At 74.0% G+C, this 57073-nt stretch carries 50 protein-coding genes and 1 pseudogene (1 of these 51 cut by a window edge); 25 read left to right on the forward strand and 26 right to left on the reverse strand.

What is annotated here, in order from left to right; translation table 11 throughout:
* Together SM577_RS30405 and SM577_RS30410 are read right to left on the reverse strand one after the other, a co-directional pair.
* Positions 1 to 243 (reverse strand): annotated as a pseudogene (locus tag SM577_RS30405) (ABC transporter permease); the annotation flags it as partial.
* Positions 244 to 339: 96 nt separating this feature from the next.
* A complete protein-coding gene (locus SM577_RS30410) occupies positions 340 to 849 on the reverse strand; it encodes a hypothetical protein (RefSeq protein WP_474588587.1) in 510 nt (169 codons plus the stop codon).
* A 193-nt stretch (positions 850 to 1042) separates the two neighbouring features.
* On the opposite strand from SM577_RS30410, the gene SM577_RS30415 reads away from it, so the two are divergent.
* Positions 1043 to 3841, forward strand: a complete 2799-nt coding sequence (locus tag SM577_RS30415) for a M14 family zinc carboxypeptidase (protein WP_474588588.1) — start codon at positions 1043 to 1045, stop codon at positions 3839 to 3841.
* Between the two features lie 96 nt (positions 3842 to 3937).
* On the opposite strand, the gene SM577_RS30420 is transcribed toward SM577_RS30415, so the two are convergent.
* On the reverse strand, positions 3938 to 5050 hold the full coding sequence (locus SM577_RS30420) for an NYN domain-containing protein (RefSeq protein ID WP_302922005.1): 1113 nt from the start codon (positions 5048 to 5050) through the stop codon (positions 3938 to 3940).
* 310 nt (positions 5051 to 5360) lie between these two features.
* Here SM577_RS30420 and SM577_RS30425 point away from each other — a divergent pair, with 310 nt between their 5' ends.
* The 3 genes from SM577_RS30425 to SM577_RS30435 all read left to right on the forward strand — a co-directional run bounded on the left by SM577_RS30425 (position 5361) and on the right by SM577_RS30435 (position 8297).
* Positions 5361 to 6620: a family 16 glycosylhydrolase gene (locus SM577_RS30425; RefSeq protein ID WP_474579990.1), complete on the forward strand. Its 1260-nt coding sequence runs from the start codon at positions 5361 to 5363 to the stop codon at positions 6618 to 6620.
* Between the two features lie 200 nt (positions 6621 to 6820).
* Positions 6821 to 7906 carry a Gfo/Idh/MocA family oxidoreductase gene (locus tag SM577_RS30430; protein WP_474579991.1) on the forward strand — a complete coding sequence of 362 codons (1086 nt, stop codon included), beginning with the start codon at positions 6821 to 6823 and terminating at the stop codon, positions 7904 to 7906.
* 13 nt (positions 7907 to 7919) lie between these two features.
* On the forward strand, positions 7920 to 8297 hold the full coding sequence (locus SM577_RS30435) for a nuclear transport factor 2 family protein (RefSeq protein ID WP_474588589.1): 378 nt from the start codon (positions 7920 to 7922) through the stop codon (positions 8295 to 8297).
* Positions 8298 to 8403: 106 nt separating this feature from the next.
* On the opposite strand, the gene SM577_RS30440 is transcribed toward SM577_RS30435, so the two are convergent.
* Positions 8404 to 9486 (reverse strand): cellulose binding domain-containing protein, encoded by a 1083-nt coding sequence (locus tag SM577_RS30440; protein ID WP_474588590.1) that lies wholly within the window; start codon positions 9484 to 9486, stop codon positions 8404 to 8406.
* Between the two features lie 407 nt (positions 9487 to 9893).
* Between SM577_RS30440 and SM577_RS30445 the strand changes: the two genes are divergently transcribed.
* The gene (locus tag SM577_RS30445) at positions 9894 to 11108 is read left to right on the forward strand and encodes a cyanophycinase (RefSeq protein ID WP_474588591.1); all 1215 of its coding nucleotides are present in this window, start codon (positions 9894 to 9896) and stop codon (positions 11106 to 11108) included.
* A 50-nt stretch (positions 11109 to 11158) separates the two neighbouring features.
* Here SM577_RS30445 and SM577_RS30450 read toward each other — a convergent pair whose 3' ends face one another.
* The 4 genes from SM577_RS30450 to SM577_RS30465 all read right to left on the reverse strand — a co-directional run bounded on the left by SM577_RS30450 (position 11159) and on the right by SM577_RS30465 (position 15914).
* Positions 11159 to 13261, reverse strand: a complete 2103-nt coding sequence (locus SM577_RS30450; protein ID WP_474588616.1) for an iron ABC transporter permease — start codon at positions 13259 to 13261, stop codon at positions 11159 to 11161.
* 5 nt (positions 13262 to 13266) lie between these two features.
* Positions 13267 to 14250 carry an ABC transporter substrate-binding protein gene (locus SM577_RS30455; RefSeq protein ID WP_302922012.1) on the reverse strand — a complete coding sequence of 328 codons (984 nt, stop codon included), beginning with the start codon at positions 14248 to 14250 and terminating at the stop codon, positions 13267 to 13269.
* A 33-nt stretch (positions 14251 to 14283) separates the two neighbouring features.
* Positions 14284 to 15114: an ABC transporter ATP-binding protein gene (locus tag SM577_RS30460; protein WP_302922013.1), complete on the reverse strand. Its 831-nt coding sequence runs from the start codon at positions 15112 to 15114 to the stop codon at positions 14284 to 14286.
* Positions 15115 to 15200: 86 nt separating this feature from the next.
* Positions 15201 to 15914: a siderophore-interacting protein gene (locus tag SM577_RS30465; protein ID WP_302922088.1), complete on the reverse strand. Its 714-nt coding sequence runs from the start codon at positions 15912 to 15914 to the stop codon at positions 15201 to 15203.
* 141 nt (positions 15915 to 16055) lie between these two features.
* On the opposite strand from SM577_RS30465, the gene SM577_RS30470 reads away from it, so the two are divergent.
* Positions 16056 to 16799 (forward strand): N-acetyltransferase, encoded by a 744-nt coding sequence (locus tag SM577_RS30470; protein WP_474588592.1) that lies wholly within the window; start codon positions 16056 to 16058, stop codon positions 16797 to 16799.
* 153 nt (positions 16800 to 16952) lie between these two features.
* On the opposite strand, the gene SM577_RS30475 is transcribed toward SM577_RS30470, so the two are convergent.
* Positions 16953 to 17513, reverse strand: coding sequence for an NADPH-dependent FMN reductase (locus SM577_RS30475; RefSeq protein WP_302922015.1), 561 nt, complete (start codon positions 17511 to 17513; stop codon positions 16953 to 16955).
* 133 nt (positions 17514 to 17646) lie between these two features.
* Between SM577_RS30475 and SM577_RS30480 the strand changes: the two genes are divergently transcribed.
* On the forward strand, positions 17647 to 18102 hold the full coding sequence (locus SM577_RS30480; RefSeq protein WP_302922016.1) for a MarR family winged helix-turn-helix transcriptional regulator: 456 nt from the start codon (positions 17647 to 17649) through the stop codon (positions 18100 to 18102).
* A 143-nt stretch (positions 18103 to 18245) separates the two neighbouring features.
* Positions 18246 to 19094, forward strand: a complete 849-nt coding sequence (locus SM577_RS30485) for a hypothetical protein (protein ID WP_302922017.1) — start codon at positions 18246 to 18248, stop codon at positions 19092 to 19094.
* Between the two features lie 84 nt (positions 19095 to 19178).
* Here SM577_RS30485 and SM577_RS30490 read toward each other — a convergent pair whose 3' ends face one another.
* A complete protein-coding gene (locus SM577_RS30490) occupies positions 19179 to 20681 on the reverse strand; it encodes a pyridoxal phosphate-dependent decarboxylase family protein (protein WP_474579999.1) in 1503 nt (500 codons plus the stop codon).
* 85 nt (positions 20682 to 20766) lie between these two features.
* Here SM577_RS30490 and SM577_RS30495 point away from each other — a divergent pair, with 85 nt between their 5' ends.
* The gene (locus SM577_RS30495; protein WP_474588593.1) at positions 20767 to 21138 is read left to right on the forward strand and encodes a nucleotide pyrophosphohydrolase; all 372 of its coding nucleotides are present in this window, start codon (positions 20767 to 20769) and stop codon (positions 21136 to 21138) included.
* Positions 21139 to 21284: 146 nt separating this feature from the next.
* Here SM577_RS30495 and SM577_RS30500 read toward each other — a convergent pair whose 3' ends face one another.
* The 5 genes from SM577_RS30500 to SM577_RS30520 form a co-directional block, all read right to left on the reverse strand.
* Positions 21285 to 21848, reverse strand: coding sequence for a TetR/AcrR family transcriptional regulator (locus SM577_RS30500; RefSeq protein WP_302922020.1), 564 nt, complete (start codon positions 21846 to 21848; stop codon positions 21285 to 21287).
* On the reverse strand, positions 21838 to 22299 hold the full coding sequence (locus tag SM577_RS30505; protein WP_474588594.1) for an SRPBCC family protein: 462 nt from the start codon (positions 22297 to 22299) through the stop codon (positions 21838 to 21840). The genes SM577_RS30500 and SM577_RS30505 overlap by 11 nt, the downstream gene beginning before the upstream one ends.
* 28 nt (positions 22300 to 22327) lie before the next feature.
* Entirely contained in the window at positions 22328 to 22948 is a 621-nt protein-coding gene (locus SM577_RS30510; protein WP_302922022.1) for an L-threonylcarbamoyladenylate synthase, read from the reverse strand.
* 79 nt (positions 22949 to 23027) lie between these two features.
* Entirely contained in the window at positions 23028 to 24365 is a 1338-nt protein-coding gene (locus SM577_RS30515) for a nicotinate phosphoribosyltransferase (protein WP_302922023.1), read from the reverse strand.
* A 101-nt stretch (positions 24366 to 24466) separates the two neighbouring features.
* Positions 24467 to 25180 (reverse strand): alpha/beta fold hydrolase, encoded by a 714-nt coding sequence (locus tag SM577_RS30520; protein WP_474580001.1) that lies wholly within the window; start codon positions 25178 to 25180, stop codon positions 24467 to 24469.
* Between the two features lie 85 nt (positions 25181 to 25265).
* On the opposite strand from SM577_RS30520, the gene SM577_RS30525 reads away from it, so the two are divergent.
* Together SM577_RS30525 and SM577_RS30530 are read left to right on the forward strand one after the other, a co-directional pair.
* The gene (locus SM577_RS30525) at positions 25266 to 25817 is read left to right on the forward strand and encodes a TetR/AcrR family transcriptional regulator (RefSeq protein ID WP_302922025.1); all 552 of its coding nucleotides are present in this window, start codon (positions 25266 to 25268) and stop codon (positions 25815 to 25817) included.
* 129 nt (positions 25818 to 25946) lie between these two features.
* Positions 25947 to 27602 carry an alpha/beta fold hydrolase domain-containing protein gene (locus tag SM577_RS30530; protein ID WP_302922026.1) on the forward strand — a complete coding sequence of 552 codons (1656 nt, stop codon included), beginning with the start codon at positions 25947 to 25949 and terminating at the stop codon, positions 27600 to 27602.
* A gap of 98 nt (positions 27603 to 27700) precedes the next feature.
* Here SM577_RS30530 and SM577_RS30535 read toward each other — a convergent pair whose 3' ends face one another.
* Entirely contained in the window at positions 27701 to 28939 is a 1239-nt protein-coding gene (locus tag SM577_RS30535; protein ID WP_474588595.1) for an NAD(P)/FAD-dependent oxidoreductase, read from the reverse strand.
* A gap of 18 nt (positions 28940 to 28957) precedes the next feature.
* The gene (gene folE / locus SM577_RS30540; RefSeq protein ID WP_474588596.1) at positions 28958 to 29614 is read right to left on the reverse strand and encodes a GTP cyclohydrolase I FolE; all 657 of its coding nucleotides are present in this window, start codon (positions 29612 to 29614) and stop codon (positions 28958 to 28960) included.
* Positions 29615 to 29714: 100 nt separating this feature from the next.
* Between folE and SM577_RS30545 the strand changes: the two genes are divergently transcribed.
* Positions 29715 to 30401 (forward strand): helix-turn-helix transcriptional regulator, encoded by a 687-nt coding sequence (locus SM577_RS30545; RefSeq protein ID WP_474588597.1) that lies wholly within the window; start codon positions 29715 to 29717, stop codon positions 30399 to 30401.
* 7 nt (positions 30402 to 30408) lie between these two features.
* Here the strand turns inward: SM577_RS30545 and SM577_RS30550 are convergent, their stop codons facing one another.
* Entirely contained in the window at positions 30409 to 32010 is a 1602-nt protein-coding gene (locus tag SM577_RS30550) for a Na+/H+ antiporter (protein ID WP_302922030.1), read from the reverse strand.
* A gap of 192 nt (positions 32011 to 32202) precedes the next feature.
* Here SM577_RS30550 and SM577_RS30555 point away from each other — a divergent pair, with 192 nt between their 5' ends.
* From SM577_RS30555 to SM577_RS30565, 3 genes are all read left to right on the forward strand, one after another.
* Positions 32203 to 33042, forward strand: coding sequence for a S1 family peptidase (locus SM577_RS30555; RefSeq protein ID WP_474588598.1), 840 nt, complete (start codon positions 32203 to 32205; stop codon positions 33040 to 33042).
* A 128-nt stretch (positions 33043 to 33170) separates the two neighbouring features.
* Complete coding sequence (locus SM577_RS30560) at positions 33171 to 34055, forward strand: ABC transporter ATP-binding protein (RefSeq protein WP_474588599.1); 885 nt, start codon at positions 33171 to 33173, stop codon at positions 34053 to 34055.
* Positions 34052 to 35689 carry a hypothetical protein gene (locus SM577_RS30565; protein ID WP_474588600.1) on the forward strand — a complete coding sequence of 546 codons (1638 nt, stop codon included), beginning with the start codon at positions 34052 to 34054 and terminating at the stop codon, positions 35687 to 35689. Before SM577_RS30560 ends, SM577_RS30565 begins: the two co-directional genes overlap by 4 nt.
* 234 nt (positions 35690 to 35923) lie before the next feature.
* Here the strand turns inward: SM577_RS30565 and nhaA are convergent, their stop codons facing one another.
* From nhaA to SM577_RS30585, 4 genes are all read right to left on the reverse strand, one after another.
* Positions 35924 to 37243: a Na+/H+ antiporter NhaA gene (gene nhaA, locus SM577_RS30570; protein WP_474588601.1), complete on the reverse strand. Its 1320-nt coding sequence runs from the start codon at positions 37241 to 37243 to the stop codon at positions 35924 to 35926.
* A gap of 120 nt (positions 37244 to 37363) precedes the next feature.
* Positions 37364 to 38491 (reverse strand): FUSC family protein, encoded by a 1128-nt coding sequence (locus tag SM577_RS30575; protein WP_474588617.1) that lies wholly within the window; start codon positions 38489 to 38491, stop codon positions 37364 to 37366.
* 43 nt (positions 38492 to 38534) lie between these two features.
* Positions 38535 to 38909, reverse strand: a complete 375-nt coding sequence (locus SM577_RS30580) for a sensory rhodopsin transducer (RefSeq protein ID WP_474580010.1) — start codon at positions 38907 to 38909, stop codon at positions 38535 to 38537.
* Positions 38909 to 40126: a D-arabinono-1,4-lactone oxidase gene (locus tag SM577_RS30585; RefSeq protein WP_302922037.1), complete on the reverse strand. Its 1218-nt coding sequence runs from the start codon at positions 40124 to 40126 to the stop codon at positions 38909 to 38911. Before SM577_RS30585 ends, SM577_RS30580 begins: the two co-directional genes overlap by 1 nt.
* 102 nt (positions 40127 to 40228) lie before the next feature.
* Here SM577_RS30585 and SM577_RS30590 point away from each other — a divergent pair, with 102 nt between their 5' ends.
* The 3 genes from SM577_RS30590 to SM577_RS30600 all read left to right on the forward strand — a co-directional run bounded on the left by SM577_RS30590 (position 40229) and on the right by SM577_RS30600 (position 43800).
* Positions 40229 to 40855, forward strand: a complete 627-nt coding sequence (locus tag SM577_RS30590; protein ID WP_302922038.1) for a universal stress protein — start codon at positions 40229 to 40231, stop codon at positions 40853 to 40855.
* A 70-nt stretch (positions 40856 to 40925) separates the two neighbouring features.
* Positions 40926 to 41882 carry a TIGR03885 family FMN-dependent LLM class oxidoreductase gene (locus SM577_RS30595; protein ID WP_474588602.1) on the forward strand — a complete coding sequence of 319 codons (957 nt, stop codon included), beginning with the start codon at positions 40926 to 40928 and terminating at the stop codon, positions 41880 to 41882.
* Between the two features lie 76 nt (positions 41883 to 41958).
* Positions 41959 to 43800: a glycoside hydrolase family 15 protein gene (locus SM577_RS30600; protein ID WP_474588603.1), complete on the forward strand. Its 1842-nt coding sequence runs from the start codon at positions 41959 to 41961 to the stop codon at positions 43798 to 43800.
* 134 nt (positions 43801 to 43934) lie between these two features.
* On the opposite strand, the gene SM577_RS30605 is transcribed toward SM577_RS30600, so the two are convergent.
* From SM577_RS30605 to SM577_RS30615, 3 genes are all read right to left on the reverse strand, one after another.
* Positions 43935 to 46361 carry a M14 family metallopeptidase gene (locus SM577_RS30605; protein WP_474588604.1) on the reverse strand — a complete coding sequence of 809 codons (2427 nt, stop codon included), beginning with the start codon at positions 46359 to 46361 and terminating at the stop codon, positions 43935 to 43937.
* Between the two features lie 301 nt (positions 46362 to 46662).
* Positions 46663 to 47304 (reverse strand): LysE family translocator, encoded by a 642-nt coding sequence (locus SM577_RS30610; RefSeq protein ID WP_474588605.1) that lies wholly within the window; start codon positions 47302 to 47304, stop codon positions 46663 to 46665.
* Positions 47305 to 47307: 3 nt separating this feature from the next.
* Positions 47308 to 48054, reverse strand: a complete 747-nt coding sequence (locus tag SM577_RS30615; protein WP_474588606.1) for a metallophosphoesterase — start codon at positions 48052 to 48054, stop codon at positions 47308 to 47310.
* Between the two features lie 95 nt (positions 48055 to 48149).
* On the opposite strand from SM577_RS30615, the gene SM577_RS30620 reads away from it, so the two are divergent.
* Both SM577_RS30620 and katG read left to right on the forward strand, forming a co-directional pair.
* Positions 48150 to 48776, forward strand: a complete 627-nt coding sequence (locus tag SM577_RS30620; protein ID WP_302922044.1) for a CGNR zinc finger domain-containing protein — start codon at positions 48150 to 48152, stop codon at positions 48774 to 48776.
* Between the two features lie 470 nt (positions 48777 to 49246).
* Positions 49247 to 51445 carry a catalase/peroxidase HPI gene (gene katG / locus SM577_RS30625; RefSeq protein WP_474588607.1) on the forward strand — a complete coding sequence of 733 codons (2199 nt, stop codon included), beginning with the start codon at positions 49247 to 49249 and terminating at the stop codon, positions 51443 to 51445.
* 50 nt (positions 51446 to 51495) lie between these two features.
* Here the strand turns inward: katG and SM577_RS30630 are convergent, their stop codons facing one another.
* Entirely contained in the window at positions 51496 to 52698 is a 1203-nt protein-coding gene (locus SM577_RS30630; RefSeq protein ID WP_302922046.1) for a low temperature requirement protein A, read from the reverse strand.
* Between the two features lie 284 nt (positions 52699 to 52982).
* Between SM577_RS30630 and msrB the strand changes: the two genes are divergently transcribed.
* The 5 genes from msrB to SM577_RS30655 form a co-directional block, all read left to right on the forward strand.
* Positions 52983 to 53450: a peptide-methionine (R)-S-oxide reductase MsrB gene (msrB, locus tag SM577_RS30635; protein ID WP_474580016.1), complete on the forward strand. Its 468-nt coding sequence runs from the start codon at positions 52983 to 52985 to the stop codon at positions 53448 to 53450.
* Positions 53447 to 53965 (forward strand): peptide-methionine (S)-S-oxide reductase MsrA, encoded by a 519-nt coding sequence (gene msrA, locus SM577_RS30640; RefSeq protein ID WP_302922048.1) that lies wholly within the window; start codon positions 53447 to 53449, stop codon positions 53963 to 53965. Before msrB ends, msrA begins: the two co-directional genes overlap by 4 nt.
* A gap of 119 nt (positions 53966 to 54084) precedes the next feature.
* Positions 54085 to 55311, forward strand: a complete 1227-nt coding sequence (locus SM577_RS30645; protein WP_302922049.1) for an epoxide hydrolase family protein — start codon at positions 54085 to 54087, stop codon at positions 55309 to 55311.
* Positions 55312 to 55543: 232 nt separating this feature from the next.
* Positions 55544 to 56692, forward strand: a complete 1149-nt coding sequence (locus SM577_RS30650) for a low temperature requirement protein A (protein WP_474588608.1) — start codon at positions 55544 to 55546, stop codon at positions 56690 to 56692.
* A 93-nt stretch (positions 56693 to 56785) separates the two neighbouring features.
* On the forward strand, positions 56786 to 57073 hold the 5' end (the start) of the coding sequence (locus tag SM577_RS30655; protein WP_474588609.1) for a redoxin domain-containing protein. It continues 594 nt past the right edge of the window; the window shows 288 of its 882 coding nt (coding positions 1-288); the start codon lies at positions 56786 to 56788; its stop codon lies off the right edge, out of view.

Here is a 57073-nt window from a genome sequence, read left to right on the forward strand (position 1 = left end):
GACCGGGTCGCCGTTGGTGAACAGCGACGGGAACGCCGCCATCACCAGGAAGATCACGATGAACGTGGCCGAGATCCAGAACAGCGGCTTGCGACGCAGGTCCCGCCAGGCGTCGCCGAGCAGACCGCGCGGCTTGTCGGCGCGGGTGCCGCCCGGAAGCCCCGGGTTGACCGGCGCGACGATCTCGGACGGCTGCTCGGGGCGGGGTGCGGAGGCGATCGACGCCGTGCTCGGATCACTCATGACGGCTCCTCCGGTGCGGGGCGGCGTGGAGCAGATCCACCAGCAGGTCTACCAGGAACGTGACGACGCCACAACAGACGGTCCGCCAGAAGCCGGTCAGCCCTCCCGGTACGCGGGCAGCCCGAGCGCGGCCCGGACCGTGCCGGCCTCCTCGGCGCCGCTGTGCGCCGCCGCCGCCCGGATCTCCCGCAGCAGCGCCTCGGCGTCGGCCGCCTCGCTCGCGCGCCGCCAGTGCCGCAGCGCGATGTCGTTCTCGGCCAGCAGGGCGGCCATCGGCGCCCGGGCCGGCGCCGGCCAGGTCGTCTCCCGCAGCGCCGCCGCGTGGGCCTCGTTGGCCCGAAGCACCTCGGCGGCCAGCTCGCGCACCGTCCGCCAGGGCTTCCCCGCGTTGGCCGCCGTCTCCAGCTTCTCCAGCGCGGTGTTGTACGGCTCGACGATCGCCAGGTAGCGGCGCTTCGCCTGCTCCGGCGTCAGCGCGGGCGGCGTGGTCGGCCCGGCCGACGCGCCACCCTGCCAGGCCGGTTGCCGGGTCTGCGCCCCGGTCTGGTCGCCGCCGCAACCGGCGAGCAGCACGGTCAGGGCCAGGGCGGCCGTCCAGCGACGCACGTCATTCCCCTCCGTCGGGCTGCGGAACAGCCGGAGTCTAGGGGCCACCGGGCACCCGCGCCGCCCCGCCCACCGGCCCGCTCCCCCCGCCGCCGGCCCAACCGGGGCGGGATCTTGACCGGCCAAAATCGCAGGTCATAGGCTCCGGTCAATGTGAGCCATTTCCCGGGAAGGGAAGACGACCATGGCCCCGATGACGCGTCCGGTCTGGACGGTTCCTCCGAGACGGTTGGCGGGCGCGGCCGCGGTCGCGCTCGTGCTCGGCACGACGCCCCTGCTGGGCGCCGCGCCGGCCACCGCCACCCCGCGACCCGCCCCCTGCAGCACCGACCCGAACGCCCGGCTGGCCGCCGTGCCCAGCCCGGAGCAGTCCCTCGGCTTCCCCCTCGGTGTCGGCCAGGAGCGGGTGGTCGGCACCGACGAGATCCGCCGGTACCTCGGCGCCGTCGACGCCGCCTCCGACCGGGTCGTCACCGGCGTCCTGGGCACCAGCGTGCTCGGCCAGCCGCTGCCGTACGCGGTGGTGTCCACCGAGCGCAACGTCCGGCCGGCCACCCTGCGGAAGATCGCCGAGGACGTCCGCGACCTGCGGGATCCCCGGCGCACCTCGGCGCGGAAGGCGGCCGCGACCGCCGCCGGCGACCCGGCCATCGTCTGGGTCACCGGCAACGTGCACGGCGGCGAGAAGAGCGGCGCCGACGCCGCGCTCAAGACGCTGTACGAGCTGGCCTCGGGGCTCTCCTGCGAGGTCGCCCGGCGCAACGAGAACCTGGTCACCGTCATCGTGCCGACGCAGAACCCGGACGGCCGGGATGCCAGCCGGCGGCAGAACGAGTACGGCTTCGACCTGAACCGGGACTGGTTCGCCCGCACCCAGCAGGAGACCGACAGCAAGCTGGAACTGATGCGGCGGTACCCGCCGCAGGTGTTCATCGACGCGCACGAGATGGGCGGCCGGCAGTACTTCTTCCCGCCCAACGCCGACCCGATCCACCACGAGATCGCCGGTGAGGCGGTCGACTGGATCAACCGGATCGGCGAGGCCAACAAGGCCGGCTTCGGCTACAACGGCGCCTGCGGCGGCGCGGTCACCACCGAGTGCTACTTCAACTACTCCACCTACGACCTGTTCTTCATGGGCTACGGCGACACGGTCCCGGCCGCCGGCTTCGGGGCCGCCGGCATGACCTTCGAGAAGGGCAGCGCCTCGGCGGTGGCCGACCGGGTGCAGCAGCAGTTCCACACCCAGTGGTCCACGCTCGGCTGGGCGGCGGCGCACAAGCGCGAGCTGCTGGCCGGCTACTTCCGGATCTGGACCGACGCGCTGGCCCAGGGCCGGGCCGGCGCGCTGGAACCGAACGAGGTGGTGCAGCCGACCAACACCGTGCAGTTCCCGGTGCCGGACATCCGGATCCGCTCGTACTTCCTGCTGCCCGACCGGCAGCTCGCCGACGTGCGCCAGCTGGTCGAGCGGCTGCGGCGGATGGACGTCGAGGTGTACGAGGTGCAGCGGCCGACCCGGTTGCCGACCGCCCGGATCTTCGGCGGGCGCAGCGCCACCAACCTGACAGTGCCGAAGGGCGCGTACTGGATCCCGATGGACCAGCCGCAGAAGCACTGGATCCAGGCGATCATGGGCGAGGACCCGTACACCCCGTTCCCGTACTTCTATGACGTGTCGTCCTGGAGCAACCCGCTGCTGATGGGCGTGTCCGCCGTCTACACCGGGGACGACGTCCGGCCGTGGGCGCGGCCGGTCCGGGAGATCACCGGCGGGCGCACCGCCTGGGCCGGGCCGACCGGTTCGTACGCGTACCCGCTGGACTCCGCCGCGGCCGCGGAGTTCACCTTCGCGCTGCTGGGCCGGGGCGTACCGCTGGTGCGGGACCTGGACAGCGGGGTGGTCGGGCTGCCGGCGACCAGCCTGACCCGCGAGGTCGACCGGCTCGCCGGGTCGCTCGGGGTGACCCTGACCCCGCGGCGCGGGCCGGCCACGGGCAGCGCGCTCGACCTGCCCGACGTGGGGCTGTTCCAGGGCACCGGCATCTCCACCACCGCCGGCTCGCACGGGGAGGCCCGCTACGTGCTGGGCAAGCGGTGGGGGCTGGAACTCACCCCGGTGACCACCGCCGACATCAACGACAACACCGAGGCGTTCACCGGGCGCACCGTGCTGCTCGTGCCGGACGGCAACAGCCCGACCGGCGGTCTCACCGCCGCCGGGCAGGCCAACCTGCGGAACTGGATCGCGCAGGGCCACACCTACGTCGGGCTGCGCAACGAGGGCACCCGGCTGGCCCGGGCCGCCGGGCTCACCTCCACCACCGAGCAGCCGAAACCGACCGGCTACACGGTGATCGGCTCGCACCTGCGGGTGGACGTGGACCGCGACAGCCCGGTCGCGCTGGGCCGGCCGGCGGAGGACTTCGAGTTCAACAACAACGACCCGATCCTGACCCCGAGCACCACCGGCACGAACGTGCTCCGCTACCCGAGCGGCGACACCTTCTGGGCCAACGGCTACACCGTCGGCGCGGACACGCTGAAGGGCACGGTCGCGCTGGTCGACGAGCCGACCGGGGCCGGCCGGGCGGTGCTGTTCGCGTTCAACCCGCTCTTCCGGGCGTACAACGAGAACGGGCTGCACCTGGTGGCCAACGCGCTGCTGCTGCCCGGCGGCGCGGCGAGCCGCGCCGCGACGCCGCCCGCCGTCGCCCCGGCCCGCGCGGCCGCCGCGGCCGCACCGGTGCCGGCGGATCTCGGCGGCGGCTGGCGACCGATCACCATCGAGGTCGCCCCCGCCGACCTGGCCCGCACCCGGGCGGTCGTCGCCGGCTTCACCGGTGCCGGGCGGGCGTCCCTGGCGAACGGGTCGGCCTACCTGGTGATCCCGAACCCGGACGGTCTCCAGGCCGACGAGCACCCGTTCCTCGGTGATCTGGTACGGGCGCTGCGCGACGCCCGGGTGCCGCTGCGCTCGGTGGTGGCCTGAGGTGGCCTGAGGTGCCCTCTGGTCCGGCCGGCCCACGACGGCCGGCCGGACCGCCGGCACGCGGTCGGCCTGCCGCGGTCCGGGGTCGGGACGGCGTCAGGCGGGTCGGGCGGTCAGCAGGTAGTCGTCCGCCTCCGGGCTCCACCGCAGGTCGACCACGCCGCTGGTGGCCGCCGCCTTGCAGAACTGCAGGAAGCTGCGGTAGCCGAGCTTCTTCTCGCTGAAGTCGGGCCGGGCCCGGCGGAGCTGGTTCTTCAGGCCGGAGAGCGCCACCGCGCCGTCGGCGGCCAGGTCGAGCACGACGGAGTGGAGCAGCCCGAACGCGACCTCGCGGTCGCCGTGTTCGGGCAGCGAGACCTCGGGGTCGCCCTTGGCCGGGCCCTCGGCCAACTCGACCACGTTGTGCTGCGCCAGGTGGCGCAGGAGTTCGCCGAAGGTGCGGTAGCCGTAGTCGGACTCACTGAACGTGGGGTCCTTGCGCAACAGGGTGCGCTTCAACCGGGACGCGGTCACCTCGCCGCCGGAGCTGCCCTGCAGGCCGGCCACCGTCTGGGCGACCAGGACGGAGAGCGTGTCGACGTCGCGGGCCGGCTCCTCGGCCGCCGGCTGCGCCTCGGGTTCCGGCTCCACCGGCTCCATCCGCTCCACCGGTTCCGCCTGCTCCACCGCCGCCACCTGCTGCGGCTCCCGGCTGGGTCGGGCCGGACGCCCGCGCCGGGCCCGGGCGGACGGGATGTCGACGCCCTCCAGCCGGTCGTAGTAGAGGAACTCGTCGCACGCGGGCGGCAGCAGCGCCGAGGTGGACTTCTCGACCCCGACACCGATGACCTGCTTGTTGAGCTCGCGGAGCTTGTGCACCAGCGGGGTGAAGTCGCTGTCGCCGGTGCAGATCACGAACGTCGAGATGTAGTCGCGCTCGAAGGCCAGCTCCACCGCGTCGACCGCCATCTTGATGTCGGCGGCGTTCTTCCGGGTGGCGCCCATCCGCTGCGGTATCTCGATCAGCTCGACGTGGGACCGGGTGAGCATCCGCCGGTCCTCGTCGAAGTACGACCAGTCCGCGTACGCCCGCCGCACCACCACCCGTCCCCGTTCGGCGAGCGCGTCGGCGATCGGGCGGAAGTCGAAAGGCGTGCCGTGGTGGTCTCGCGCGCCCAGGGCGAGGTTCTCGTAGTCGAGAAACAGGGCGATCCGGTCTTCTTGATCCACGGCAGCCAGCCTACGCCCGGCGCCCGCGCGGGGCCGGCAACCACCCGGGCCGGCCCGAGTGTCCGCCGGCGGTGGCGACGCCCGAGCCGAGGCAACCAACTGGCAACAGTCTTGACAAATGCGACGAGCATCGACAAGCATCGCTAGAGAGCGCTCTCTCACCGTTCCGGCAAGGCTCAGCGGCGTGGGCCACGACCGGATCGCTGCGGATCCCCCGGGGGCGGACCGCCCGCCTCCTCCGACCACCCGTGCCCGACCGAGGGCACGGCGCACCGCCCCGATCCCCGACCCCCGTCCACAGGAGAACTCCATGTCCACCGCACTCCGCCGACCACGCGCGCTCGTTCTCGCCGCAGTCGCGATCCTCGGCCTCACCGCAGCCCTCGTCCTGCCCGGCCGCGCCGACACCGCCGAGGCCGCCATCGGCGCCATCACCTGGCAGGACGAGTTCAACGCGCCCGCCGGTACCCCCGTCGACCAGGGCAAGTGGCGCTTCGACATCGGCGGCCACGGCTGGGGCAACAACGAGCGGCAGTACTACACCAACAGCACCAGCAACGCCGTGCACGACGGCCAGGGCAACCTGGTCATCACCGCCCGGCGGGAGAACCCGGCCAACTACCAGTGCCACTACGGCCGGTGCGAGTACACCTCCGCCCGGCTGCTGACCGCCGCCACCTTCACCCAGGCGTACGGGCGGTTCGAGGCGCGGATCAAGATCCCGCGCGGGCAGGGCATCTGGCCGGCGTTCTGGATGCTCGGCAACGACATGGGCACCGTCGGCTGGCCGGCCGCCGGCGAGATCGACATCATGGAGAACATCGGCCGCGAGCCGAACACCGTCTACGGCACCATCCACGGCCCGGGCTACTCCGGTGGCGGCGGCATCACCGGCAGCCGCACCATCGGCCAGCCGCTGGCGGACGCCTTCCACACCTACCGGGTGGACTGGGAGCCGAACTCGATCATCTGGTACCTGGACGGCGTCGAGTACCACCGGGTCGACCCGAGCCGGCTCGGCGGCAACCGCTGGGTGTTCGACCACCCCTTCTTCATGATCCTGAACGTGGCGGTCGGCGGTAACTGGCCCGGCTACCCGGACGGCTCGACCCAGTTCCCGCAGCAGATGCTGGTGGACTACGTCCGGGTCTCCGGCTACACCTCCGGCGGCACCCCGCCGCCGTCCGGCACCACCCGGCTGCGGGGCGCGCACAGCGGCCGGTGCATCGACATCCCCGGCGCCAACCCCGTCGACGGGGCGAAGCTGCAGATCTGGGACTGCAACACCACCGCCGCGCAGGCGTGGACCTTCGCCAGCGACGGCACCGTCCGGGCGATGGGCAAGTGCATGGACCCGGCCTGGGCCGGCACGGCCAACGGCACCGAGGTCAACCTGGTCACCTGCAACGGCAACCCGGCGCAACGGTTCACTCTCAACGGCGCCGGCGACCTGGTCAACCTGAGCAGCAACCGGTGCGTCGACGTGCGCGACTGGGTCGCCACCAACGGCGGCAAGCTGCACCTGTGGGACTGCACCGGCGGCGCCAACCAGAAGTGGTCGCGCTACTGAGCCGTACGCCGGGAAGGGCCGGCACGCCGCGAGCGGCGACCCGGCACGCGAGGCCGACCGGGCCGCACGCCGACCGGCGTGCGGCCCTGTCCCGCGCCACCGCCACCCACAATGCGGCCATGCCGTGAGGCGACGCCCGCGCGGGGCGTAAGTTCGGTGCCATCGGAGCCGGGCGACCGGCGGTACGCGACGGGGGTGCCATGGCGGGGACGACGCCGCTGCGGGTGGGTCTGCTGGGCTACGGGATCGCCGGCCGGGTGTTCCACGCCCCGCTGATCGCCGCGACACCGGGGCTGCGGCTGGCGGCGGTGCTGACCCGCGACCCGCAGCGGCGCGAGCAGGTGCGCGACGAGCACCCCGACGCCCGGATCGTCGACGACGCCGACCAGCTGTGGCGCGCGCCGGACGAACTCGACCTGGTCGTGGTGGCGACGCCGAACCGGCTGCACGTGCCGTTGGCCCGGGCGGCGGTGGCCGCCGGTCTGCCGGTGGTGGTGGACAAGCCGCTCGCCGCCACCGCGGCGCGGGCGCGCGATCTGGTGGACGAGGCGGCCCGCCGGGGCGTGCCGCTGACGGTGTTCCAGAACCGGCGCTGGGACGGCGACTTCCTGACCGCCCGCCGGCTGGTCGAGGAGGGCGCGCTGGGGCGGGTGGTCCGCTTCGAGTCCCGCTTCGAACGCTGGCGGCCGGCGATCAAGCCGGGCTGGCGGGAGAGCGGGACCCCCGACGAGGCCGGCGGCACCCTGTACGACCTGGGCGCCCACCTCGTCGACCAGGCGGTGCAGCTGTTCGGGCCGGTCCGCGCCGTCTACGCCGAGGTGGACCGCCGGCGGCCGGGCGCCCGGGTCGACGACGACGCCTTCGTCGCGCTGACCCACACCAACGGCGTCCGCTCCCACCTCTGGATGACCACACTGGCCGCGCAGCTCGGACCGCGCCTGCGGATCCTCGGCGACCGCGCCGCGTACACCAGCCACGGGCTCGACGTGCAGGAGGCCGCGCTGCGCGCCGGGGGCCGCCCCGGCACGCCGGGCTGGGGCGAGGTCAGCCCCGAGCGGTACGGTCAGCTCGGCGTCGACGGCGACCTGCGCCCGGTGCCCACCGAGCCCGGCCGGTACCAGAGCTTCTACCAGCGGCTGGTCGCGGCGTTACGGGACGGCGCACCGCTGCCGGTCGACCCGTACGACGCGGTCGACACCGTCGCGTTGCTCGAGCTGGCCCACCGCTCCGCGGCCGAGGGCCGGGTGCTGACCGTGGCGCCGACGGGCCCGTCCATCCACGCCTGAGCAGGAGGGTTGCATGCCGGACAGCGAACGCGAGGCCGAGCTGCTCGACGCGGAGCGCCGGCTCCAGGCCGCGCAGCGCGCCGGGGACGTCGCCGCGCTCGACGAGTTGCTCGACGACCACCTGATCGCCATCGGCCCGGACGGCCAGCGGTACGGCAAGCGGGACGACCTGGCCGCCCACCGGAGCCGGACCTCGATCGTCGACGAGCTGGTCGAGGAGCACCTGGACCTGATCGTCAAGGGCACCACCGGGGTGACCATCTTCGTCGGGCGGGTGACGGGGTTGTTCGGCGGGGAGCCGTTCGCGGCCCGGCTGCGCTACACCCGCACCTGGGTGTACGACGACGACCGGGGCTGGCGGATCCTCGCGGCCCACATCAGCCCGGCCTGAGCCGCGCCGGGGCGAGCGGAGGTCCCCGCTGCCTGTGCTGCTCGCCTGCTCATCGCGCCGGCGCGCCGATGGCGGTCGGACGCGGCGGCGGGTCAGAGTCGGCGGGTCAGAGGCCGGCGCAGGGGTTGCCGTTCACCGTGCACGCCTCGGGCTCCTTGCGGAGCCCGGCGTCACGGACGTCGAACTCGACCGTCTGCGACCCGCCGGCCGGCACGGGTTGGCCGGTGAACGTGACGACCTGTCCGTCCTGCCGCCACTCCACCTTCTTGGCACTGGTGACCGTGCTGCCCTCGGGCAGCGTGAGCACCAGGGTCCAGCCCGTCGCCGCCGCGTCGCCCGGGTTGTCGAGCACCACCTCGGCGGTGTAGCCGAGCAGCCGGGTCGAGACCGACTCGTAGCGGGCGGCCAACGGGGGCCCGGACGGCGCGGCAGAGGCCGACGTACGGGTGGGCTTCGCCGTGGGGGTGCGGCTGGACCGGTCGGGGCCGGACGTGGCGCTGCGGCTGGGGCGGGCGGAGGGCGTCGGTCGGGGTGCTTGCGCGGTGGCGGTGGTGGCGGTCGGCAGCGCCAGCGGGTCGGGGGCGGCCGATCCGTCCGACCCGCCCGGCAGCACGGCCCAGGCCACCACCCCGGCGGCGACCAGCACGGCGCCGACCAGCGCCCCGACCAGCACCGGACGGAGGCGGCGGTCGACCGGCGCCGGTTCCTCCCCGAACACCTCGGTCACCGGCATCTCGGCCGTCATCGCGACGTCGGCGCGGCGCAGGTCGATCTGCTGGAAGGCGAGCCAGTCCAGGATGGCCGGCAACTGCACGGTGAGGGCCTGCTGGTAGTACTCCTCCCGGCGGGTGCGCTGGTCGTCCGGCCAGCTGCCGTGCTCCAGGGTCTCGGTGACCGACAGCCGGCAGCCCTCGGCGGTGGGAGCGACGGCGCAGGTCAGCCGGGTACGCCGGCTCGCCTCCTGGCAGCGCAGCGCGAGCAGTTCCGGCGCCCGACGGTCGACCACCTCGGCGTCCACGGCGGCGTCGAAACCGGGCAGCCCGGCGGTGTGCAGCAGCAGCCGCTGGTCCGCCCCGGCCACCGGCTCGGCCTCGGTGAACCACCGGGCGAGCGCCTCCCGGTCGGTCAGTGCGTGCCACACCCGGTCGGCCGGGTGGAACAGATTGACCTGCGCGCCGATCTCAGTCACGGCGAGACTCTACGACCCGAGTCGCCGCGTGGCCCTACCGGACGGGTTCGACCGTCGCGGGTGGCGGCCGACGACCACCGCGCAGTGGCCGGACGGGCACGGACCGTCGATGGGTCGGTCCTCGCGAGCTGGGCGGCGAGGTGGGTCGGGGCCGGGCGGAACGCCGAGGGTGGGGACGTCCCGCCCAGCCGTGGCCAGCCATCGCACCCGACTGTCCACTGTGTTGCGTCGCCGATCATGCCCGAGCGTTACATCGCTGTAAAGCCCCACCCTCCGCTGGTTCCCCGCTGACCCTCGCGTCACGGCCTTGCCGGCTTTCGGCGCCGTACCGGGTGCCGACCGGTCGAGGACTGTCGCGCATCGACGGTCCTTGACGCGCGTCATGCGGCTCTCTAGCGTCGGGTGCCATGACCCGGCCGAGGTTCCTGCCGCTGCTCACCGCCCTGATCGTCGCGGCCGCGGCGGCCGCGTTCCCGCCGTCGCCCGCCGCCGCCGGCCCATCCGGGACGTCCGCCGGACCAGGCGTGATGATCCTGGCCGGCGGCGCCCTCGCGGACGACAACGCCGCCGTGTACGGCGAGTTCGTCCGGCAGGCCGGCGGCGCCCGGGCGCGCATCGGCGTGCTGAGCGCGTCGTCGGCGACGCCGCACTGGAGCGCCAACCAGGTCGGCAAGGTGCTCAAGCGGCACGGCGCCGCGGAGGTGACCTGGATCCCGGTGAACGTGAAGCGGGACGGCAGCGGGGACGACCCGGAGCACGCCGCGCTGGCCGCCTCCATGACCGGCTTCTTCTTCGCCGGCGGCGACCAGTACCGCTACGTGCAGTCGATGATCCGCCCGGACGGCTCGGACGGGGCGGTCCTGGCGGCGGTCCGGCAGCGGTTCCTCGCCGGCGCGCCGGTGGCCGGCACCAGCGCCGGCATGCAGATCCTCGCCGGCCCCGACATGATCACCGGCGGGGTGAGCTACCCCGGCGTCCGCGACGGATCCCGGCCCGGCTACTTCGACACCGACGAGGTCCTCGGCTACTGGCCCGCCGGCGGCTTCGGGTTCTTCACCTCGGGCCTGGTCGACACGCACGTCGACGCGCGCGGCCGGACCGGACGCTCGATCCGGCTCGCCGCGGACACCGGCCACGACCGGGTGTACGGGGTCGGGGAGAACACCGCGCTGATCGTCACCGGCGCCGGGACCGCCGCGGAGACCGCCCGGGTGGTGGGCACCAACGGGGTGTCCGTGCTCGACCTGCGCGCGGCACAGGTGGGCCGGGTCGACGGGCACTGGGCGATCAGCGGCGTCCGGTGGAGCTACCTCACCGACGGCGACACCTACGATGCCGGGCGGTGGCAGGTCACCAAGGCGGCCACCACCGCGCCGCTGGTCCCGGCCGACCGGTCGGCGGCGGCGCCGACGGCTGACGTGTTCGGCCCGTACGCGCTGCTCGACGCGGCGCTCGACCTCGCCGGTGCCGGCCGGTCCGCCGCGACGACCGGCAGGACGGCCGAGGACGTGCCGCCCTTCGTGGTGGGCCTGACCAAGGACGCCGGGTTCGCCGCCCACACCCGGGGCGGGAGCGAGGCCGACTCGTTCACCGACCTGGCGCTGTCGATCCAGGTCGGCTAGGCGCGGCCGGCTCGCCCCGCTGGACCCTCACCCGGGGCGAGCCGCAGCGGTCAGCGGCCCGTCGGCGACACCACGGCGCGGGAGCGCCACAGCAGCCAGACGAAGTACGGCGTGCCGATCAGCGCGGTGACCAGACCCGCCGGGATCTGGGCGGGCGCGATGACCGTACGGCCCAGGGTGTCGGCGACGCTGACCAGCACCGCGCCGAGCAGCGCGGCGACCGGCAGCACCCGGCTGTGCCGGCCGCCGACCAGCGCCCGGGCGAGGTGCGGGGCGACCAGGCCGACGAAGCCGATCACGCCGACCGCCGAGACGGCGGTGGAGGTGAGCAGCGCCGCGGCGACCAGCGCGACCAGCCGGGTGCGTTCCAGCCGGACGCCGAGCACCCGTGGCGTGTCGTCGTCGAGGGCGAGCAGGTCCAACTCCCGCCGGGCCGCGACGACCGCCGGGGTGAGCAGCAGCAGCGCGATCGCCACCGGCAGCACCTGGGTCGCGGTCCGGCCGTAGGTGGAGCCGGAGAGCCAGGTCAGCGCCTTGCCGGTGTTCCACGGGTCGAACGCGACGATCATGAAGGTGATGAGCGCCATGCCGCCGTGCCAGGCGCCGAACCCGATCAGCACCAGCCGGTCGGAGCTCAGCCCGCCGCGCCAGGCCGCGCCGTAGACCAGCGCGAAGGCGAGGATCGCGCCGATCCCGGCGACGCCGGAGACCGCCCACACGCCGGCCAGCGGCACGAAGGTGAGCAGCGAGACCGCGCCGAGGCCGGCGCCGGCGGTGATGCCGAGGATGCCGGGCTCGGCGAGCGGGTTGCGGCAGACCGCCTGCACGGTGGTGCCGGCGACCGCGAGCGCCGCGCCGGCCAGCACCGCCGCGGCGACCCGTGGCCACCGCTGGTCCAGCACGAAGGTGTACGCCGGCCCGGTGCGCCCCTGCACCCAGTTGACGATGTCGCCGAGCAGCACCCAGGTGTCGCCGGCGAGCATGCCCACGACGACGGCGGTGACGGCGACCACGGCACAGCAGGCGACCACGGCGCGGTGGAAGGTCGCCGAGCGCACGGCCGCGTGGCCGCCGGGCGGGCGGCGGGTGGGGCCGGCGTCGCGGTGCCGGCGGGCCAGCCAGATGAGGATCGCGGCGCCGAACAGCGTGGTGACCACGCCGGTGGGGATGTCCACGCCGGCCTGCGCGCCCATCACGGCGCGCAGCAGCACGTCGGAGGCGAGCACGATGACCGTGCCGGCGATGCCGGAGAGCGGGAGCAGCACGCGGTGCCGGTGCACGCCGGGCACCAGCGGCCCGAGCAGCCGGACGATGACCGGCGCGCAGAGCCCGACGAAGCCGACCGGGCCGGTGAGGGTCACCGCGGCGGCGGAGAGCAGCACCGCCAGCACGGTGACGATCAGCCGGGTACGCCGTACGTCGAGGCCGAGCACGGTGGCGGTGTCGTCGCCGAGGCCCAGGATGTCCAGGCGGTGCCCGAGCAGGATCAGGGCGACCACGGCGACGCCGATGACCGGGGCGAGCTGGGTGAGCGCGTCCAGGTCGCTCTGCACCAGCGAGCCGTTGCCCCAGGCGAACAGGCCGATGGTGGCCTGCTCGAACAGGATCAGCATCAGCATCGTGGCCGAGTTCAGCGCCAGCGCGGTGGCGGAGCCGGCCAGGATGAGCCGGGTGGTGTTCGACTGGCCGCCGCCGGACATCGCCATCACCAGCGCGGCCGCGGCCAGCCCGCCGAACAGGGCGAGTCCGCCGGCCGGCAGCACGGGCAGCGAGATGCCGAACGCGGCGACCGTCACGATGGCCAGGTGCGCGCCGGCGTTGACGGCGAGGGTGTCCGGCGAGGCGAGCGGGTTGCGGGCGATGGACTGCAGGGCGGCGCCGGCGAAGCCGAGGGCGACGCCGATGGCGAGCCCGGCGAGCAGGCGCGGGACCCGGGAGGCGACCAGGACCCGGGCCGCCTCGTCCTCGCCGCCGGTGACCAGCCGCAGCAGGTCGAGGGCACCGACGGTGGAGGTGCCCTGGGTCAGGTGCACCGCCGCGACCACGAGCAGCAGCACGATCCCGGCGACGAACGCCCCGACCACGCGGGGCGCGGACAGCGGCCCGGCCGGAGCCGGCCGGGTGGCCGGCTCCGGGCGCGGGGGTGCGGCCAGCGTGGTCACACCGTGTAGGTCTTCACGAAGTGGTCGATGAACTGCTTGGCGGAGAGCGGCCCGCCGAAGGTCCAGATGCCGTCCGGCATCCGGTGCAGGTTGCCCTGCTTGACGAAGGGCAGCGACTTCCAGATGGCGTTGCTGGCGAGCCCGGTGGCGAAGACGTCGTCGCCGTCGGAGGCGTTGTAGAAGAAGTGCAGGTTCGGGTCCTTGAGCGCCGTCATGCCCTCGACGTCGGTCTGGCCCAGGCCCCACACCTCGTCGGTCTTGCCGGTCCAGGCGTTGGTCAGGCCGAGCTGGATGCCGAGCTGGGAGACGAACGCGCCCTGACCGAACATCCGGATGCTGATCGTGCTGCCCTCCTTCCAGCCGTCGGCGAAGGCGAACGGCCGGCCGGCGGCCCCGGCGTCGGCGATCTTCTTCTTGCCGTCGGCGATGGCGGCGTCGAAGTCGGCCAACAGCTTCCCGGCCTCGGTGGTCTTGCCGACCGCCTGGGCGATCATGTTCAGGTCCGACCGCATCCGGCCGAGGTTGTCCTTGGCGTCGCTGCCCTTGGTGACGATCACCGGGACGTACTTCTCCAGCTGGGTGATCAGGGCGCCGCCCCGGCCCTCCTCCATCACCACCAGGTCGGGCTGGAGGGCGACGATGGAGTCCACACTGGGCTCCGCCCGGGTGCCGACGTCCTTCACGTTCGCGTCGAGCTTGGCGGCGGTGACCCAGGTGGCGTAGCCCTTGGTGTCGGCGACGCCGACCGGCATGACGCCGAGGCTGACGAGCATCTCGACCTCGCCCCACTCCAGGCCGACGACCTTGGTCGCCGGGGCCTTGAGGGTGACCTGCTTGCCCCGGCTGTCGGTGACGGTCACCGGGCCGCTGGCGGAGGAGCTGGACGCCGCCGGAGTGCCGGCGTTCTCGGTGGTGCCGCAGGCGCTGAGCAGCAACGCGGCCGCGGCGGCGACCAGGGCGGTGACACGGGTACGGGTCATGGTGATCTTTCTCGGGTGCGAACGGATGACGGGTCAGGCCGGCAGCCGGGTCAGGTGCCGGCCCACCGGGCGGGTGGTGACGATGCCGCTGACCGGATCGGTGGTCACCTCGATCCGGATGCCGTACGTCTCGGTGAGGGCGTCCTCGGTGAGGACGTCGACGGGAGCGCCGGCGGCGCGTACCCGCCCGTTGTGCAGCAGCACCACCTCGTCGGCGACGGCGGCGGCCTGGTTGAGGTCGTGCAGGACGACACCCACGGCGACGTGGTGGTCGTCGGCGAGATCCCGCATCAGGTCGAGGATCTCCACCTGGTAGCGCAGGTCGAGGAAGGTGGTCGGCTCGTCGAGGAGCAGGACCGGGGTGTCCTGCGCCAGGCAGGTGGCGAGCCACACCCGCTGGAGTTCGCCGCCGGACAGCTCGTCGACCGGGCGGTCGGCCATCGCCGTGACCCCGGTGACCTCCATGGCGCGGCTGACCGCGGCCGGCCCGTCCGGGTCGTCGGCCCGCCAGCGCCCCCGGTACGGGTGCCGGCCGTAGCCGACCACGTCCCGGACGGTGACCCCGCTGGGCACCGGGCGGCTCTGGGCCAGCAGGGTGACCCGCCGGGCGAACTCCCGGGCCGGCAGCCCGGCGGCGGTGCTGCCGTCGCCGAGCAGCACCGCGCCGCTGCCGATCGGGTGCAGCCGGGCGAGCGCCCGCAGCAGGGTGGACTTTCCGCTGCCGTTCGGGCCGACCAGGGCGGTGACCGCTCCGGGCCGCAGCGCGATGGACGCGCCCCGTACCACGGTGGTGCCGTGGTACCCCAGGTGCAGGTCCACGCCACGCAGGCTCTCGTCACGGGGCAACGCTCGGTCGTCGGACACGCGCTTAGGTTAGCCTAACCTTCTTGCGTGTCAAGCAGCCCCCCGCCACCCGATGCGGCGCCGACGCGGCACCCACGGGCCCCCGCTCAGCGGGCACTCCAGTAGCCGAGCGCGTCCACCCGCTGCTTGGCGACGCCGAGCCCCTTACGGATGTGCTTGACGATGCCGCGGGTGCTGGCCGCCTCGCAGGCCACCCAGTAGTAGGCGCCGTCCGGGTCGGACGGGATGGCGGCGGTGACCGTCTCCACCAGGTGCCGCCCGCCGTCGCGGCGCGGCACCCAGACCACCTCGTGGTGCGCCCGGGCGCGCGGGGTCAGCGCCTTCTCGCCCTCGTGGGCGTACTCCAGCCAGACGGTCGCCGGGATGTCGGCCGCGGAGTCGAGCAGGCTGTTGACCGCCGGCAGCGAGGCCGCGTCACCGGCCAGGAAGAGGTGGGTCGGGGTGGGGTCGGGCAGGGTGAAGCCGCTGCCCTGGACGGTGGCGTCGATGGTGTCGCCGGGCCGGGCCGCGGTGGCCCAGCGGGCCGCGCAGCCGTCGTGCAGCGCGAACTCCAGGTGGAACCGTCCGGTCGCCGGATCCGGGTCGACCAGCGTGTACGCCCGCTGGTGCGGGCGGCCGTCGTTGTCGAACCACAGCCGGATCCACATTGTCGGGTGCACCCCGCACGCCTCGAGCAGCCCGCCCCCGTCGACCAGGAGACGGTGGTAGTGCTCGTTCACCGGTTCCGATTCGAGCACGGTCAGCCGGAAGTCCTTGCCGCCCATGGCCTTGAGCACGAGGGCTTCCCAGTTCTTCTTCACACGCCCCTCCACCTACCAGAGTTAGGGAAGGGTAACCTAAGCGAGCGGTTTCGGGGAGTGGGGACCGGCCGGGTCGCCGCGAGGACGCAGGGGCCGGTTATTGAGGTGCGACCGCCGGCGGCGCGGCTCTAGGGTGCCGCGGTGACCATCGACATCCTGAGCCTGGCGGACCGCCCGGACCTGACCCCGCTGCTCGACGAGGACTTCGACGGGGCATGGCCGCCGTTCATGAAGTGGGACCCGATGGGGGCTGTCTACTACGGCGTCGCCCACGACCTGTACCCCGAGTTCGTGTTCGCCGCCGTCGACCGGGACGAGCCGGGCCGCGCCGTGGCCAAGGCGTACGCCGTGCCGCTGCGCTGGACGGAGCCCGAGCTTCCGGACGGCGGCTGGGACCGGATGATCCAGCGCGCCACCATCAACCGGCTCACCGGCGCCACCCCCAACCTCGTGTCGGCCCTGGAGATCTGCATCCGGCCCGACCGGCGCGGCACCGGCCTGTCCGCGCGGATGCTCGCCGCCATGCGGGAGGCGGTCGCGAAGCGGGGCTACGACACGCTGGTCGCGCCGGTCCGGCCGAACGGCAAGCACACCCGGCCCGACGTGCCGATGACCGAGTACGCGGCCGAGGTCCGCGCGGACGGCCTGCCGGTCGACCCGTGGCTGCGGGTGCACGTACGGGCGGGCGGCCACGTCGAGCGGGTGGCGCCCCGGTCGATGGTGATCAGCGGGACGCTGGACGACTGGCGCGGCTGGACCGGCCTGCCGTTCGACGCCGACGGGCCGGTGCACGTGCCGGGCGCGCTGGTGCCGGTGCACTGCGACCTGGCGCACGACCACGCCGTCTACGTCGAGCCGAACGTCTGGGTCCGCCACCGGCTGTGACCCGGGAACGCACCGGCCGGCGGCCGACACCGACCGTGGCGTCCGGCCGGTGCGCTCCCCCGCGCTGGACCCGGCGCGCTCCCCCGCGCCGGGTCCGGCGCGGCCCCTCGAACCCGGTGCGCTGCCCCGCGCCGGGTCCGGTGCGGGGCCGGATCAGCGAGCGCGCAGCGGTGCGAGCGCGCCGCTCCAGGCCACCACCTGGTCGAGGGTGGTGTTCAGCGCGCCCCGCTGGAACTCGTTGGGCGTGAACACGCTGAAGTTCTCGAAGTCGGTGAAGAGCGACAGCGCGACCTGGGCGCGTACGTCGGCCATCTGCAACTCGCCGGCGATCAGCCGCAGGTGCTCCACCGCCCGGGTGCCGCCGGCGGAGCCGTAGCTGACGAACCCGACCGCCTTGTTGTTCCACTCCGCGTAGAGGAAGTCGATGGCGTTCTTCAGCGCGCCGGAGGTGGAGTGGTTGTACTCGGGCGTGACCATCACGAAGCCGTCGAACGAGGCGATGGTGCTGGCCCAGCGCTGGGTGTGCGGCTGGGTGTACTGGCCGAGCGAGGGCGGGATGCTCTCGTCGAGGTGGGGCAGCTGGTAGTCGAGCAGGTCGACGAGCTCGAACTCGGCGTCGGTGCGCTGCTTGGCGACGTCGAGGACCCAGCGGGCGACCGCCTCGCCGTTGCGGCCGGGACGGGTGCTGCCGAGGATGATGCCGATCCTGGTCATCGTGGTGCCTTTCTGACGTGGGGGTCGAGCCCTGCCGGGCCCACGGTACAGAACTTGCTTGTTCAAGCAATATCTTCCGGACATGGCCCCGGTCACAGGCTGGTTGTTCGGTCAAGCAACTATGCTGGGCGGCATGGCCGACGAGCGTCCGCAGCCGCTGAACCCGGAGGAGGAGGCGCTGGTCCGCGCCCTGCGCCGGGTGATGTACGTCCTCCCCCGCACCATCGACGCCGACATGGTCGGTGACGGGCAGCTTCCGCTCACCGAGTACACCGCCCTGATGCACCTCTCCGAGGCGCCGGACCGGCAGCTGCGGATGAGCGAGCTGGCGGCGGCGTGCGAGCTCTCGCTGAGCGGGATGACCCGGACCATCAACCGCCTGGAGGGCCAGGGCCTGGTCGAGCGGGTCAAGTGCGCCGACGACGCCCGGGGCTGGAACGCCGTCCTCACCGACGCCGGCCTGGCGCGGCTGGAGCGCGCCTGGCCGAGTCACCTGGCCGCGGTCCGGCGGCGCTTCCTCGACCACTTCCGGGGCTTCGACCTCGCTCGACTGGCCCACGCGTTCGAGCGGGTCGGCACGGCGGACTGACCCCGCCCCCGACGGTCGAACCAGTCGGGAATCGGCCACCGCGGCACCGCGGAGACCCGGCCGGGCCACCATAGAATCGACGGTGATTCATGCCCCGAAATCCGGGGCGTCCCGGGTGGCTGTCGCGGAGGGTGGTGCCGGGCATGGGGCCGGACGAGCGGAAACGGCTGTTCGACCGGGCACGCGAGTACTCCACCCAGCAACACAGGTGGACGGAGGCGGACCGCCTCTGGGTCAAGGTGATCGACGCCTACCGGGAAGCGATCCGCCGCCCCGGCCCGGTCGACTCGGAGGACCGGCGACAACTGGCCCGGGCGCTGTGGCGGCGGGCGATGCTGCTGTCGGCGCTGGGCCGGCCCGGGTCCGGGATGGTGCCGGGCCGGGAGGCGGTGGCGATCTTCGAGCAGCTCAACGACGCGGCGCGGGGCACCGGGCAGGACCATGCCACGCCCCGCCGGGACGAGGCGCTGGCCGAGTTGGTCACGGCCGTGGTCGACGTCGCGGAGATCGCCTTCGCGGCCGGGCAGCCCGCCGCCCGCGTCCAGTTGCTGGAGCGGGCGATCGCCGCGGGCCTGCTCACGGTCGGCTCCCCGACCGCCGCCGGCCCGCGTACCCGGGAGGCGCTGGGCACGGCGTACCACAACCAGGCGACCGCGCTGCTGCACCGTGCCCTGGGCGGGTCCACCCCCGACCTGCGGGAGGCGGCACTGGCCGCCTCCCGCGCCTGCGAGCTGCGCCAGGGCCTGCTCGACCCGGCCCGCCCGATCAGCCTGTGGGAGCTGGCCAACACCTACGGCCTGTACGCGCAGTGCCTGGTGCTCACCGGCGACGTCGACCGGGCCGGCACCGTGCTGAAGCTGGGCAACCGGTTGGCCGGCACGCTCGGGCCGGCCGGCGCCGAACCCGCGCTGAAGCTGCGCGTCGCCGCCGAGATGCTGTCCCAGCATCGGGGCGGGGTGCCCCGGCCGCGCCGCTGGGGCTGGCGCCGCTGACCGGGACCCACGCCCGGCCGCACCGTCCACCTCGGACCCGACGGCCGTGCCGGACGCCGGCCGGGCCGCCGCGGTGCCGGCCGGCTATCCGGCGCCGGACAGCGCGGCGGCGCGGCGTACGTCGTCGAGCAGGACCTCCATGTCGGACCGGGTGGTGCGGTAGTTGAGCACGCATCCGCGCAGCGCGAAACGGCCGTTGATGGTCGCGTTCGACAGGTACGAACTGCCGGCCTGTTGCAGCGACACCATGATGCGCTCGTTGAGGCGATCGAGCCTCTCCTCGTCGACCTCGGATCGTGACCCCGTCCGCGCCGCCGGAGGCAGGTAGCGGAAGCAGAAGATGGAGAGCCCGACCGGGGCCAGCAGCTCGAAGTCGTCGCTCGCCGCGATGAGTTCCCCGACGTGGCGGGCGCAGTCGAGATTGGCCTCGATCGCCTCCCCGATCGCCCGGGAACCGGCGTGTCCCAGCAGCATCCACACCTTGAGGGCCCGGAAGCGCCGGGAGAGCTCCGGGCCGTAGTCCCAGAACGCGAACGCCTCGGCGGGCTCGGTCTGCACGATCCGGGTGTAGTCGGCGTCCAGGCTGAAGGCCGCGCGCGCCGCCTCCGGATCGCGGTAGATCAGACAGCCGCAGTCGGCGGGCAGGTAGAGCCACTTGTGCGGGTCGAGGGCGATCGAGTCGGCCTCCGCCAGGCCGTCGAAGAGTGGGCGGGCCGAGGGGGCCAGTCGGGCGAAGCCGCCGTAGCACGCGTCGACGTGCATCCACAGCCCGTACCGGCGGGCGATCGCCGCGATCTCCGGCAGCGGGTCGACCGCCCCGGTGACGACAGTGCCCGCGGTCGCCACCACGCAGAACGGTTCCGCGCCCGCGGCCCGGTCCGCCTCGATGGCGCGCACGAGGTCGTCGACGTCCATCCGGAACCGGGCGTCTACCGCGACCTCCCGGACGTTCGCGCGGCCGATGCCGAGCAGCGCGGCGGCCTTGTGGACCGAGTGGTGGGTCTGCGTGGAGACGTAGACGCGCAGCGGTGCGGGGTGGGCGCTCGCGCCACGGGTGGCGACCTCGTCGCCGCAGTGGCGGTGCCGGGCGGCGGCCAGCGCGCTGAGGTTGGCCATCGAGCCGCCGCTGGTGAAGAGGCCGCCGGCACCCTGGTGGCACCCCAGCGCTTCCTTGATCCAGTCGATCGTGACGTGCTCCAGCTCGGTGGGCGCGGGCGCCGATCGCCAGGCGGGCAGGTTCGCGTTCAACGTCGACGCGAGGAGGTCCGCCACCGACGCGACAGCAGTGCCCGGCGCCGAGACGTACCCGAAGAAGCGCGGATGCCCGTTGTGCCGGCTGCCCGGCACGACCACCTCGCGGAAGACCTCGAGCAGGTCGGCGAAGTCGCGGCCCTCGACGGGCAGCGGCTCGGCGAGCTGCTCCCGCACTGCGGCGGCGGTGGTGCGCGGAGCGATGGGCAGGTCGCGGAGCGAGGCGTGGTAGGCGGCCATCCACTCCACGGCCCGGCCGGCCAGCTCCCTGATCGTTTCGGGCGAGGGGTCCAACGCGGAGACGTCGCCGCGCCGGTCGGGAGAGGTCGAACTCATGGCCGGAAGAGTAGGTCAGCCGGGTGACATTGCTCCGCGCACGCCACTGCCTCGACCGGCGGGCGGGTACGTATCCTCGGCGACCATGACGGCCGAACCCGTGGAACCCGGACGCGACGCGCATGCCGTGCTGCGCGACCGCGTCCGCCGGTTCGCCGCGGAACGCGACTGGCAACCGTTCCACACGCCGAAGAACCTGGCCATGGCGCTCGCCGGCGAGGTCGGTGAACTGCTGGCGGAGTTCCAGTGGCTCACCCCCGAACAGTCCGCCGAGGTGCTCGCCGATCCGGAGGCCGGCGCCCGGGTCCGGGCGGAGCTCGGCGACGTGATGATCTACCTGACCCGCCTCGCCGACGTGCTCGGCGTCGACCTGGTCGAAGCCGCCCTGACCAAACTGGACGAGGCCGCTGTCCGCTACCCGGTCGAGCAGGCGAAGGGTTCCGCCGCGAAACGGTGACGCCGCGGTGCGGCGGTAGCGGTGCGCGCGTCGGAGCCGTCTGGTTCGCCGAGGGCGAGGCGACGGTCCGGCACGCGGCCGGGGGGCGGCCGGTGGACGGTGTCGCGCGCACCCGAGCCCGGCCCGCCGGACCGTAGCCTGCGGCGTCAGTCCGGGTGCGGGGCCGTGACGAGCCGCGCGAACAGGTCGGCGGCGGCGTCCAGGGTTTCCCGGTCACCGGTGACGAGCAGGTCCAGCAGCAGGCCCCGGGTGGCCGCCAGGGCGAGCCGGGCCCGCTGGCGGGCCTGCGCGGCGTCGAAGCCGAGCCGCACGAACAGGTCCTCGACGGGACCGGCCCACGCGGCGATGACCGTGGCCCGGAACGACTCGGTCCAGGCACGCCCGAACAGCGCCTGGGCGTAGATCTCGAAGAACAGCCGCTCCGCCGGGGCCAACGCCGGGTCGGCCAGGCGCCGCCAGTACCGCCGGCTCACCTCGACCGGGTCGTCCAGCCCGTCGGCGAGCGCGGTCAGCGCGGCCCGCTGCTCTGCCTCGGTGCGCCGGACGACCTCCGCGAGCAGGCCCTCCCGGCTGCCGAAGTGGTAGATGAGCATGCGGTGGCTGGTCCCCGTACCGGCGGCGATCTCGCGCAGGCTGAGCTGGCTGAACCCGCCCTCGGTCAGGAAGTCGACGCAGCGGTCGAGCAGCGCCGCGCGGGCGTCACCGGCCACCGGTGGCCGCCGGCCCGCCGCCGGCCGCCGCCGGGTCCTCGGCGGCCGCCGCCAGCCCGACCGCCTCCATCCGCACGTAGCGCCGGGTCTTCGCCGCGATCAGCAGCGCGACCAGCCCGGCGAGGGCACCGGTCTGCCGGATGCCGATGGTGATCCGGGCGGTGCCGTCCGGTTGGCGGTCGACCCGGTGGTACCCGACGGTGCGCACGCCGGGGGCCGTGGCCTCCCAGGCGAACGAGGCGCCCTCCCGGACCTCGGCGACCCGCCACACGGTAGTCAGCAGGCCCGGTTGCCGGATCCGGAACCGGCTGCCCACCGCGAGCGCCGGACCGTCGAGCGGCTCCACCGAGGACATCGAGGCCGTCCATCGTGGATACGCCGTCACGTCGCGCACCGCCGCCCAGGCCCGGTCGGGGCCGGCGGAGGTGGTGATCGTCTCCTCGTAGTTCATGTACCAGATGGTACATAGACGCCGGCGGTCACTCGAAGCGGGACGGGTCTCCGGCGCCCCGGCGCAGGATCTCCGGCTCCGGCTGCGACAGGTCGACCACTGTCGTCGGCTCCTTGCCGCAGTCGCCGGCGTCGAGCACGGCGTCGACCAGGTGGTCGAGCCGCTCCTTGATCTCCCAGCCCTGGGTCAGCGGCTCGGTCTCCCCCGGCAGGACGAGGGTGCTCGACAGCAGCGGCTCACCGAGCTCGGCCAGCAGCGCCTGGGCCACCGTGTGGTCGGGTACCCGCACGCCGACGGTGCGCTTGCGGGGGTGCAGCAACCGGCGCGGCACCTCGCGGGTCGCCGGCAGGATGAACGTGTAACTGCCCGGCGTGCACGCCTTCACCAGCCGGAATACCGCGTTGCTCACCTTGACGAACTGGCCGAGCTGGGCGAAGTCGCGGCACACCAGCGTGAAGTGGTGCCGGTCGTCCAGCTGCCGGATCTCCCGGATCCGGTCCAGCCCGTCCCGGTTGCCCAGCTGGCTGCCCAGCGCGTAGCAGGAGTCCGTGGGGTAGGCGACCAGCCCACCGCCGCGGATCAGGTCGACGACCTGGCGCAGCGCCCGGGGCTGGGGGTTGTCCGGGTGCACGTCGTAGTACCTCGCCATCCACCGAGACTAGGCGCTTCCCGGCGGCCGTGCCCTCCCCCGGCCGGCCGGTGACCACCGCGGCCGGCACCGGACCCGGTCAGTACCTGCCACCACCGACCCGCGCGGCCACCCGGTCGTGCAGCGCGGCGAGCGCCGGGCTGACCGAGGCGGTGAGCGGCACCGGGTCGGCCAGTCGCCGCGCCGCCTCCGGCAGCCAGGCCAGGTCGGCGTCGAAGCGGGCGCGGGCGGCGCGGACCTCGCCGGCCGGGTCGGCCGGATCGAGGCGCCGGCCGCCGCGCATCACCGGTACCAGCAGCGGCTCGCGGCCGCCCGGCGGCGGTTCGTCGCGCAGCCCGACCACGTCGCCGCTGGCCCCGGTGGGGTCGCGGAAGACCTGCTTGGGCCCGGGCAGGGTGGCCTTGCCCGGGGAGAGCTTGAGCACCGGCCGGTCGCCGACGGCCACCAGCTTGTACGCGCTGTCCAGCGACGGTGCGTCGTAGGAGACGCCCATCCGGGTGCCGACGCCGTACCCGTCGATCGGCGCACCGGCCGCGACGAGCGCCGCGATGACGTCCTCGTCGAGGCTGCCGCTGGCCACGATCCGCGCCCGGCTCAGCCCGGCGTCGTCCAGGATCGCCCGGGTCTGCTTGGCCAGGGCGGCCAGGTCGCCGGAGTCGAGCCGGACGCCGAGCGGCCCGGTCAGGCCGAGTTCGGCGACGACCTCGACGGCGGCCCGGACGCCGGCCGGCGTGTCGTAGGTGTCGACCAGGAAGATCGGGTTCGTCGGGAAGTCGGTGGCGAACGCCCGGAACGCGGCGCGCTCGTCCAGGAACGCCTCGACGTACGAGTGGGCCATCGTGCCCGAGGGCTTGAGCCCGTAGCGCTTGGCGGCCTCGACGTGGCTGGTCGCGGCGAACCCGGCGATGGCCGAGGCCCGGGCCACCGCCGCCCCGGCCTCGATGCCGTGGGTACGGCGGAAGGCGAAGTCGATCAGCTGGGCCTCACCGGCGGCGAGCCGGCAGCGGGCGGCCTTGCTGGCGATCGTGGTCTGGAACGTGATCAGGTTCAGCACGCCGGTCTCCACGAGCTGCGCCTCGGCGAGCGGTGCGGTGATCTCCAGCAGCGGCTCGTCGGCGAAGACCACCCGCCCCTCCGGCACGGCCCGGACGTCGCCGGTGAACCGGATCCCGGCCAGCGCGCTCAGCGTCGGCTCGTCGAAGCCGCCGACCTCGCGCAGGTAGCCGAGGTCGGCGTCGTCGAACGCGAAGTTCTCCAGGAACGCCAGCGCGTCGGCCAGCCCGGCGGCCACCAGGAAGCCGCGCCGCGTAGGCAGGCGGCGGGCGAACAGGCTGAACGTGGCGGGTTCGACCATGCCGCGGCGCAGGTAGCTGGCCGCCATCCGCAGCTCGTACAGGTCGGTCCGCAATCCGGTCATGCCGCCTCCTCGACCACGCCACCACTGTGGCCGAGCGGGTGAGGTCGCGTACCGCGAACCGGAGAACCGGCGGCCGGGTGCGGGGCGCGGCGCCGGCCCGCTCAGCGCGCGGCGCGGTGGTGCCGCTCGGCGTGGGCGGCCGCGTCCTCGATCAGCCGGGCCAGCCGGACCGGATCGGCCAGCGTCGTGACGTGCCCGGCGCGCGGCAGCCGGATCAGCCGACCGTCGCGGCAGGCGGCCAGGTACGCCCGCTCGTCGGCGCGGAACGGGTCGCGGTCGCCGTTGACCAGCCAGACCGGGCCGGGATAGCCGGCCAGGACAGCGAGCTGGTCGTGACCGGCGACCGCCGCGACCACCGCGGGCATCACCTCGCTGGACAGGCCGCCGGCGACGACCGCGTCCGCCGCCGGGCGCGGCAGGGCGCGGCGGAAGGCGTACGCGCTGAACCGGTTGGCCTGCTCGGGGAAGCGCGCGGCGAGCGCGGCCGCCCCGCGGTAGAGCCCGACGAGTCGCGCCGGCCGCGCGGTGCAACCGATGGCGACCAGCCCGGCCACCCGCTCCGGGAAGCGGCCGGCGGCGGCGATGCCGACGAAGCCGCCGAGCGACAGGCCGGCGAGCAGCGCCCGCCCGCCGAGGCGGTCGACGGCGTCGGCGACCGCCCCGGTCGCGGCGGCCATGGTGAAGGTCTCGCCGCGGCGGGCGCCGTGGCCGGGCAGGTCGAGCGCGAGCGCGGGCCGGTCGAGTTCGCCGACCACCGGCTCCCACATGGTGCGGCTGACGCGGATGCCATGGACGAGGACGACGGGCAGGGTCATCGGGCTCCCCCCTTCCAACGCAACGCAACGGTGCGTTGCGGTCCAGTAGACCACAACGCAACGGTGCGTTGCTATTCTGGTCGCCGTGGCCCCACGAAGACAGCAGGCGATCTTCGACAGCACGCTGACCCTCCTGGCCGAGAAGGGGTACGACGGCCTCACCATCGAGGCGGTGGCCGAGCGGGCCGGGGTGAACAAGACGACCATCTACCGGTGGTGGCCGTCCAAGGCCGCGCTGCTGGCCGACGCGCTCGTCGAGGCGCCGCTGCTCGACCTCCACACGCCGGACACCGGCACCCTGCGCGGCGACCTGACGGCGGCGGTGGGCGCCATCGTCGGGCTGCTCACCACGCCGCCCGCCGCGGACGTGGCCGTCGCGGCGCTCGCCGCCGCCGCCCACCGGGCCGAGCTGGCCTCGGCCACCCAGCGGTTCTTCGCCGACCGGCTGGCCCGCGAGCGCCCCATCTTCGAGCGGGCCGTCCGCCGGGGCGAACTGGACCCCGACGCCGACCCCATGACGATCATGGACGCGCTCGCCGGAGCCGTCTGGTGCCGCGCGGTGTTCCGGGGGCGCCCCGTCGACGACGCCTTCGTCGAGCGCACCGTGGCGATGGTCCTGCACGGCGTGGCCGGGTGACGGGCGGGACGCCGGGACCGGTGGCGTACTTCCGCCGAACGGAGCAGCACAAAGGGCGGCAAGCGGGGTAAGCAGCGCCGCGCGGGGATCCCGCGACGCAGGATCGGTTGCCGGCAGGAGCTGCTTGACGTGCGTACGTCCGAGGGGGCCGCGGTGGCCGCGCGGCGCGGGAGGACCCTCCCGCTGCTCACGCTGGCCGCCGTCCCGCCGGCGCTGGAGGCCGCCGTGCTGGCCGCGCTCAGCTTCTACTCCGCGCGGGGGCTGGCGCCGCAGGCCACCGCCGTCTGGCCGTACGACTCCTACCACGACCTGCGGTGGCTGCTGGTCTACCACAACTCCTGGTCGTCGTTCCTGCTCGGCCTGCTGGCGGTGACCGCGGTGCGCGGCCTGCTGTCGGCGTGGATGACCGGCCTCGCGTGGCCGGCGAACGCGCCGCGACCGTCGTACCGGTGGCTGATCCTGCGCAACATCGAGGTGGCCGCGCTCGCCACGGTGATCATCTCGCCGTGGGCCGCCCTCGCCGTGGCGTACTCGGCGGTCGCGCTGTCGTGGTACCTGCTGGCGTCGTTGCTGCCCATGCTGGTGCTGGCGCCGTTCCTGGTGCGCGGCGGCGTGGTCAGCCGGTGGTGGCGCGGGCTGCCCTCGGCGGCCCTGTTCGGCTGGTCGCTGCTCAACTTCCTGGTCCTCACCGTCGCCGGGGCGCTGATGTCGGCCGTGCCGCTGTGGTGGGGCGTGCCGGTCGCCGCCGCGGCCGGCGTGGCCAACGGGCTGCTCTGGCGGGGCACGGTCGCGGCCGCGGCACTCCAGGCCCCGGTGCGCCTGGGCCGGGTGCCCGTGGCGCCGTTGGCGATAGTCGTCACCATGGCCGGGTCGGTGGTCGCCGAGGCCGGCGTCGGCGTCGCGGCCGGCGGGCAGGGCGACTGGCGCGCTCCGGTGCTCTCCGAGCGACTGGAGGACCGCATCCCGTACGCCGTCATCGCCATCGCCGGGCACGACTCCAGCTACGACGGCCGACCGGCGGTGGACCCCCGGGTGGAACGGTTCTCCTACCGGGGCCTGGACGAGCGGGAGCGCCCGCTGCCGTACCGGCCGCAGGACACGCACCGGTCGGTGGGCTCCAGCGCCGCGCTGCTCTCCCAGCACATCGACTCCCTGCAGCGGCGGACCGGCCGGCCGGTGGCGCTGCTCGGCGAGAGCGAGGGCGCCATGGTGGCCCGGATGTACCTGGAGCGGTGGCCCGAGTCACCGGTGGACGCCGTCGTCATGTTCAGCCCGCTGACCCGCCCCGGCCGGGTGTACTACCCGCCGGCCGGGTACGACGGCTGGGGCGTGGTGGCGGGATGGGAGCTGCGGCTGGTGGCGAAGCTGTCCAACCTCACCAAGCGGATCGACAGCAATCCGGACGAGCCGTTCGTCCGGTCGGTGCTCGCGGACGCGCCCTTCTTCCGCAACCGCACGCTGTGCCCGGTCGCCGGGGTGCGCATGATCGCGTTCCTGCCGACCGTCGCCGCCGTCGAGGCGCCGCCGGGCGAGTACTCCCGGATCCCCACCGTCGAGGTGCCGGGGCCGCACGCCTTCCCGCTCGACCAGGAGCTGGTGCGGGAGACGGTGCTGGACTTCCTGGCCAACGAGCCGGTCGACCGGCCCCGCCGGGAGTACCGGCTCTTCCAGCACCTGGGGGCCGCCTGGCAGGCGCCGCCCCTGGCCATCGGGCTCAACCCCATCTGGTCGGCGAACCGGGAGGGCGACCCGGCGTTCAGCGGGCGCATCTGCGAAGGCCGGTGACCGCCGGCCCGGCGGTCGGTCGGCGCCCGGTGGCCGCAGGGGTCAGCCGGCGCCCGGTGATCGCGGGCGGTCAGCCGGCGCCCGGTGATCGCGGGCGGTCAGCCGGCGCCCGGGGTGAGCAGGCTGTCGAGGGCGACCGCGGGGTCGGCCAGCCGGTAGGGGTCGACCGGCCGCCGGGAGCGGATCAGTTCCTTGATCGGGTCGGTCACGTCCCACACGTTCACGTTCATGCCCGCCAGCACCCGCCCCCGGGCGGTCCAGAAGGCGACGAACTCGCCGCCGAGGTCGCCACGGACGACCACCCGGTCGTACGAGCCGGGCGGGGCGTGGCCGGTGTACTCCATGCCCAGCTCGTACTGGTCGGTGTAGAAGTAGGGCAGCCGGTCGTAGCTGACCGGCCGGCCGAGCATGCCGCGGGCGGCGGCCGGCCCCGAGTGCAGGGCGTTGGCCCAGTGCTCGACCCGGACCCGGGTGCCCAGCAGCGGGTGGTGGGCGTTGGCCAAATCGCCGGCGGCCCAGATATGCGGGTCGCCGGTGCGCAGGGTGTCGTCGACGAGGACGCCGTCGTCGACCGCGAGGCCGGCCTGCTCGGCGAGGTCGGTGGCGGGCCGTACCCCGACGGCGACGACCACCAGGTCGGCGGGGAGGGCGGTGCCGTCGGCCAGCCGGACGGCGCTGACCCGACCCGTCCCCTCGAACTGCCGCACCTGGGCCCGGAAGCGGAAGGTGACCCCGTGGTCGCGGTGCAGGTCGGCGAAGACGGTGGCGAGCCGGTCGCCGAGCACCCGGTGCAGGGGCAGCTCGCCGACCTCGACCACGGTGACGGCGGCGCCGCGGGCCCGGGCGGCGGCGGCCACCTCCAGGCCGATCCACCCGGCGCCGACGATCACGACCTGTGCGCCGTCGACCAGCGCGGCGCCGAGCCGGTCGCTGTCGGCGAGGGTACGCAGCCGCAGCACCCCGTCGAGGTCCGCGCCGGGGACCGCCAGGGTGCGCGCCCGCGCCCCGGTGGCCAGCAGCAGGCTGGCGTAGCGCAGGCGCTGCCCGTCGGCGGTCTCGACCGTGCGCGACTCCCGGTCCAGCCCGGTCACCCGGGTGCCGGTACGCAGGTCGACGTGGTGTTCGGGGTACCAGCCGGCGTCGTGCACGTGGACGCTGTCCCGCTCGGCGGTGCCCAGCAGCAGGCCCTTGGAGAGCGCCGGCCGTTCATATGGGCGCTCGGCCTCCTCGCCGAGCAGGACGACGTCGCCGTCGTACCCCTCCTCGCGCAGGGTCTGGGCGGCCCGGGCCCCGGCCAGGCCGGCGCCGACGATCACGATCGGAGCTTGCTCGGTCACGGTTCCTCCTCGTGCGGGTCAGGCGCGGGCGCCGACGCCGGTCAGGGCAAAGAACTCGGCGCGCGAGCGCGGGTCGTCGCGCAGCGTGCCGAGCAGGGTCGAGGTGATGGTGGTGGCGCCGACCGCCCGCACCCCGCGCAGGGTCATGCAGAGGTGCTCGGCCTCGACCACCACACCGACCCCCTTCGGTCGCAGGTGGGCGGTGAGCCAGTCGGCGATCTGCCTGGTCAGCCGTTCCTGCACCTGCGGGCCGTGCGCGAAGAGCTCCACCACCCGGGCCAGCTTGGACAGCCCGAGGATCCGCCGGCCGGGCAGGTAGCCGACGTGGGCGACGCCGAGGAACGGCAGGAAGTGGTGTTCGCACACCGAGCGGATCGGGATGGCGCGGGCGACCACGAGTTCGTCGTAGCCCTCGTCGTTGTCGAAGGTGGTGAGCCGGAACTCGCGGGGGGTGAGCAGTTCGGCGTAGGCGCGGGCCATCCGGCCCGGCGTGTCGGCCAGCCCGTCGGCGTCGACGTCGACACCGAGGGCCGCGAGGAAGGCGGCCGCGGCCCGTTCGGCGGCGGCCAGGTCCCGGCCGGCCCGTGGTCGCAGCACCCGCAGCGGGCCCGGTTCGGCCTCGTCCGCCGGGACCGGCCGACCGTCGGTCGTGGACGCGGTGTCCATCAGGTCCATGTCGGCCACCCATCGTTTTCGCCAACCAATGTTGTCGTTAATCATGCTGGACCCCGCGCGGCGGAATTTCAATAGTGGACGCTGGTGATAATCTCGGTGGGTGCCGGACCGGTGGACCGCCGTGGCCGCGCTCGCCGATCCGTCCCGGCGGGCGCTCTACGACCACGTCCGCCACCAGGACCACCCGGTCACCCGGGAGGAGGCCGCGGACGCCACCGGGATCACCCGCGGGCTGGCCGCCTTCCACCTCGACAAGCTGGTCGACGCCGGCCTGCTGCGGGCCCGCTACCAGGCGCCGCCCGGCCAGCCCCGGGGTCGGGGCCGCAGTCCCAAGGTCTACGAGCCGGCCGGCGACGGACTCGCCGTCACCATCCCGGAGCGCCGCTACGAGCTGATCGCCGAGATCCTCGCCGACGCGGTCGCCGAGGACCCGACCCGGGCCGACGCCGCCGCGCGCCGCCTCGCCGGACAGCGCGGCCGCGAGCTCGGCGCCGGCCTGGCCGCGGACGGGTGCGGGGTGCTGTCCGCGCTGGACGGGCTCGGCTTCGAGCCGCGCCCCGAGGGCGCCGGCCCGGCCGCGGGTGACCCCGCGCCGGCCGCACCGCGCCGGGTGCTGTTGCACAACTGCCCGTTCCACGCCCTGGCCACCCGGCACACCGCGCTGGTCTGCGGGCTCAACCACGCCTTCCTCACCGGGCTGCTCGACGGGCTGGGCGCGGCGGACGTCGCGGCCCGCCTGGCGCCCCGCCCCGGCGCCTGCTGCGTGGCGCTGGACCTGCCGTCCTGAGCCCCGGTCACGACGGCGGCAGCGGCAGCACGCTCTCCACGTGGTCCAGTTCGCGTTCCAGGACGCGCATGTCGGCGTCGGCCAGGCGGCCCGCGTCCCGCCAGGCGAGCAGCTCCTCCCGCTCGGCGGCGATCATCTCCCGCCGGACCCGCAGCGCGGCCCGGTACCGCTCGTCGGTCGGCAACATCTGGTCCTCGACCGCGGAGAGCAGCTCGACCCGGGCGGTGTAGCGCTGGTGGCGGACCTCGGCCGCCCGGCGCAGCGGGCCGGCGATCTCCCGTACGGCGGGATCGGCCGCGGCGAGCGACTCCAGCCGTTGCAGGGCGGCCTGCACGGCGGCGGCGCGCGCCTGGTTGCGGGTCAGCGCCCGGCTGACGTCGGTGCCGGGCAGCCGCAGCCGGCGCAGCAGCGGGGCGAAGGTCAACCCCTGGCCGATCAGGGTCACCAGCACCACCAGGTAGGCGCAGAACAGCAGCAGGTCCCGGGCGGGCGTGCTGGCGGGCAGGGTGAACGCCGCGGCGAGGGTGATCACCCCGCGGGTGCCGGCCCAGCTCAGCGCGAGCAGTTCCCGCCCGGACAGCGGCGGGTTGTCCGGGCGGGGGTCGCCGCCCAGCCGGGCGTGCATCCGGCTGGGCAGGTGCGCCGCCAGCAGCAGCCACAGCGGGCGCACCAGCAGCACCGTGCCGACGGTGACGGCGGCGGCGGTGACGACCGTGCTCACGTCGTAGTCGCGCAGGCCGCGGACGACCGCCGGCAGTTGCTGGCCGATGAGCACGAACACGTAGCCCTCGAGGAGGAACTCCACCAGGTGCCACACCGCGCGGGTCTGCAGGCGCGCCCGGCTGGACTGCAACGACGCGCTGCGGTGACCGAGCCACAGGCCGGCCACCACGACCGCGAGCACCCCGGAGACGTGCAGCTTCTCGGCCGCCAGGTAGGTGGCGAACGGGGTGCCGAGCGACAGCGCGTTGTCGATCAGCGGGTCGTTGACCTTCTTCCGGACCTGGGCGATGGCCGCGGCGATGACCAGGCCGACGACCAGCCCGCCGGCGGCCACGAAGAGGAACTCCCCCACCGCGTGGCCGAACGAGAACGCGCCGCCGACCGCGGCCGCGACGGCGACCTGGAGGATGGTCAGGGCGGTGGCGTCGTTGAGCAGCCCCTCCCCCTCGACCAGGGTGATCAGTCGAGGCGGCAGGCCGGCGCGCCGGCCGATGGACAGCGCCGCCACCGGGTCCGGCGGCGACACCGCCGCACCCACCGCGATGCCGACGCTCAACGGCACGGCGGCCACGGCCGCGCTCAGCCCGAACCCGACGGCGAGCGCGGTGACCAGCACCAGCGCCACCGACAGGCCGACCACCGTACGGGCGTTGGCGCGCAGCGCGGTCAGGCTCGACTGCAACGCGGCGGCGTAGAGCAGCGGCGGGATGACCAGGTAGAGCACGAACTCGGGATCGAGGGTCAGGTTCGGGCCGGGCAGGTAGCCGTAGCCGATGCCGGCGAGGACCAGCAGCACCGACGCCGGCAGGCCGCTGCGGTGGGCCACCGCGTTGGCGACCATCACCACCACCAGGCCGCCCAGCACCAGCGCCAGTACGGTCACCATCCGAGCCGATCCCTCCTGTCCGGTCGGCGAGCTGCGGCGTTCGCACCGGCGGCCGGGTCACCGGCCCACGCTCGCACGGGCGCGGGTCCCGGCCGGCGGACGACACGCCCGGTGCCCGACACCTGGTTGTAAGCGGCGGGCCCGTGGCGGATGCTGTGATGGCATCTACGTTCGCCGATATAGGAGGGTCGGATGCGCCGCCTGCCGATCGTCGTCCTCGTCCTGGCCACCCTGCTGCTCGGCGGGTCGCCCGCCGCCCACGCCGCCGCCCCCGACGCCGCGGCGGCGCTGGCCGGGATCCGTACCCCCGGCACCGCCTGGGGTGTCGACCCGGCCACCGGTCGGCCGACAGTCACCGTCGACGACAGCGTCACCGGCGCGGACCTCGCCGCCGTGCGCGCGACCGCCGCCCGGGCCGGCGCCGTGTTCCGGCACGAACCGGGGCGGCTGCGCATCCTCATCGCCGGCGGTCAGGCCGTCCACGGCAGCGGCGGCGGGCGCTGCTCGCTCGGCGCGAACGTGCGCAGCGGCAGCACCTACTACTTCGTCACCGCCGGGCACTGCACCGCGACGGCCGCCACCTGGTACGCCGACGCCGCGCACAGCACGGCGATCGGCTCCCGGGTCGGCAGCAGCTTCCCGACCAACGACTACGGCCTGGTCCGCTACACCGGCCGGATCGCCCATCCCAGCGCGGTCTACACCCACCCCGGCCTGCTCACCGTCTACGGCGCCGGCACCGCGTACGTCGGGCAGGCGGTGTGCCGCAGCGGCGCCACCACCGGCGTCCGGTGCGGTCAGGTCACCGCCCTCAACCAGACGGTGAACTACGCCCAGGGCAGCGTGTCCGGCCTGATCCGCACCAACATCTGCGCCGAGCCCGGTGACAGCGGCGGCCCGCTCTACGTGGCGGCCACCGGCACGATCATCGGCATCCTCTCCGGCGGCAGCGGCAACTGCACCACCGGCGGCACCACCTACTACCAGCCGATCACCGAGGTGCTCGCCGCGTACGGCCTGACCATCCCCTGACCCGGACCGGCGCTGCCCGGTCGCGACATCACCCGCTTCCCCCGGCGCACCAGCGGTAGTACGGTGACCAGTGGTGCGCCGGGAAGCCTGGTCGGCAGTCGTGACACGTCGTCGACCGGAGGCGCCGCATGGCCACCCCTGCCGTCCGCACCGAACACCTGACCAAGCGCTACGGGTCGCTGCTCGCCCTCGACGGGCTGGATCTCACCGTGCCGACCGGCGAGGTGTTCGGGTTCCTCGGCCCCAACGGCGCCGGGAAGTCCACCACCATCCGGCTGCTGCTCGGCCTGGCCCGGCCCACCGCCGGCCGTGCCTGGATCTTCGACACCGACGCCGGTGACGTCGCGGCCCACCACCGACTGGCCTACGTGCCCGCCGACGTCGCGCTGTGGCCGCAGCTCACCGGCGCGGAAACCCTCGAAATGCTCGCCGCCACCGGACCCGGCGTCGACCGCGCCTACCGCGACGAACTGGTCGACCGGTTCGCCCTCGACCCGTCCAAGCCGGGGCGGACGTACTCGACCGGCAACCGGCAGAAGGTCGCGCTGATCGCCGCGTTCGCCACCCGCGCGCCGCTGCTGGTCCTCGACGAACCGACCAGCGGCCTCGACCCCCTGATGGAGCGGGAGTTCCGCCGGGCCGTCCGGCACGCCCGCGACCGGGGCCAGGCCGTCTTCCTCTGCTCCCACCAGCTCGCCGAGGTCGAGGCGGTCTGCGACCGGGTCGCGATCCTGCGCGCCGGCCGGTTGGTGGACGTTGCCGGCGTGCCCGAGCTGCGCCGGCTGCACCGCACCGAGGTGACCGCCCGCTTCACCGGCCCCGCGCCCGACCTGCGCGGCCTCGCCGGAGTCGACGTCCTCGCGGAGGACCCGGAGCTGCTGCGGCTCACCCTGACCGGGCCACCCGCGCCGGCCCTGCGCGCCCTCGCGGCCGCCGAGATCACCGCCCTCACCGTGCGCGAGCCGAGCCTGGAGGAGATCTTCCTCGACTACTACGGCGAGGCGGACCGGTGACCGCCACCACGTACCCCGCCACCACCACCCGCCCCGGCCGTGGGCCCGGCGCGGCCGGCCGCGCCGCCACCCGACTCGCGGTACGCCAGGTCCGCCGCTCGGCTCTCGTCGTGGTGGCGCTGACGGTCGGCATGTCGACGCTGGTCGCCGCCACCTACGCCAGCACGGTCGGCGACGGGCTGGACGCGGGTTCGCTGGCCGCGCTGGCCCGCAACCCCGCGGTCCGCACCCTGTTCGGCGAGCCGGCCGCCCTCGACACCGCCGGCGGCTTCACCGCCTGGCGCACCGGCACCGTGCTGGCCGTCCTGCTGTCGGTCTGGGGCCTGCTTGCCACCACCCGGATCACCCGCGGCGAGGAGGAGACCGGCCGCTGGGACCTGCTGCTCGCCGGCCGGCTGACCCCGGCGGGGGTGCTCGGCCGGCATCTCGCGGTGCTGGTCGCCACGTTGGCCGGGACCGGGATCGCGCTCGCCGCGGCGCTCACCGCCGCCGGCACGCCGGTTCCCGGAGCCGCACTGCACGCCACCGGCCTGGCCCTGGTCGGCGCCTACGCCGTCGCGACCGCCGCCCTGGCCGCCCAGGTTTTCCCCACCCGGGCCGGTGCCACGGCGGGCACCCTGGCCCTGCTGGGCGTCGCCCTGCTGGCCCGGATGGTGGGCGACGGCGTCGCCCCGCTCGGCTGGCTGCGCTGGCTGCCCCCGTACGGCCCGCTCGCGCTGACCCGCCCGTACCAGGACGACCGGTGGGCGCCGCTGGCCGTGGTCGCCGTCACCACCGTGGCCCTGGCCGGCGCCGCGCTCGCCCTGGCCGGCCGGCGGGACGTCCGGGACGGGCTGCTGCGCACCACCACGGGTCGGCCGCCCCGGCTGCGCCTGCTCGGCTCGGTCGAAGCCTTCGCCGTCCGGCGGGTGCTGCGGCCGCTCGCCGGCTGGTCCGCCGGGATCGGCGCGTACTTCCTGCTGATCGGGCTGCTCGCCGACTCGATGACCACCTTCCTCACCGAGAACCCCCGCTTCGCCGATTTGGCCGCGCAGGCAGGCTTCGCCGGTCTCGGCACCGTCCGGGGCTACGCGGCCACCCTGTTCGCCCTGCTCGCCATCCCGGTCGGCGCGTTCGCCGCGGTCCGGCTCGCCGCGTTCGCCGCCGCCGAGACGGGCGGACGGCTGACCCTGCTCCAGGCCGGCCCGAACAGCCGGACCCGGCTGCTCGCCGCCGAGGCGATGACCACTGCCGCCGGGGTCGCCGTCCTGGTCACCGTCGCGGCGGTGGCGACCTGGCTGGGTGCGGTCACCGTCGATGCGGACCTGTCGCTACGCGCGGCGCTCGCCGGCACCTGGAACGTCGTCCCGCTGGCGCTGCTCAGCCTCGGCGCCGCGGTACTCGCCCTCGGCGGGGGCACCCGGGCGGTGGCCGCCCTGGGCATGCTGCCGACGGCCGGCGGGTTCCTGCTCGAAGTGCTCGCGGACAGTCTGGCGGCGCCGAGCTGGGTGAGCCGGCTGTCACCGTACGCCCATCTGTCAGCCGTGCCGGAGGCGGCGCCGGACCAGCCGGCGGCGGCCGTCATGCTCGCCCTGACCGGCGCTGCCCTGGCGATCGGCGCCTGGGGCTACCGCCGCCGCGACCTGCGTCCGTGAGCGGCGACCCCACCGGGTGGCGTCGGTCCGGACGCACGGATCCGGCTGCGCTACGACCCGGACGATCCGGCCGGCCGGGTGGCCGACGCCCACGACGACGCGGCCGTCGTCATGCGATGGATGCTCGTGGTCGGTGGCGGGGCGCTGCTGACCACGACCGGGTGGGCGATGTGGCGACTCCCGGACCGCCCGGGTCGGTGACGCTCCCGCGGGACCGGACGCCCGGCACTCGGCTCAGCGGATGTCCGGCCGGTCCGGGTCCGGGTCGTAGACGTCCGGCACCCCGTCGTGGTCGCGGTCGACCGCCTCCGCCTCGCACACCTGCCGGTGCACCCGGCTGCGGGCGCGCAGCACCACCGAGGCGAGCAGGGCGGAGAGCAGGGAGCCGGCGAGCACGGCGACCTTGACGTGGTCGTCGCGTTCGCTGCCCGGCCCGAAGGCCAACTCGCCGACCAGCAGCGAGACGGTGAAGCCGATGCCGCCGAGCAGCGAGAGACCGAGCGCGTCGAGCCAGTTGAGCCCTTCCTCCGGGTCGGCCCGGGTGAACCGGGAGATCAGCCAGGTCGCGCCCAGGATGCCGATCGGCTTGCCGACGACCAGCCCGACCACGATGCCGAGCGCGACCCGGTCGGTCAGCGCGGTGGTCAGGCCGGTCAGGCCGCCCACCGCGACCCCGGCGGAGAAGAACGCGAAGACGGGCACCGCCACGCCGGCCGAGATCGGCCGGAACCGGTGCTCGAAGTGCTCGGCCAGGCCGGGACCGGCGTCCGGCCCGCCGGCGGCCTCGCTGCGGCGCACCGGAACGGTGAAGGCCAGCAGCACCCCGGCCACGGTGGCGTGTACCCCGGACTCGTGCATCAGCACCCAGGTCGCCACGGCCAGCGGCAGCAGCAGCCACCAGGACCGGACCCGCCGCTGGACCAGCAGGCCGAAGGTCACCAGCGGGACCAGGGTGCCCAGCAACGGCAGGATCGACAGGTCGGTGGTGTAGAAGACGGCGATGATCACGATGGCGATCAGGTCGTCGACGACCGCCAGGGTGAGCAGGAAGGTCCGCAGCGCCGGTGGCAGGAAGCGGCCGACCACGGCCAGCACCGCCAGGGCGAAGGCGATGTCGGTGGCCGTCGGGATCGCCCACCCCCGGCCCGCGCCGGCACCGGCGATCAGGACGTAGAGCAGGGCTGGCACCAGCACCCCGCCGAAGGCCGCGGCCACCGGCACCGCCGCCCGCCGCGGGTCCCGCAGGTCGCCGGCGACGAACTCGCGCTTGAGTTCCAGCCCGGCGACGAAGAAGAAGATCGCCAGCAGGCCGTCCGCGGCCCAGGTGCCCAGGCTGAGGTCGAGGTGCAGCGCGGCCGGGCCGAGCCGGAGGTCCCGCAGTGCCTGGTACTGCTCGGTCCAGGGCGAGTTCGACCAGATCAGGGCCAGCAGCGCCCCGACGAGCAGGAGGGCCCCGCCCACGGTCTCCCGCCGCAGGATCTCGGAGATGCGGCTGGTCTCGGCCCAGGAACGGCGGGCGAACAGGCTGGTACGGCGCCGAGTGGCGTCGGTCACGGAAGCTCCTCGTCGGCAGGGGTCGCGTCATCCATCGCCGACCAGACTTCCCGGCACACCAGAGCCACAACGTTATCCGCTGCCGGCGGGAACGCGTACGGCGGACGCCCCGGCGGGCCTCTAGTACCCGGCGGCGGCCCGCCGAACCATCCGCCGTGCCTCGTCGCCCGGTACGCCGGTGGCGCGCAGCAGGTCGTTGGCGGCGGTGCGCAGTTGGGAGACCACGATGGTGCCGGAGAAGCCCATCTCCTGCCGGCAGGCCGCGCCGGCCTCCCGTACCGCCTGCACCACCCGCTCGCGCGCCCGCACCGGTTCCTCGGCAGCCAGAAAAGCGCGGTGCAGCATCCGCACGGCCTCGCCGAAGCGCTCCACGGCGGCGGGCAGGTCGGCGGGCACCGGTTCCTCGTCGCGCAGGGTGGTGCCGATCCGGCGCACCATGGCCCGGCTGTTGCGGAAGGCCCGGTCCATGTGCTCGACACCCCGCCCGTAGGCGGCCAGCGTCCGGCGGCGGCGCCAGCGCACCGGAGAGAACCGGACGACCTCCTCGGCGGCGGTCACCGCCTCGCTGAGCTGCCGCAGTTGCGGCTCGGTGGCACGCATCCGGTCCAGCACGCCCTGCGCGGCGTGCTGGTCGGCCCGCGCCAGGGCCTGCGCCGAGGCAGTCATCTGCCGGGCGAAGGTGTCCAGCGCCGGATCCGCCACCCGGCGTACGGTGCGCAGCGGGTTCAACGGGGCCAGCACCAGCACCACCAGCAGGCCGACCGCTCCCCCGACCAGCGCGTTGAGGGTCCGGGGCAGTTCCAGGTCGGGCGACATGGGCGTGAGCGTGGCGACCAGCACCGCGGTACCGCCGGCCTGGGTCATCAGCGCGCCGGTGCCCCGGACCACCGCCGCCGCCGTGATGGCAAGGAACACGATGACGCCGGTCTGCCACGGCCCGGTGCCGAGCAGCCCGATCAACCCGTCACCCACCGCGATGCCGAGGACCACGCCGACGATCAGCTCCACGGTGCGCCGCGCCCGGTTGCCCAGGGCGGCCACGATCACACCGACCGCCGCCGCCGGCGCGAACGTCGGATCCGGGTTCTGCAGCACCTCCCGGGCTACTACCCAGGCCAGCGCCGCGGCGAGACCGGCCTGCACGGCCAGGATGAGGTACGTCCGCAACCGGCGGTAGCTCGCCTCCGCGGCGTCACCGAGCCGAGCGCGTAGTGCGGTTCCCGCCTCTCCGACCACCGTCGAGCGCATCACCGGGCATACCCGGGCTCTGCCGGCGGGAACCTCCCTGCGGTCAGCCGGGATGGGCCATGGTGCCGGTGAGGGCCACCACGCCCGGCAGCCGGGTGTCCTGCCGAAGGAACTGCACCACCACCGGCACCGGCGAGCGCAGCACGCACCCGTACGGCCGGTCCAGCCGTACCGCCTCGGGGTCGATCAGGTCGTTGACCCGGACGTGCCGGATGCGCCGGGCACCGACCAGGATCCGGTACGGGCCGACCGGGTCCGCGTCCTCGTAGTAGAAGTCCAGGCCGACCTCGGCGTCCCGACCGGTGGCGTTGAGCACGCAGAGCTGGTCGAAGCCGGTGAACTCCGGTTCCGGCCCGTGGCTCGGAAACGGCACGTGCCCGCCGGGCACCACCCAGATCCGCGCGCCGATCTCCGGCATCACCCCTCCTCCAGCAACCGGGCCTGGTCGGGGCCGAGGAACACCCCGTCCGGGTCGAGTCGCCGCCGCAACGCCTGGAAGTCGTCCCAGCGCGGGTACAGGGGGCGCAGCTCGCGGGCGGTCAGCCAGTGCTTCTTGCCCCAGTGCGGCCGGCCGCCGTACTGCCGGAAGACCGCCTCCACGTCCCGGAAGTACTCCTCGTGGGGCAGCGAGGTGTTCTGCAGGCAGGCGATGGTGGTGGTGGGCCGGCCGTACGCGTTGCTGAGCCAGATGTCGTCGGCGGCGATGCTGCGTACCAGCACCCGCCACCCGACGGTCCGGCGGTGCCGCTCCCGGATCCGCCGCCGGACCTCCGCGAAGCAGGCCGGGAACGCCTCCGCCGGCAGCATGTACTCGATCTCCTCGAACCGCAGCTCCCGGTGCCGGGGGATGGTGCGGTGCGTCGGTCCGACCTGGACCTCCCGGGGTCGCGCCCACGGGTCCGACCCGGACACTCGGGGCAGGGCCCAGACCCGCTCCTCGGGTGTCTCGTCGGCCCGGTTCATCACCCGGATCTGGGTCTGGTCGCTGCGCGGGTACCAGTAGAAGTCCATGTTGCGGTTGGTGTGCTGCAACTCCGCGAGGTGGTCGAGGGTCCACTCGATGGGCGCGCACCAGGACCGCCGGTGCAGGTCGTAGCGGGGCTGCACCTCGAGGGTGACCCGGGTGACCACGCCCAGGACGCCGAGGGACAACCGCACCGCCGGCAGGAGTTCCGGGTTGCTGTCCGCGCCGACGTCCAGGAGCTCGCCCGTGCCGGTGACCAGCCGGACGCCGGCCACCTGGGTGGACAGGTTCCCGAAGCCGAGGCCGGTGCCGTGGGTGCCGGTTGCCGTCGCCCCGGCGATGGACTGGTAGTCCACGTCGCCGAGGTTGTCCATCGCCAGACCGGCGTCGTACAGGCCCTCCCCCAGCGTCTTCAGCTTGGTGCCCGCCCACACCGTGGCCAGACCGGCCCGGTCGGAGATCACTCCGGCCATCCGGTCCAGGCTGAGCAGGATGCCGTCGGTCCGGACCAGCGGACTCGACGAGTGCCCCGAGCCCACCGGGCGGACCGTGGTCCCGTCCTGCCGGGCCCGCCGCACGAGGGCGCGGACCTCGTCCTCGTCGTCCGGTTCGGCGTACCGGGCCGGCGTGAAGACCAGGCTGCCGGACCAGTTGACGAACTCGTGTCCCACGACCCTTCCTCCCCCGACCGGACGCGGTGGCGTACCCGCCGCCGCCGGGGGTAGTCACCGGCATGACCCACCCGCCCGCACCGCCCATGCCGGGAAGCCACCATGGCTGAGCTGGGCTGGGGCCTGCTGGCGCTGGTGGCCTGGCTGGCGACGGGACTGGTCACCGCGGCGGTCTTCGTCACCCGCGGCGGGCACCGCAACCTGCTCTGGTACCTCGTCGGCGGGCTGCTCGGCCCGCTGTTCGTCCCGATCGCCGTCGAGCGCGGCCGGGCCGCTCCGCAGCGGATCGACGTCCGCTCCCGGGCGCCGGCACCCACCCGGCCCGGCCTGCGGGTGCTGGTCGGCCTGGACGGCTCGCCCGACTCCGACCGGGCGCTGCGCGCCGTCGCCCACGCGCTGACCGGGACCACCAGCGAGCTGGTGCTGGTCACCGTCACCGACCCGGATCTGGTCGATCTGGAGGCGGACGCGGAGCGCCAGCGGGCCCGGCGGATGCTGGACGAGGTCGCCCGCACCCTGCCGGACGGGCTGGGCGACGCGAGCACGGAGATCGTCGCCGGCCATCCGGCGGACGCCATCCTGGCCGTCGCCGACGCCCGCGACGTGGACCTGCTGGTGATCGGACGGCGGGGGCACGGGCTCGACGAGAAACTGCTCGGCAACGTGGCGGAGGACCTGGCCCACCGCAGCAGCCGCGCGGTCCTGCTCGGCAGCCTGCCCGACCGGTGAGGAGCATCGTTTCCCCGCGTCCCGGACGGGTAGCCCGCACCCGGCGGAGCACCGACGGCGGGAGGAGCACATGCCGCTCTTCGGCTTCCACGCCTCGCACGAGCAGTTCGCGCCGAGCACGCTGCTGCGGCTGGTCGAGGCGGCGCGCACGGCCGGCTTCACCCGCGCCATGTGCTCGGACCACTTCGCCCCGTTCGGCGCGGAGCAGGGCCACTCCGGGTTCGCCTGGTCCTGGCTGGGGGCGGCGCTGGCCCGTACCGACCTGCCGCTGGGCGTGGTGAACGCGCCCGGCCAGCGCTACCACCCGGCCATCGTCGCGCAGGCCGCGGCCACCCTGGCGGAGATGTTCCCGGGACGGTTCTGGCTCGCGCTCGGCAGCGGTCAGGCGCTCAACGAGCACATCACCGGCGACCGGTGGCCGGCCAAGCCGGAACGCAACGCCCGGCTGCGGGAGTGCGTCCAGGTGATCCGCGCGCTGTTCGCCGGCGAGTGCGTCGACCACCGGGGGCTGGTCACCGTCGACCGGGCGGTGCTGTGGTCGCGGCCGGCGCAGCCGCCACCGGTGTACGCGGCGGCGGTCACCCCGGAGACCGCCCGCTGGGCCGGTTCCTGGGCGGACGGGCTGATCACCATCAACCAGGGAGTCGACGGGGTACGGCGGGTGGTCGACGCGTACCGGGACGGCGGGGGTGGCGGACCGGTGCTGCTGCAGGTGCACCTGTCCTGGGCCGCCGACGAGGAGACCGCCCTGCGGGTGGCCCACGAGCAGTGGCGTACCGCCGTCCTCGGCAGCGACCTCGGCTGGGACCTCGCCACTCCGGCCGATTTCGCCGCGGCCACCGCCTACGTCCGCCCGGAGGACATGCGGGAGCACGTGCTGGTCTCCAGCGACCCCGGTCGGCACGCGCACTGGTTGCGCGAGTACGCCGACCTGGGCGTGGACGAGATCTTTCTGCACCACGTCGGGCGGGACCAGGACCGGTTCCTGGAGGTCTTCGGCTCCCAGGTGCTGCCGGAGCTGCCATGAGCGGGCGTCAGCGAGCGGACCATCAGCTCAGCGCGTTGGTGCCGCATCACGGCACGGAGCGAAGCGGAGTGCCGACATGAGCTTTCCGCCCGTCGACTCGTACGCCTTCCTCTCCGACACCCACACCGCCGCGCTGGTCGCGCCGGACGGGACGGTCGAGTGGCTCTGCGTACCGCACTTCGAGGGCGACGCCGTCTTCGCCCGGCTGCTCGACCGTCAGGTCGGCGGTGCCTTCTCGCTCACCGTCGACGGCTGCCCCACGCCGGCCCGCCGGTACCTGCCGGACACCCTGGTGCTGCACACCGAGTACGACGGCCCGGGCGGCCGGGCCGTCGGACGGGACTTCCTCGCCGTCGCGCCGGGCGACGCGGCCCAACCGATCCGGGCCGGCAAGGTGCTGGTCCGCCAACTGACGGCCGAGCGCGGTGCGGTGCGGCTGGCGGTGCGGATCGTCCCGCGACCCGGCTACGGCGCCCGGAGCACCGGCTGGACCCGGGTCGACGGCCGGTGGCACGCCTCCGGGGTCCCGCTGCGGATCGGCGCCGACCTGCCGCTCGTGGCGGACGGGACGGCGCTGACCGCCGACCTGGAGCTGCCCGCCGGCCGGACGGTCACCATCCTGCTCCACTACGGCGACGGCGACGACGCGGGACCGGCGGCGCAGGACCCGACCGTCCTGCTCGACCAGACCTGCCGCACCTGGCGGGACTGGTCCGGCCGCAGCGACTACACCGGCTTCGCCGCCGACGCCGTCCGGCGCAGCGCCCTGGTGCTGCGCGGCCTGTCGTTCGACGAGACCGGCGCGCTGCTGGCCGCCGCCACCACCGCGCTGCCCGAGGAGATCGGCGGGGTGCGCAACTGGGACTACCGGTACACCTGGCACCGGGACGCGGCCCTGCTGCTGCTCGCCCTGTTCCGGCTCGGTCATGCCGAGGAGGGCCGGCGGTACCTGCGCTTCCTGCTGGACATCTGCGCCACGCGGGCGGACCCGCTCGCCCCGCTCGTCGGCATCCACGGCCACACGACCACCGAGCGGGAACTGCCGCACCTGTCCGGCTACGCCGACTCGCGGCCGGTCCGCACCGGCAACGAGGCCGCCGACCAGGTCCAGTTCGACACCTACGGTCACATCCTCGACGCGGCCCTGGTCTACCAGCAACTCACCGGCGACCTCACCGGCGACCAGTGGGGGCTGCTGCGGTGGCACGTCGACACCATGGCCCGGCGGTGGCGAGAACCCGACCACGGCGCCTGGGAGATCCGCGGCCCGCGCCGGCACTACGTCAACTCGAAGGTGATGACCTGGGTCTGCCTCGATCGGGGCGTTCGCCTGGCCGATCTGCTCGACGACCGCACCGCCGCCGTCGACCGCTGGCGGCAGGCCCGCGACGACCTGCACGCCGAGGTCCTCGACCGCGGTTACGACGAGTCGGTGGGCAGCTTCGTGCTGGCGTACGGCAGCAGCGAACTCGACGCGGCCCTGCTGCGGATCCCCCTGGTCGGCTTCCTCCCCGCCGACGATCCGCGGATGCTCGCCACCATCGACCGGATCCGCCAGCGGCTCGCCATCGGCCCGGCCCTGATCCGCCGGTACCGCGCGGACGACGGCCTGCCCGGCGCGGAGGGGGCATTCCTGCTCTGCTCGTTCGAACTGGTCTCCGCCCTCGCGCTGGCCGGCGAGCGGAAGCCGGCACGGCAGCTCTTCGACCAGCTCAGCGCGTACGCGGGGCCGCTGGGCTTCTACTCCGAACAGCTCGCCGCCGACGGGACCGCGCTGGGCAACTATCCCCAGGCGTTCACCCACCTCGCCCTCATCGAGGCGGCCCTGAACCTGGACGCCGCCGGCGACCGGGACGCCCTGCACGCCTGGGCCGAGCGCTCGCGGCGGATGCCGGCGGGTCGTCCCGCCGGGCGGTGACCGGGACGCCGATCCGGAGCGGGCTCGGGCCACCGCCGGCGGCTCGGCGTACGCCCGGTCGAGCCGACGCGGCGGGGGTGTGCGGGGTCGGCAACCCCCGCACACCCCCTGTGCGCGATGTTCGACTGTCCGCCCTAGGGCAGGACCGCTGTGCCCTTGCGGTAGTTCTTCCCGTTGCCGTCCGGGCGGTAGTTGTTCTCCACGTTGCCCGCCGAGTCGACGGAGAACCAGTGCACCCGGGTGCCGGCCGGGACGGTCAGCGTCTCCCCGCCCTCGCGGATGCCGGCGGAGCCGTACAGCGTCGAGTCGTACGTCGGGGCGGCCCGGTCCAGGGTGTAGAAGACCGCCGCCGGTTCGCTGGTCTCGAAGGTCACGTTCACCATGCCCGGCGTGGAGCTGGGCGCGACCTTCAGCGTGCTCGCCGGCCGTTGCTTGTCCTTGGCGAAGTCACGGGCCACCCGCATCAGCTCGACCAGCCCGTTGGCGAACTCCATCGTCTCGGCGTGCGCCTCCTCCCACTCCGGCTGGAAGGAGGTGCCGACCTCGAAGTTCCACGCATAGATGCCGTACTTGTACCAGAGCATATCGCCGGAGTTGCCGGCCGCCGAGTAGAGCACGTCGGAGATCGGGCCGGTGCGCGCCGGGGTGACCGCCATGTTCCGGTGCCGCTTGATGGCGCTGAGGATCCGCGACGAGGCGCCCCAGAACGCCGACTCCTCGGCGAGCGTCGGCCGCGGCGCCGAGACCCGGTCCGGCAGCGCGTACGCGCCGGGCGACCACATGAAGTAGTTGCCCGAGGAGTGCAGGTTCATCGAGAACCGGATGTTCGGGCGGGCCGCCAGCCAGTCCAGGTTCCGGTTCTCCGGCTCGGACAGCTCGCTCGGGCCGGCGTAGGTGCCGCTGGTGCAGCTCGACGACGCGCCGGAGTAGCCGTCGAAGAGGCTGTACTCGGTGTAGTTGCGGTTGTTGTCCACACCCCACGAGTTGCGGGCCAGGAAGTCGGCCGAGCCGGTCAGCGGGCAGTGGTTGGTCATGTTCTTGCGCTGCGAGTTGAAGTCGTAGAACGAGTAGTGCCCACCGTCCGGGTTGACCGACGGCGCGATCCAGATGTCGAGGTTGTTCAGCAGCTGCTTGGTCTGCCCGTCGTGGCCGTAGTTGCGCAGCAGTCGCTCGGCGGTTTCGATGGTGACCAGCGGCGGCACCCACTCCCGGGCGTGCTCCTGGGCGTAGGCCAGCACGCCGAGCTTGGAATCGTCGCGGTGCTTGCCGATCCGGATCGCGTACACCGGGTGCGGCTCGCGGGAGACGCTGGCCGGCGCGCTCAGCCCGTCGGTGAGCGGGGTCCGCGCGGCCGGCGCGACCACGCCGGTGCCCGGGCTGCCCCGATAGGTGTACGCCCGCAGCAGCGACCCGGCGCCGGCGTTGAGCGCGGCCACCACCTGGGCGGCGGTGCTGGTGACCGTGCCGGCGGAGTCGGTGCCCAGGGTCACCCGGACCGCCGAGCCGGCGACACTCACCGACAGCGGCGTGTTCGGCGCGCCCGGGTCGGCGAGCTCCACCGAGACGTCGTTGCCGCCCTCGTGGCCCCAGGCCAGCGAGTCCACCGCGACCCGGCTGGCGGTGGCGGTGCCGAGCACGGCCTGCGCGTGCCGCCGGTAGCCGTTGGTCTTGTACGGCAGCTCCACGATCTCCGCCAGGTCCGGGAACTCGGCGGCCAGCTGGTGGATCCGCGCGTACAGCTCGGTGGGGGTCAGGTAGCTGGTGACGAAGTCCTTCTGGTAGCCGGGCCCCTCCGGGCCGTCGCCCGGGGTCGGCAACCACTCCCGGACGGTGGCGATGGCGACGTCACCGGTCGGGCTGGTGATCCGGACGCGGTCCGGACGGGTGGTCACGGTGGCGGCGCCCCGGTGGTACAGGTAGACGCCGGCGTCGACGAAGCGGGAGATGGTCTGCGTACCTCCGGAGCCGAAAGCGGTGCCCGGGCCGCTGTCCCGCTCGACGGTGAGCGGGGTGGCGACCGTCTGGCCCTGCGCCCACTTCGCCTCCACGGACAGGATCTGGTCGGTGCCGGAGGTGTAGTAGTCGGCCCGGATGATCTTGACGTCGGAGACGTCCGGCGCGGTCGGGTTGGCCGCCGCGGCGGCGAACTGCCGGTTGTCGGCGACGTGCTCGGCGATGGTCGCCGCGCGCTCGGCCACCCGGGCCTGGGCGTCGGCGGGCCGGTGCAGCACCTTGCCGAGCCGGAACCCGGCGGCGGTCAGCGCGGCGCCCTCGCTGGCCGTGATGACCGCGTGCGCGACCACGCCGTCCTCGGTCCGGCTGACGTGGTGGTCGAGGTCGACGCCGGTCGCGACCAGGGCGTCCAACTGGGCGGTGCCGTCGAGCAGCACCTCGACGACGTTCGCCTCCTCGTCGCCGACCCGGACCAGGTCGACCGAGGGTGCGGCCGGCGGTGCGGTGGCCGAGGCCGGGCTGACCAGCAGCACCACGGCCATGGCCCCGGCCAGCGCGGCGGGGAGCGGAAGGCGGCGTCGCCACCGGGGACCTAGGGGATCACGCATCTGTCGACCCTTCTGTTGCTCGGCATGGGTGACCGAATGAGCTGGCCGAGGGGCCCCGCCCGGGGTACGCGGCTCCGCCCCGTCGGTCGCGCGCCGCGCTGGCGGCGTCACGACCCGGTGGAAGGAAGGTGATGGTGTCCGGTTGCGGCGGACCGACGCTGCCCGCATCGCCGAGTTGCGGAAGCGCCGTCGAGTGGTGGACGGGAGGATGTTCCGGTTGCGGTCGGTGGACTGAGCCAATCCTCAGTGTCGACAAAGTGGTCTGTCAATCCTCCGGGTAAGGTCCGGCTCCGGGTGCCGGTCAGTTCAGCGCGGACCGTACGCCCAGCCCGACGAGAACGACGCCGGTGACCCGGTCCAGCGCCCGGCGCACCCGCTCGGTCCGCAGCAGCCGGGCGGCCGCCCCGGTGACCGCCGTCCAGCCGGCCAGCCACCCGGTGTGCAGCACGGCGTGCGCGGTGGCCAGCAGCAGCATCGGCGCCAGCACCGGCCCGGACGGGTCGAGGAACTGCGGGGCCAGCGTCAGGTAGACGGCCGCCGCCTTGGGATTCAGCACGTTCCCGAGCAGCCCCTGCGGGTACGGGTGCCGAGCCCGGCCGGCGAGCCGGCGCCACCCGGCCCGGGCGGACGGCCGGCCGGGTGCGGCGGGCCGCCGGCGGGCGGCGGAGACCAGCAGCCAGACACCGAGCCCGACGAGATAGCCGGTGCCGGCCAGCTTGACGATCCAGAACGCCTGCGACGAGCGCAGCACCAGCGCCGCCAGACCGGCCGCGGCCAGCGCCGCGTGCAGGTAGATCCCGGTCACCGTACCGAGGATCACCCACCAGCCCTGGCGCCGGCCGCCGGCGCCCACCCGGGAGACGACCAGCGCGAAGCTGGTGCCGGGGGTGAGCGTGATCGGCGCGACGGCGAGCGCGAAGCCCAGCATGCCGGCCCCGGTCACCGGTCAGACCACCACCCGGTAGTGGGTGGTCAGCAGGCCGGTGTCGTCGTACACGTGGAAGGCGATGCCCGGCGGTTGCCGCTGGTCGGTCAGCGTCCCCTCGCCCTCCCACGGCATCCGTAGGGTCGAGACGACGCCGGGCGCGATCCGCAGCGGGCGGCCGGCGAAGGTGCTCGCCGCGGCCGTGTGGAAGTGCCCGGTCAGCACGGCGACGATCTGCGGGTGGGCGGCCACCAGCTCGGCGAGCGGGTCCGTGGGCAGCAGCCGCATGTCGTCGATGACCGGGTGGTGCAGCGCGACCGGCGGGTGGTGGAAGGCGATGAAGACCGGGACGTCGGCCGCCACCGAGGCGAGCTGCTCCCGCAGCCAGCCCATGGTCTCCTCGTCCAGGTGACCGTCGTCGCGGCCGGGGATGCTGGAGTCGGCGAGCAGGAAGGTGGCGCCGCCGACGTCGTGCCGGCTGTTGATCGGCCCGTCGCCGCCGCCGGTTTCGCCCAGCAGCCCCTTGCGGTAGGCGTCGCGCACGTCGTGGTTTCCCGGGCAGACCAGCACCGGCTGCGGCGAGGCGAAGAGCTTCGCGGCCAACTCGTACTCGGACACCTGCCCGTGGTCGGCGATGTCCCCGGTGATCAGGATGGCGTCCACCGGCCGGGCCAGGTTGTGCAGGTGGTCCATGACCCGGGCGGTCCGCTCCGCCGAGCGCGGATGGTCGTCGAGGTGGGTGTCGCTGAGGTGCGCGATGGTCAGCACGAGGGCTCCCTAACGGGTTACGCTGCTTTTGCCGTTAGGGACGCTACACTGGCCCCCCGGAGATCCACAACACGCCCGCGACCCCCGGAGGCACGATGTCCGTCCAGCTCACGCTCGCCCTGGCCGGCACCATCCGGCACGACGGCAACGGCGGCGTGACCGACGACCTCGCCGACACCGGCGGGCTCGCCCGGTGGCTGCGCGACCACGCCGAACCGCTGCGCGGCTACGACCACGACCTGGCGCCCCCGGCCGACCTGCCCGACGAGCGGACCCGGCTCGACGTGGTCGCGCTGCGCCGGGCCGTCCGCACGCTGCTCGCCCGCGCGGTGGCGCCGGCACCGCCCAGCCGGGCCGACCACGCGTCGCTGCTGACGCCGGACGAGGCGGTGCGCCACCTCAACGACGTCGCCGGCCGGCTGCCCACCAGCCCCCGGCTGCACTGGCCCGCCGACGGGGCGCCGATCCTCACCCGACACGCCGGTCCGGCCGAGCCACGGCTACGGCTCACCGCGGCGCTGGCCCGCGCCGCCGTCGACTTCCTGGCCGGCCCCGAACGGGAGCAGCTGCGCGCCTGCCCGGCGCCGCGGTGCGTGCGGTACTTCGTCCGGGAGCACGCCCGCCAGCAGTGGTGCAAGCCGTCCTGCGGCAACCGCGCCCGGGTCGCCCGCCACTACCAGCGCCAGCAGGCCGGAGCCGGGCGGCCGGCCGACGCTGACTGACCGCCTACTCCGCGCACCGTACCGGCGGCCTCCTGCTCGGGATCAGCCGGCTGCGCCGCGCCGCGCGCGGCCGGGTCTGACCGGTAGGGCGACGATCTCCGGGCACGCGTGCGGTGCCCGGAGATTCTCGTTTCCGGAGCGCCGGCTCGTCGCGCGCGCCATGCCGCTTCTTGATGCAGTCAAGAAAAAAGTCGGGCATACTGCGCACCGTGGCCACCTCGGACGTCGAGCGCGTGCCGCGCGGGGCCGCGCTCCGCGTGACCCGTCCGCGGCTGGCCGCGCTGTCCGCGGTGCACGCACATCCGCACGCCGGCACCGGCTCCATCGTCGGTGCCGCGTCGGGAGCTTCCCGAGTGTCCTATCAGGCCAGGTACCACGTGCCCCGCGCTGACCGGCGCGGGGCTGGTACGTCACGTGTCGCGGCGCCAGCAACCAGTTGACCGAACGAGACCGACAGGAGAAGGACCGACGTGCCTGAGCACGGCAGCGAGAGCGAGAACCCGGCAATCCCCTCCCCGACGCCGAAGCCGAGTCGGCCGAGGTCGAACCAGGACTGGTGGCCGAACCAGCTGAACCTGCAGGTACTCCATCAGCACTCACCCCGGGCCAACCCGCTGGGCGAGTCGTTCAGCTACCGGCAGGAGTTCAAGAGCCTCGACGTCGAGGCGCTCAAGCGGGACGTCTTCGAGGTGATGACGACCTCGCAGGACTGGTGGCCGGCGGACTACGGCCACTACGGGCCGCTGTTCATCCGGATGAGCTGGCACTCCGCCGGCACGTACCGGATCGAGGACGGCCGCGGTGGTGGCGGCGACGGCGCCCAGCGGTTCGCCCCGCTCAACAGCTGGCCGGACAACGCGAACCTCGACAAGGCGCGCCGGCTGCTCTGGCCGGTCAAGCAGAAGTACGGTCAGAAGATCTCCTGGGCCGACCTCCTGGTCTTCGCCGGCAACTGCGCGCTGGAGTCGATGGGGTTCAAGACGTTCGGCTTCGGCTTCGGGCGGGAGGACGTCTGGGAGCCCGAGGAGGTCTTCTGGGGGCCCGAGGACACCTGGCTCGGCGACGAGCGCTACAGCGGCGACCGGGAACTTGCCGCCCCGCTGGGCGCCGTCCAGATGGGGCTGATCTACGTGAACCCGGAGGGCCCCAACGGCACCCCGGATCCCCTCGCCGCCGCCCGGGACATCCGGGAGACCTTCCGCCGGATGGCGATGAACGACGAGGAGACAGTGGCGCTCATCGCCGGTGGCCACACGTTCGGCAAGACCCACGGCGCCGCCCGCGCCGACGAGTACGTCGGGCCGGAGCCCGAGGCCGCCCCGCTGGAGGCGCAGGGCCTGGGCTGGAAGAACAGCTACGGCAGCGGCAAGGGCGCCGACACGATCACCAGCGGCCTCGAAGGCGCCTGGACGCCCACCCCGATCACCTGGGACAACAGCTTCTTCGAGACGCTCTTCGGCTTCGAGTGGGAGGTCTGCGAGAGCCCGGCCGGCGCGAAGCAGTGGCGGCCGAAGGGTGGCGCCGGGTCGGACGCCGTACCCGGGGCCCACGACCCCTCCGTCCGGTACGCCCCGATGATGGCGACGACCGACATCGCGCTGCGCGTCGACCCGACCTACGAACCCATCTCGCGGCGCTTCCTGGAGAACCCGGACCAGTTCGCCGACGCGTTCGCCCGGGCCTGGTACAAGCTGCTGCACCGCGACATGGGACCGGCCTCGCGTTACCTCGGCCCGTGGGTGCCGGAGCCGCAGCTGTGGCAGGACCCGGTCCCGGCGGTCGACCACGAGCTGATCGGGGCCGAGGACGTCGCCACCCTCAAGAACACGGTCCTCGCCTCCGGACTGTCCATCCCCCAGCTCGTCCGGACCGCCTGGGCGTCGGCGGCGAGCTTCCGTGGCACCGACATGCGGGGCGGCGCGAACGGAGCCCGGATCCGCCTGGAGCCGCAGCGGAACTGGGAGGTCAACGAGCCGGCCGAACTCGCCACGGTGCTGCCGGTCCTGGAGCGGATCCAGCAGGACTTCAACAGCGCGCAGTCCGGCCGGAAGAAGGTCTCGCTCGCCGACCTGATCGTCCTGGCCGGATGCGCGGCCGTCGAGCAGGCCGCGCGGAACGCCGGGCACGAGGTGACGGTGCCGTTCTCGCCCGGACGCACCGACGCCGCGCAGGAGCAGACCGACGTCGAATCGTTCGCCGTGCTGGAACCGAGGGCTGACGGGTTCCGCAACTACCTGCGCGCCGGCCAGAAGCTGTCGCCGGAGACCCTGCTGCTGGACCGGGCCAACCTGTTGACGCTAACCGCTCCCGAGATGACCGTGCTGGTCGGCGGCATGCGGGCGCTGAACGCCAACGTGGGGCGGACCCGGCACGGCGTCCTCACCGACCGGCCCGAGTCGTTGACGACCGATTTCTTCCGCAACCTGCTCGACATCGGCACGGAGTGGAAGGCCGCCACCGACACCGAGAACGTCTACGAGGGCCGGGACCGCGCCACCGGCGAACTCCGGTGGACGGCCACCGCCGTCGACCTGGTCTTCGGCGCGAACTCCCAGCTCCGCGGCATCGCCGAGGTCTACGCCAGCGCGGACGGGCAGGAGCGGTTCGTCCGGGACTTCGTCGCGGCGTGGGTCAAGGTCATGAACCTGGACCGGTTCGACCTCGCCTGATCCGTACGGGCCCCGGTCGGCGTGACCGGGGCCCGTCCGTCCCGCCGGGCTCAGCCGGGCCGCCCGCGCAACGCCGGCCGTGCCGGTCGTGCCGGCCGCTCGCCCAGCACGTCGCCGACCACCACCGCGGCCAGGACCAGCACGACGAGGCTGGTGACGAGCACCGGCGGCCAGCCGCCCACCCACGGTGCCGCGGCAGCGAGCACCACCAGCCAGAACACCCGGTGCCAGGGCACCACCCCGATGATCCGGAAGGTGAACAGGGTGCGCCCGACCAGGAACAGCGCGGGACCGCCGACGATCAGGGCGATCCAGCGCGCCGGTGTGTCGCCGGTGGGCCGGTCGACGACCAGGTCGAACCCCGCGGCGGTGCAGACGACGCCCGCCAACATCACCAAATGGGTGTACGGCGCCAGCCGGGTCGCCCGCCGCAGCAGGTGGGCGGAGAGCGTCCGCAGGATGGCACCGGCCCCCAGGACGTAGACCTGCCAGAGCAGCAGCATGGTGAGGAAGGCGCAGAGGAACGCGGCCAGCCGGGCGTGGGTGAACTCCGCGCTGCTGATCTTCAGGGTCGGCGCCAGGATGATGTCGCCGAGCGCCAGGATGACGAACTGCTGGTACCGCTCACCCAGGTGCGCGGTGGTCATCTCGTACTGCCCGAGCGGTACCCGGCCGAGCCAGGGGGTGGGGTAGCGCGCCGCCGCCGAGACGTAGTCGATCGCCACCGCGACGGTCCACAGCTGCCACCACGGCGCGCCGGGCAGCAGCGCCCCGGCGATCCAGAAGACGCCGGAGACCAGGAACCAGAAGAGGAAGCGCGCCGCCCGTCCCTTGGCCTGGTGCCGGTGCCGGTGCCGGCGCTGGTGCTGGTGCAGCACCCCGACCAGCACCAGGCCCCGTACCAGGTGGGGGGTCACGTATCCGACGGCGAAGACCAGCGCGTGCGCGGCGGAGGCGAGCGCCGCCGCCGTCACCACGGCACCGAGCGCGGTGACCATGAGGATGGCCTGGATCGGCCGCTGTTCCGGGTCGTAGAAGTCGGTGGTGGTCGAGGTGATCGACCAGGTCCACCAGATCGCCATCAGCATGAGCACGACCGGCCCGACGCCGGCCCACGAGTCCCGCTCGGCGATCAGCATCGAGACCAGCGCGAGGGCGGCCACGAAGACGACGTCGAAGAGCAGTTCCAGCAGGGTGGCCCGGTTCGAGGCGTTCGGCCGGCGGACCAACTCGGTGCTGCCCCCGGTCGTCATCCCGGCCTCCCCGCCGCCGTCGCACCCGGTCGTGGGCGAAGCCGCGCCGTGGGGCGCCCCCGCGCCGCCGGGCGTACGGCCTGCCGGTCGCCGGGCCCGCGAGGATTATCGGTGCGGCCGCGGCGAGCCGTCCCGGGAACGGCGATTCCGGACTTCGCCCCGTGCCCACCGGCCCCCAGCCGCGACCGCGGTTAGTCGTCCGCGGGCGGGGTACGCGTCCGGGGCGCGCTGCCGGCCCGTTGACCCGGCCCCTCCTGCCGAGGACCGATCCGAGAGGAACGACGGTGTCACACGAGTACCGCAAGAGCGCTGAGGCGATCTCCCGGCTGTCGCCGGAGCAGTACCGCGTCACCCAGGAAGCCGGCACGGAGCCGCCCTTCGCCAACGCGTACTGGGACAACAAGGAACCGGGCATCTACGTCGACGTGGTGTCCGGTGAGCCCCTGTTCGCGTCCGTCGACAAGTACGACAGCGGCACCGGCTGGCCCACCTTCAGCAAGCCGATCGACCGGCGGAACGTGGTCGAGGTGCAGGATTCGAGCCTCGGCATGTTCCGCATCGAGGTCCGGTCGGCGCGCGGGGACAGTCACCTCGGGCACGTGTTCGACGACGGTCCGGTGGAGACCGGTGGGATGCGGTACTGCATGAACTCTGCGGCGCTCCGGTTCGTCCGGCGCGACGACCTCGAGCGCGAAGGCTACGGCGAATACCGCACGTTGTTCGAGCACCCGGACGGGGAGCGGAAGCGATGACGGAGAAGACGGAGAAGGCGATTCTGGCCGGCGGCTGCTTCTGGGGCATGCAGGACCTCATCCGCAAACGCCCCGGCGTGCTGGACACCAGGGTGGGATACACCGGCGGGGACGTGCCGAACGCGACGTACCGGAACCACGGGACCCACGCCGAGGCGATCGAGATCGTCTACGACCCGCAGCGACTCTCCTACCGTGACCTGCTGGAGTTCTTCTTCCAGGTCCACGACCCGACCACGAAGAACCGCCAGGGCAACGACGTGGGCCTGAGCTACCGGTCGGCCATCTTCTACACCGACGAGCAGCAGCGGCAGGTCGCGGAGGACACCATCGCCGACGTCGACGCCTCGGGCCTGTGGCCGGGCAAGGTGGTCACCGAGGTTAGCCCGGCCGGGCCGTTCTGGGAGGCCGAGCCGGAGCACCAGGACTACCTGGAGCGCAACCCCGGCGGCTACACCTGCCACTACGTCCGGCCGGACTGGAAGCTGCCCCGACGCGGGGAGAACGCCGGCTGACACCGACCGGGGCCGATCGCCGGGCGCGGCCGCCCGCGGGCCGGCCAGGTGTAGACGGCACGCCAGGTGGTATCCGGGGCTCGACTCCAGCACCTCGACTCACGGAAGGGTGGCCACCCATGGCGGTCAAGACCGAAGCGCGGGTGGACGTTGCCGGGATCCGGCCGTTCACGGTAGAGATCCCCGAGGCGGAACTGACGGCGCTGCGGCAGCGCATCGCGGCCACCCGCTGGCCGGAGCGGGAGACCGTCGGCGACCAGTCGCAGGGTGTGCCGCTCGAGACGATCCAGGCGCTGGCGCGCTACTGGGAGAAGGAGTACGACTGGCGCCGGGTCGAGGCGCGGCTGAACAGCCTGCCGAACTTCGTCACCGAGATCGACGGGCTCGACATCCACTTCGTCCACGTCCGTTCCCGGCACGACGACGCGCTGCCGCTGATCGTCACGCACGGCTGGCCCGGTTCGGTGATCGAGCAGCTGAAGATCGTCGGCCCGCTCACCGATCCCACGGCGCACGGCGGGGACGCGTCGGACGCCTTCCACCTGGTGATCCCGTCGCTGCCCGGTTTCGGGTTCTCCGGCAAGCCGACCGCGCCCGGCTGGGGCCCGGACCGGGTCGCGCGCGCCTGGGCGCAACTGATGGACCGCCTCGGCTACACCCGCTACGTGGCGCAGGGCGGCGACTGGGGAGCCCTGATCACCGACCTGCTGGCGTTGCAGAAGCCGCCGGGGCTGATCGGCATCCACACCAACATGCCCGGCGCGATTCCGCCCGACATCGACGCGCTGTTCCAGTCCGACATCACCGGGGCGAACAACGCGCTCGGCAAGCTGCCCGCCGGTCTCTCCGACGAGGAGAAGCGTACCTGCGAGCAGTTGGACTTCTTCTGGAAGCACTCCGCCTACGCCCTGATGATGGGTACGCGCCCGGAGACGCTGACCGGGCTGGCCGACTCGCCCGTCGCGCTCGCCAGCTACATGCTCGACCACGACGCGGCCAGCCTGGACCTGATCTGCCGGTCCTTCGCCGGAGAGCAGGTGGGCCTGTCGCGGGACGACGTCCTCGACAACATCACCCTGTTCTGGTTGACGAACACCGGGGTCTCCTCGGCCCGGATCTACTGGGAGAACGCGTACTCCTTCTTCGCCGCCAAGGGCGTCACCGTGCCCGCCGCCGTGAGCGTCTTCCCCGACGAGCTCTACGAGACGCCGCGCAGTTGGGCGGAGCGGGCCTATCCGAACCTGATCCACTACAACAAGCTCGACCGGGGCGGTCACTTCGCGGCCTGGGAACAGCCGCAACTGCTGTCGCAGGAGTTGCGCGGCGCCTTCCGGTCGCTGCGCTGAGCCGACGCGCCGACCACGGGTCCTTGTTCCGACGAACCGGCACCGACTCCTCGGCGAGCCGGAGCACCGGGCGCAGGCGTGACCACCGCCGCCTCGCCGGGTGCTCCGGCTCGCCGTCCTGCCCCCGGTACGCGGCACGGATCCCGGCCGCGTCGCCACCGGGTGTCGCGGGTGGGATCGAGCCGGCAGGACGGGCGGGCCGGTGACGACGGGCGGGGGCAGGCTGCTGCGGATGCCCGGCGGGCCGCGGCGGGCGATCTTCCTGGAGCTCTTCTTCGACCTGGTGTTCGTCGCCACCCTCGTGCAGCTCTCCCGGGGGCTGATGCGGGATCTCGGCTGGGGCGGCGCCTTCCAGACGCTGGTGCTGCTGTTGGCGATGTGGTGGACCTGGAGCATCACCACCTGGACGACCAACCTGTACGACCCGCAGCGCATGGAGATCCAGTTCCTGGTCACCGCCACCATGCTCGGCAGCCTGCTGATGGTGGCCGCGCTGCCCGAGGCGTTCGGCGCGCGGGGTCTGGTCTTCGCCGGGGCGTACGTGGCCATCCACGTCGGTCGGCAGGTCTACTTCGTCCTCGCCCTGCGCGGCCACCAGTTGCAGCGCCGGAGCCTGCGGCTGCTGTTCTGGTTCGGCGTGTCGGCGGTGCCGTGGTTCGCCGGCGCGCTCGCGGCCGGTACGGCCCGGCCGGCCCTCTGGGCGCTGGCGGTCGCCATCGACTACACCGGCGGGATCCTCCGCTTCCCCACGCCGGGGCTGGGCCGCTCACCGGAATCGGACTTCCCCGTGCTGGCCGAGCACCTGGCCGAGCGGTACCGGCAGCTCTTCATCATCGCGCTGGGCGAGCTGATCCTGGTCACCGCGCTGACCCTGGGCGGCACCGGCTTCGCGGGCGACCGGATCGTGGCGTTCGTGGTGGCGTTCGCCGGCACCGTGCTGTTCTGGCGGATCTACGTCTACCGGGCCGGGAACCTGCTGCCCGACGCCATCACCGCGGCCGGCAGACCGGACAGCCTGGCCCGGTGGGCGGCGCTCGCCCACCTGATCATGCTGGCCGGCATCGTGGCCACCGCGGTGGGCGACGAACTCGTCATCGCCCATCCCCTCGACGCCGCCGAACCGGCCTGGGTCGCCGCCATCCTCGGCGGACCCGCGCTGTTCCTGGCCGGGCGGGCCGGCTTCGAGTACACCGTGTTCGCCCGGGTGTCCCGGCCACTGCTGACCGGCATCCTGGTGCTGGCCGTCCTGGCGCCACCGCTGCTGCTGGCGCCGCCGCTGCTGGTCGCCGCCGCCGCCCTCGCGGTGCTCGTCGGGGTCGCCGGGGCCGACACGGTCCGTGCCCGGCGGCATCCGGCCGAGCCGCCGTCACCGCCGGACTGACCGCCGGGGTCACCCACGCCGGCGAAGCCTCGTCCGGGTGAGTAGCCGGACGGGCCGCCCCACGACCGGTCCCGCCGGCGGGACAATCGGCGGATGCTGCTCCCCGCGCTGGCCGTCCAGCGGTGGGTGAACTCGCCGCCGCTGACCCCGGACGCGCTGCGCGGCCGGGTGGTGCTGGTCGACGTCTGGGAGTACACCTGCGTCAACTGGATCCGCACCGCGCCCTACCTGCGGGCGTGGCACCGCGACTACGCGGACCTGGGGCTGACCGTGATCGGGGTGCACGCGCCGGAGTTCGAGTTCGGCCGGCACGCCGAGAACGTCGAGCGGGGCATCCGCGACCACGAGCTGACCTACCCGATCGCGCTGGACGACGACTTC

Source organism: Micromonospora desertarenae, assembly GCF_056150265.1.

Excerpts from the sequence above, each read along its gene's own strand:
- SM577_RS30510 (WP_302922022.1), bottom strand. The coding sequence starts at position 22,948 with ATGGCGAGGTACTACGACGTGCACCCGGACAACCCCCAGCCCCGGGCG.
- SM577_RS30645 (WP_302922049.1), top strand. The coding sequence starts at position 54,085 with ATGGCGGTCAAGACCGAAGCGCGGGTGGACGTTGCCGGGATCCGGCCG.
- SM577_RS30520 (WP_474580001.1), bottom strand. The coding sequence starts at position 25,180 with ATGACCCTGCCCGTCGTCCTCGTCCATGGCATCCGCGTCAGCCGCACC.
- SM577_RS30605 (WP_474588604.1), bottom strand. The coding sequence starts at position 46,361 with ATGCGTGATCCCCTAGGTCCCCGGTGGCGACGCCGCCTTCCGCTCCCC.
- SM577_RS30590 (WP_302922038.1), top strand. The coding sequence starts at position 40,229 with ATGGCTGAGCTGGGCTGGGGCCTGCTGGCGCTGGTGGCCTGGCTGGCG.
- SM577_RS30480 (WP_302922016.1), top strand. The coding sequence starts at position 17,647 with ATGGCCGACGAGCGTCCGCAGCCGCTGAACCCGGAGGAGGAGGCGCTG.
- SM577_RS30425 (WP_474579990.1), top strand. The coding sequence starts at position 5,361 with ATGTCCACCGCACTCCGCCGACCACGCGCGCTCGTTCTCGCCGCAGTC.
- SM577_RS30560 (WP_474588599.1), top strand. The coding sequence starts at position 33,171 with ATGGCCACCCCTGCCGTCCGCACCGAACACCTGACCAAGCGCTACGGG.
- SM577_RS30555 (WP_474588598.1), top strand. The coding sequence starts at position 32,203 with ATGCGCCGCCTGCCGATCGTCGTCCTCGTCCTGGCCACCCTGCTGCTC.
- SM577_RS30595 (WP_474588602.1), top strand. The coding sequence starts at position 40,926 with ATGCCGCTCTTCGGCTTCCACGCCTCGCACGAGCAGTTCGCGCCGAGC.
- msrA (WP_302922048.1), top strand. The coding sequence starts at position 53,447 with ATGACGGAGAAGACGGAGAAGGCGATTCTGGCCGGCGGCTGCTTCTGG.
- SM577_RS30515 (WP_302922023.1), bottom strand. The coding sequence starts at position 24,365 with ATGACCGGATTGCGGACCGACCTGTACGAGCTGCGGATGGCGGCCAGC.
- SM577_RS30430 (WP_474579991.1), top strand. The coding sequence starts at position 6,821 with ATGGCGGGGACGACGCCGCTGCGGGTGGGTCTGCTGGGCTACGGGATC.
- SM577_RS30650 (WP_474588608.1), top strand. The coding sequence starts at position 55,544 with ATGCCCGGCGGGCCGCGGCGGGCGATCTTCCTGGAGCTCTTCTTCGAC.
- SM577_RS30475 (WP_302922015.1), bottom strand. The coding sequence starts at position 17,513 with ATGACCAGGATCGGCATCATCCTCGGCAGCACCCGTCCCGGCCGCAAC.
- SM577_RS30490 (WP_474579999.1), bottom strand. The coding sequence starts at position 20,681 with ATGAGTTCGACCTCTCCCGACCGGCGCGGCGACGTCTCCGCGTTGGAC.
- SM577_RS30600 (WP_474588603.1), top strand. The coding sequence starts at position 41,959 with ATGAGCTTTCCGCCCGTCGACTCGTACGCCTTCCTCTCCGACACCCAC.
- SM577_RS30505 (WP_474588594.1), bottom strand. The coding sequence starts at position 22,299 with ATGAACTACGAGGAGACGATCACCACCTCCGCCGGCCCCGACCGGGCC.
- SM577_RS30445 (WP_474588591.1), top strand. The coding sequence starts at position 9,894 with ATGACCCGGCCGAGGTTCCTGCCGCTGCTCACCGCCCTGATCGTCGCG.
- SM577_RS30415 (WP_474588588.1), top strand. The coding sequence starts at position 1,043 with ATGACGCGTCCGGTCTGGACGGTTCCTCCGAGACGGTTGGCGGGCGCG.
- SM577_RS30620 (WP_302922044.1), top strand. The coding sequence starts at position 48,150 with ATGTCCGTCCAGCTCACGCTCGCCCTGGCCGGCACCATCCGGCACGAC.
- SM577_RS30575 (WP_474588617.1), bottom strand. The coding sequence starts at position 38,491 with ATGCGCTCGACGGTGGTCGGAGAGGCGGGAACCGCACTACGCGCTCGG.
- SM577_RS30455 (WP_302922012.1), bottom strand. The coding sequence starts at position 14,250 with ATGACCCGTACCCGTGTCACCGCCCTGGTCGCCGCCGCGGCCGCGTTG.
- SM577_RS30630 (WP_302922046.1), bottom strand. The coding sequence starts at position 52,698 with ATGACGACCGGGGGCAGCACCGAGTTGGTCCGCCGGCCGAACGCCTCG.
- folE (WP_474588596.1), bottom strand. The coding sequence starts at position 29,614 with ATGGACCTGATGGACACCGCGTCCACGACCGACGGTCGGCCGGTCCCG.
- SM577_RS30435 (WP_474588589.1), top strand. The coding sequence starts at position 7,920 with ATGCCGGACAGCGAACGCGAGGCCGAGCTGCTCGACGCGGAGCGCCGG.
- SM577_RS30580 (WP_474580010.1), bottom strand. The coding sequence starts at position 38,909 with ATGCCGGAGATCGGCGCGCGGATCTGGGTGGTGCCCGGCGGGCACGTG.
- SM577_RS30550 (WP_302922030.1), bottom strand. The coding sequence starts at position 32,010 with ATGGTGACCGTACTGGCGCTGGTGCTGGGCGGCCTGGTGGTGGTGATG.
- SM577_RS30485 (WP_302922017.1), top strand. The coding sequence starts at position 18,246 with ATGGGGCCGGACGAGCGGAAACGGCTGTTCGACCGGGCACGCGAGTAC.
- SM577_RS30495 (WP_474588593.1), top strand. The coding sequence starts at position 20,767 with ATGACGGCCGAACCCGTGGAACCCGGACGCGACGCGCATGCCGTGCTG.